The following is a 57,671-nucleotide window of genomic DNA, read 5'->3' as shown; positions in this document are numbered from 1 at the left end:
CGAAGGCGACGTAGGCCAGGCCGACGACGAGCAGTGCGGAGAAGACCAGGACCACGGCCCAGACCTGGATCCAGCTGCCCGACGGCGGGGCGAGTTCGGCGCGGGGCCAGGCGATGTTGACCGCCTCGAACAGCAGCCACACCACGGCCAGGACGTTGATCACCAGACCGGCCCGGCCCAGGCGGAACTCGCCCGACGCCGGATTCCAGCGGCCGCGGAGGCGTGCGTAGAGCGCGACGAGGGCGACCGTCAGGAAGATGAAGTAGAAGCCGCCGGACCCGAAGGAGATCAGTGTGGCCGCCGCGTTGCCGTTGAGCCCGAGCAGCAGACCGAGGCCCGCGAGGACGGCTGTGGCGGTGAGCGAGACCCAGGGGATCTGGCGCTCTCCGACCTTGGCGAGCTGGGCGGAGCAGGGCAGCTGCCGGTCCCGCGCGAAGGCGTAGACGGCCCGCCCGATGTAGGTCTGGATCGAGATGGCGCAGGCGAAGAACGCGACCAGGACGACGACGATGAACGGCTTCTCGCTCCAGCCGCCCAGGCTCTGCGTCACGGCGTCGAAGACGGGGTCCGCGGTCTTCCCGGAGACGGCGTCCTCGGGGCGGCGCAGCGAGAACGTCACCGCGATCGAGGTCAGCAGCACCGTGAACGCCACGAACACGTAGGAGCGCAGCAGCGCCCGGGGCACGCTGCGCCGCGGCTGCTCGGTCTCCTCGGCGACCTGCGTGGTCGCGTCGAATCCCAGGAAGGCCCAGCCGGCCACGGCCAGACAGGTCACGAACCCGGCCACGACGGACCCGCCCGAGGCGGACTCCGCGCCCAGGGTGTCGAACAGGATGCTGAAGCCGTTGTGGCGTGCGAAGAGCAGCAGGAACACGCTGATGGCGATGGAAGCGACGCCCTCGGCGACGATGCCCGCGTTGAGGAAGTGCTTGACCGGGTTGACGCCGAGCAGATTGATGCCCAGGGCCACGGCGATGAAGACCACCCCGAGCAGCACATGGGTCGCCGGTGACAGCGCCGAGTCGCTGAACAGCATGTGCAGCCAGCTGGAACCGAGGTAGGCCACGGTGGTCAGGGAGGCGATGGCCGAGGCGAGATAGATCCAGCCCACCAGCCAGCCCAGCCGCGGCCCGCCCAGTCGGCGGACCCACTGGTAGACACCGCCGGTGATCGGGAACTGCGAGGAGAGCTCGGCGTAGACCGTGGCGACCAGCAACTGCCCCAGGAAGGCGACGACGACGGCCCAGATCCATGTGGGTCCGGCGAAGACGAACCCGAGCTGGACGACGGCGTAGATGCCGACGACCGGGGAGATCGTCGCGAATCCGAGAGCGAACACGGCCCACGGGGAGAGGGCGCGCTTGAGTTCCTGTTCGTAGCCGTATTCAGCCAGGTCACCGGCATCGGCGCGGCTCTGGTCCACGTTCTTCTCCTGGCATTGCTAGGGCGCGCGTCCGGCGGCGCCCAGAGGGTGGGGGTCGGCCGTCGGCCTGCCGTTCCTACCAGCTACGAGGCTGGTGCCACGGCAGCCGTTCGGGCGGCGACCATGTATTGGCTGTAGAGCCAATTGTCATTTGGCTGCACAGCCAATAGCATCATCGTCATGACGTCAAGGGGTGCTGGGAGGCAAGTGCGCAAATCGGCGGCCGAGCGCCGTCGCGAGATCGTGGCGACGGCCGCGCGGGTCGGGCTTGAAGAGGGCCTGGAGTGCGTCACCCGGCAGCGGATCGCCGACGGTCTCGGAGTCCAGTCCGGACTCATCCACCACTACTTTCCAGTGGTCGAGGAACTGGTGGCCGAGGCGTTCGCCAGGGCCACCACGGCGGAGCTGGACGGCCTGCTGCCCGAGGCGGCGGCCGAGCCCGAGGGCGGCGGGCCCCTGGGCGCCCTCCAGCGCTTCTTCACCCTGATCTCGGGCGCCGAGTTCGACAACATCAGCAAGCTCTGGCTCAACGCGCGGCACCTGTCCCGCTACCGCCCCGCGCTCCACGGCCAGGTCGTCAGCCAGGAGCTGCGCTGGTGCCACCGCATCGAGCAGATCATCACGCGAGGCGTGAAGGAGCAGGCGTTTTGCTGCGAGGATCCGTGGGCGGCCGCCGTGCGCATCCTCGCTGTTGTCGACGGGGTCAGTGCGTACATCAACACCAGCGCGGACCAGCGCACGGCGCCCCTCGCCGACCTCGCCCGCACGCTCGCGGAGGCGGAGCTGGGCCTGCCGGCCGGCGGTCTGCGGCTGCCCTGACGCGTCTGCTGTGTCACTGCCGCGCTCCCGTCGAGGAGTGGCCCCCGAGGCCTTCGCGCGTCCGCCGTCGGCTGTGGCAACGCCGTGACTCCTGCCACGGAAGTTATGGAGAGGATACAAACTCCTGCTGGCGAATCGGTTGGCTGTGCTCCTGATTTCCCTTCCAGGCACTGGGATGATCCTCGTGGAGTGAGTCGGGTGTTGTGTAGCACCTGCACAATTCGAGGAGGCTCGTGTGACCCGTGAAGGTCGTGCGCTGGTGACCGGCGTCGGTGCGATGACACCGCTGGGGGACGACGCGCCGTCGTTGTGGGCGGGGCTGCTGGACGGCACGTCGGGGGTGCGACGTCTGACGGAGGAATGGGCCACGGATCTGCCCGTGCACGTCGCGGCCGGACTCACGGTGGATCCCGCCTCGCTGCTTCCGAGGACCGAGGCCAGGAAGCTGGACCGCGGTGAGCAGATCGCCCTGCTCACCGCGCGGGAGGCCTGGCGGGATGCCGGGGCTCCGCAGGTCGAGCCGGAGCGGCTCGCCGTCGTCGTCGGTACGGGGACCGGTGGCGTCCTCACCACGCTGGGGCAGGACGACGTCTTCGAGCGCGCCGGGGCCCGTCGGCTGTCGCCTTTCGCGGTGCCCATGCTGATGCCCAACGGGCCTGCCGCCTGGGTGAGCATGGACCTGGGGGCGAAGGGCGGCGCCCGGACGGTGGTGAGCGCCTGTGCCTCCGGGGCGGAGGCCCTTGCCCTCGGGCAGGACCTGATCCGGAGCGGGCGGGCGGACGTGGTCGTCGCGGGCGGCGTGGAGGCGTGCCTGCACCCGTTCACCATCGCGGCGTTCGCCCAGATGAAGGCCCTGTCGACGCGGTCCGCGGACCCGGAGGCGGTGTCCCGTCCGTTCGACGTCGGGCGGTCCGGGTTCGTCATGGGCGAGGGCGTCGGGATGATGGTGCTGGAGCGGGCCGAGTTCGCCCGGGCTCGTGGCGCACGCGGTTACGGGGCGCTGGCCGGCAGTGCCGTGAGTTCGAGCGCGGACCACATCACGGCCTCCGACACGGACGGCCAGGTCCTCGCCATGGAGCTGGCACTGCGCGACGCCGGTCTGGCCCCGGCGGACATCGGCATCGTCCACGCCCACGCCACCTCGACGGAGTCCGGCGATCTTGCGGAGGCCGAGGCGATCGCCCGGGTGATCGGCGGCCACGCCGCGGTGACGGCGACGAAGTCGATGACCGGTCACATGATGGGCGCGTCCGGAACGATCGGCGCCATGGCCGCGCTGCTCGCGCTCAGGGACGGTACGGTGCCGGCCACGCTCAACCTCGACGAACCCGACCCGCGCGTGGAGCTGGACCTGGTGCGCGGCGAGCCGCGCACCGGCCGGTGGTCCGCCGCGCTGGCCAACTCGTTCGGCTTCGGCGGACACAACGTCAGTCTCGTCCTCACCGCATGACGGCCCCGGCCCACGGGTCGGCGCCCCCGGGGTGCGCGGACGCCCGTCGCCGCGACAAACCCTGCTGTCGGAAGGCGAGTTGGCCAACTGCTCAGCCGAAGAGCTCCGCTACCGGCTGCTGCGCGCAGCAGCCCGCATCACCCGTGGAGGGCGCCGCCTCCGTCTGCGGATCTCCGCCGCCCGGGCCGAGCCGACCCGGGCCTCGGTGATGTCGCGCGACCGCAACGACCTCGTACCAGGAGCGGGTGGTCCGGGCGTGACGTCGGCAACACCGGCCCTATATCGAGCGCGGATACTTCGGCGTGCTGCGCATCCATCACGAATCCTCTGTGATCACCAGGCATACCAGGTGCCGTTGTACCACTGTTCGTTTGCGCTGTCGTTGTGATGATCCATGTTGAAGTCTTCGGGATAGTTCTTGACGTGATTGTTCGGGTAGGTCCACACGCCGGCGGACTCGTCACAGACGTAGTCCCAGTGGCAGATCGACTTGACCGGCACGTTGCCGAAGAACCTGTCGGCGCCGGCGAGCGGAGGCCCGACGATGCCGCCGAACGGCACTGCTCCGCCGTTGGCACCGGGAGGGCCCTGGCGCTTGGGGTCCGCGATGAGAATGGCGTTGACGTTGTCGAAGGTCTGCCAGTTCTCGGTGACCCAGATGTGTACCACCGCGGCCCCCAAGGAGTAGCCGCCCATCTTGACGTGCTGGCCCGGGCACGCGGCACGTTGGTTGCGGACCAGCCGGTTCAGCTCGTTGACACCCGCCCGGGCGCTCGCACCGTTGGGAATCTGGGTGGGGTACCCAACGTGCTGTTGGATGTTGCCGTAGAAGCCGTCCTTGTCCCACGAACTGCCCGTGCCACCGACAACGATCGTGTAGGTGCCCTCGCACGAAGCTGCTGCTTGTGCTGAGGACTCCTGCGCCACCGAGAGCCCGACTGTCAGCAGAAGCCCGGCCAACCCAGCCGCAGTCTTCCTTGCTCGCATTCAATCCTCCTGTGTAGTGGGCCTACGTGCCCGTAACTCCGTTGGGGTACGCGGTCGGCCGCGGGCAGCCGACGACGGTTGCGGCGGTCGATGACATCCCGATGAAGCCCACAGGGCTCGACCGACAGGGCGACTGCGCCGTCGGCCTGGTCGACGCTCCAGGTCATCGTGTCGCTCACGGCCAGGAGCTCGACCGGGTAGGGCTCGTCGTTGACATGACGCGCCGTGACAACAGCCTCGTGGGAACCGTAGAAGGTCGCTCGGCGTGGCATCCGGAACCTCCGCAAGCCGCCGCGTTCACCGAGTCGAGCCGGAACGACTGCGCGCGGGCATCCGCCGCGGATGCCATCGAGCCTCTATTCGAACCGGAGCGGTCCAGGTCGCCTTTCTGTCGGGCTGTGTCCCGGCGGCGGGTCAGGTGACCCACTGGTGACGGGAAGTGTCTCATGGCTGTTTCGCCGTGGACAGTGGGCGGATCAAGCCACACTCCCGCGCAGGCCGACCCCTCCATGACCCTTCACTGACACGCGGAAGGCGCCCTCCAACCCCGCAGGACCGAACTCGCGATCGGAAACCATGCAAACAGCCGAACGGCGTGGTGACCGAGGGAAGCGCGGTGAAGAACGGGGCGGTCCGTGGGCTCGCCAACAGGAAGCCAGCGCCCGGCAAGAAGGTGCCTTTCGGCTTCGGGTCTGTGTGGACGAAGATCCTGAACGGACATCAGGTCCCCACGGAACAAGGGTGGAGGAATCATGAAGAACAGGAAGCGGGTTGCCACGCTGCTCGCGATCACTGCCCTGCTCACCTGTACGACGGTCGCGACGTCCACCGCGGCTCCTCAACCGTCCGAGCCGACCACCACACGGGCGGCCGACCTGCAACAGCAGGTCGACACCGTCCTCGCCGAGCACCCCCGGGGCCGGCAGCTCTCGGCCGACCGGATCGAATATGACGGCCTTACCGTCACCCGCGTACCCCAGTCGGCACGGGGTGCCGGCAAGAGCGCCAAGCTCGCCCTGGACTGTGCCTACGGGCACCTGTGCATGCTCGTCCGCGGCACGAAGTTCGACTTCTACAAATGCCAGACCTGGACCGTGAACAACTGGACCGGCGACGGCCCATTCGTGAACAACCAGACTCCCGGGACGGTCGCGAAGTTCTTCAACCAGGACGGCAGCGTCCGATGGACCTCCAAGGCCTACCAGGCGGGGACCGCGACGTGGGATCCCATCTATTCGCTCCGCCCGTGCTGAACTGACGCACTGCAAACGAGCCGCCCCGGTCACGGGGCGGCTTCGTGCGTGCCGTTTCGGGAAGCGCACAGCAACCTCTTCAAGGTCATTCGGCGCGGCAGGTGGCCGGTTCGGGCGAAAGGAGCCCCGGGGACGCCAGATGCTTGTTGTAAGAGCGTTGCCAGGCACCGCTGCTGACGTAGCGTTGTATCGACGTGCACACGGCACGCCGGAGCGCGTCCTCGCCACGGCGCATCGCGACCCCGTATTCCTCGGGCGCGCCGAGAGGGGCGTTGATCATGCGCAGTTCTGCCCGGTGCTGCTTGGCGAACCCGGCGAGGAGGAAGTCGGACGAGGCCACCGCGTCCACGTTGCCGTCGAGCAGATCGCGCACACATTGCCTGTTGCTTTCGCGCATCACGATGTCGATGTTCGGGAACCGTTCGTGCAACTTCTGCTGGACGGTGGAACGCTCCACCACGCAGGTGCGCCGGCCGTAGAAATCCTCCGGACCGGTGGCTTTGCTGTCGCGGCGCAGCAGGAAACTCTGTCCGCTTATGTAGTACGGACCGGCGATGTCCACCTCGGTCTTCCGCCTGGAAGTAATGGCGTAGCCGGAAAGGACGAGGTCCACTTCGCCACGTTGCAGGGAGATTACCCGGGTGGACGGGGACAAGGGGACGAATCTGACCCTCTTGGCGTCGAAGCCGAGGTCCGTCGCGATGAATCGGGCAAGATCCACCTCGAATCCCTGGAGGCCTACGGCGGACTTCTCTTTGGCGGAGACAAGCTCGCTCACCCCTGGCTGGTCTCCGCTGACCCCGATGGCCAGGGTTCTGCGATGCTCCGCCGCGATCTGGGTTCTTTTCTGCTCCGCCGCCTCGTTGCGCACAGAGGTGTCACGGTTTCGGAGGTCGTGCACGACCCAGGTGACTCCGGTCAGCAGTAGCAGGAAGCACATGGCGGCCGCGGGAAGTCCCAGTTGCCTTCGCCGCCGACGGACGACTTGGGCGCTGGCGTCCAAGAATTCACGTTGCAGAGGGGTGGGACGGGTGTGCCGGGCGGGGTCGGTCGCCCATTCGCGGGCCAGACTGAGGCGGGACCCGCGATACAACTGGGCGGGATTCCTGCCTTTCCGGTCCCAGGTGTCGGTGTCCTCAGCGAGCTGTTGGTGGATGTTCAGCCCGGCCCGGTCGTCATCGATCCACTTGCGTAATCGCGGCCAGGCATGGAGCAATGCCTCGTGGGCGATCTCGACGGTCTCTGTTTCGACAGCGACCAGCCGGGCGCGTACCAGGGCTTCCAGGACTGTGGCCGCGATGTCCGGATGGGGCAGGTCGTGCAGCAGACGGGTACGACCGGCCCGGCGGCGGGTGTCCTGGGTGCCTTCTCCGACGTGGACCAGGCGCAGCATCAGCGACTGGACTGTCCGCTGTTCGGTGGGGTCGAACTCGTTGTAGACCGTCTCGGCGGTGATATCGATCGCGTTCCGGACACCACCTGCGGCCACGTATCCGGCCACGGTCAGCGTGCGGTCCTCGCGGCGTTGCCAGGTGGCGCGCAGGGCGTGGGAGAGCAGTGGCAGCGCCTCCGGGTCGTGGCCCTGTGCTGTGCGGTCAGCGCCGAGATCGCGTAGCAGGACCTCGACCAGCCCCGGTTGCAGGGTCAGTCCGGTGAGCTGGGCGGGCTGTGCGATGGCCTCATGGAGTTCGGGGGCGGTCATCGGCCCGATGAAGACAGGGGTGTTGTGCAAAGCGGGCCGCAGCTCGGGGAAGGCGGCGCAGTGGTCACGGAAGTCCGAGCGCAGGCTCAGGATCACCAGCGCGGGCGGTTCACCGTCGCCGCTGGCGGCGGCACACAGGGCGCGGATGAACGCACGGCGCTCATGCTCGTCGGCGCACTGGGTGAAGGTCTCTTCGAACTGGTCGACCACCAGCACCAGCCGCGATCCGGTGATCGCTGTTCGGCCCGCCCGAGCCCGCAGCATCTCACGGACGGCGGCGGCGAGTCGGCGCGGATCACCCTCCAGTTCCTCGCGCAAAGACCTCCACGGCCCGCCGGTCAGCCGTGCCAGACGGGTGGCCAGTTCGGTCAACGGGTGCTCGGTCGGGGTGAGCAGCAGGTGCGGCCATGTCCTGGACCCGGGCATCGGCAACGCGCCCCTGCCCAGAGCAGAGAGCAGGCCCGCGCCCAGCAAGGAGGATTTACCGGACCCGGAGGGGCCCACCAGAACCAACGGATCGGTAGCGTCCATGCGCCCGGCCAACTTCTCGGCCAGCTCGACGATCAATCGCTCCCGGCCGAAGAACCACTGCACCTGGCCGGGGCCGAACGCGGCCAGACCCGGGTAGGGACAGGTATGCGGTACCCCGTCATCCGGGGCCGGTGCCGGCACGGGCAGTTCGGGCGACAAGGGAGGCGGCCGGTAGGCCGGGTTCGGGCACAGCACAAGGTCGTCGATCCACTCGCTGGCGCGGTGGCGGGGACGGGGGAACCCCCGTGCGGGCAACGTCCGGTCCAGGTAGCGATACGCCTGACGTAACGTCAACTGCTGGGGGCCTTCCGGATCGCCCTCGGTGAGCAGACGGATCAGTTCACCGGTGAAGGCGGTATGAGGGGCGCCGGGCGTGGCCAACGCCAGCTCGTCCCGTGCTGCCGCGGCCAGGACGTAGCCGCCGTGAACGCGGGCAAGGTCTACCTCCTGCTCCTCGGCGCTGCCCAGGACACCCACCGCCCGCCCGGAGAAGCAGCAGTCGAGCACGACAACGATCGAGCGAGCCGCAGTCTGCAACAGGGAGCCGCGGACCGCTGTGTAGGCCAGCGCGGTGTAGGCCACCCAGCCCGGGCGCGAGTCGGTGGCAACCGTGGCCAGATAGAGCTCACCAGCGGGGTTGACCAGGCCGTGCCCCACGTAATAGACCCACAGCACATCCTCGGCGCGCTCGGCCTCCTGCGCGATCGCGATCCCCAGCTCGGTCGGGTTCGCCGGGTCGCGTATCACGCGCAGGTTCTCCTCAGCCAGCCCACACCGCTCGACCAGCACCTGCCCCAGGTCGGCCAGAGTCCCCATCACCGCCGGAACCGGCGGCAGACCGGAGGCCGCGCCGTGGGTGCCGGTGCCGATCAGCAGAACCCGAGTCCCGGATGCACCCAACCTGGTCATCCGCATTACTGCCCGGACGATACAGCCGGGCCGGCCGAGCCGTCCTCGACGGTTCCGGAGCCGTCGTTCAACATCTGGGTCAGCTCGGCGACCAACTCCCGCACCTCTGCCACGTCCGAACCGCGTACCCGCTGAGCCGAGACCTCCACGCTCGTCCCGTCCGGCCTGGTCAGCTTGCACACCACCTCACCTGTGCGGTGTCGCATCCAAGCGATGGCAGCGCTGGCCAGCACCGCCGACACTCCACCCGGAGCCAACGCGACCGTCAGCATTTCCGGGACCGAGCCGAGAGCACCGGGTGGTGGCGGCGACTGCACCAGCCGCACCCGGCCCCGTAACTCCTCCTCAGTAAACAGCCACTCATACAGGGAACGCAGCTCATCTGCCGTTCCTGCCCCCGCCAACGCAACTGTCACACTCATCCGCGCTCCCCTACAGTCAAGACGCATGCCGAACCATTTCAGCCCACGGTCGAAACCCTGGCCTTCCGCTGCCTCGTAGAAGCGCTTCCGACAGTAGTGGAAAACCCTTGCTGGCCAAGCGCTGTCCGGCGGATCACGGCCGCAGCCATAAGCGTCCTGCCTGCAGGAGGCGAAATCGGACACCTGTCTGTGGTGGTCGTCAGACGGTGGTCAAGGGGTGCTTTGTCACGGTGGCTGCGGCCCGTGCGTAGTTCCGTGTGCGAGCCGGACGACGGCTGACCCGGCCCTCGGGCCGGAGAATGCCGAGGACACCGTGCCCGCCGACCACACCCCCGAGCCCCCGCCGCCGACCGCCTGCCCGCCGGCGACGTTCCGGGTCAGCGGCGGCGCGGAGGTCGGGGACGTGGTGATCACCGTGCCTGCCTGCTTCGGGCTCGCGGAGCGGGATGCCACGCGCAAGGCCGGGGAGATCGCCGGCCTCGCGCGTGCTGGACGTCGTCGCCGAGCCCGTCGCCGCCGCGCTCGGCCACGGGGCGCTGGACGCCGCTGCGGGGGGCGACCGGACCGTGCTCGTCCGAGACCTGGGCGGCGGCACCTTCGACACCACCGTGACCCTGCGCGGCATGGACTTGAAGGTTCTGTGCACCGACGGCACCAAGGAGCTCGGCGGGTCCGACTTCGACGACCGCATCGTGATGCACCTGGTGGAAGCCTTCCGCGCCCAGTTCCCCGATGCCGACGATCCGTTGACGGACCAACACTCGGAGACCCGGCTGCGCCGGACGCCGAGGAGGCGAAGAAGGCACTCTCCTTCCGCGAGCACTACACCGTCCGCGTCATGCACCAGGGACTGGTCACCGAGGTCGAGCTGACCGGCCGGCTGCTGGAGGGACTGACCTCCGGCCTGCTCGACCAGACCATCGAGATCACCTGGCGCACCGTCGCCGTCGCCCGCGAGCGCGGGGTCGCGCACTTCGACGAAGCAACGAAGCCACAGGAGGACCCCCGGACCTCGGCAGGTTCCAGCGGTACCGGCCGCTCACAGGTCCTACCAGGCCGCGTCCGAGGCCTCCGGCTGATCAGTGCCGGGGCAGGAGGATCGACTGTGCGTGGTGGAAATGGTTCTTCGGGTCCCAGTACTTCTTGACCTTCTGGAGGCGCTCGTAGTTCTGACCGTAGTAGAGGCGGGTGTAGGCGGGCGCGGCCTTGTGGTCGGCCGTGCCGAGGTCGGTGTCGGGATAGTTGACGTACGCCCCGTCGGTCGTTGTGTCGTTGAGTCGGTCGTCTGCCCTGCCTGAACGGGAGTTGATCTCCGGGACACCGCCGGTTGCCGCGTAGACGTCGGTGTACAGCTCGCGCAAGTAGGTGAGGTGGTGCTGGTCATTGGCTTCGTCTGTCCAGTAGGTCTGGTACTGGAGCTTCATGATCGAGTCGCGTTGCGGGACGGCCGTCTCTTCAGGCTTGCGCGTGTTGATCTTGCCACCGTACGAGTCGATCTGCACCAGGGTCTGGGTAAGGTCGAGGCTCTTGCCGTGCGCGCCTTGCACGTCCTGCTTCAGCCATTTCCAGAGGGCGCTGATCTGATCGGTGGTGAAAGGCTTGCGGTGGTAGGCGGACTTGTACTTCCCTCGCTGGTTCGGCCCGGAGCTGTTGAGCGCCATGGTGGCTTGGAACCACGGCATCTTCCGGTGCTTTTCCGGATAGGGCAGGTGATGGTCGGCGGCCGTGTAGAGCTGGTGGGTCGACGGGGTACCCATGCCATCCTCGATTTTTTCGATGAAATCGAGAAGGGGCCTGTTGTCGTCCTGGCCCCACTGGCTCACCAGGGTGATGTTCCCATTCGAATGATGGGTGAGGTGAAGGAGTGAGAACAGGTCCCAGTATTTCTCCTTGGTGCCCTCGGTGGCAAAGAATTGGCCGAAATTCTCCAGCAGCTTCTTGAAATCTTTTTCAGGAAGGTCCTTCCATGGCCAGGCGATGCTGCTGAGCCAGACGTTCTGCGGCGGCTCAGGGAGTTGTGCGAAGTGGTAACGCAGGACGATCCCGAAGTTCCCGCCGCCGCCCCCGGTGTGGGCCCAGAAGAGGTCCTGCTTGTGCGGATCCTTGTCGTTCTTGTGGGCTTTCGTCACTTCGGCTTCCGCGCCGTTGCGTACGGTTACGACGTCGACCTGAACGAGGTGGTCGACCGTCAGGCCGTGCTTCCTGGACAGTAGCCCGTATCCGCCACCGCAGATGTGGCCGCCCGCGCCGACGGAGTAGCACGAGCCCCCCGGCACGACGCGTCCGTACTTGCGGAACAGGGTGGTGTAGATGTCCCAGTTGGTCGCGCCGCCCTCGACGACGTACGTCGGCTTGCCGAACACGTCCGCGCCTTTGTACACCCCGCTCATCGTGCTGAGGTCGAGGATGACGCCTCCGGAGTTGTCGACGAAACCCTCGTAGCAGTGCCCGCCGCTCCGGACGGTCGGCCGCCGGCCATCCGCGAGCAGGCGGTTCAGCTGAGCCGTGGCGTCGTTCTCGTTCTCGATCAGCTGGATGTACTTCGGATTGCTGCTGAAGCGCTGGTTGAACCCCTGACGGAGCGTGTCGTACCGCGCATCGCCCTGGACGATGCTTCCGTCGGGTAAGTCCGCCTCGGCTGGACCGGTGGATGTTCTGGTGGTCTCTGCGGCGCTGTCCGGATATCCGGGACCGGCCCGTTTTTCCCCCATGCCAACTGCCCGCTTTCTCGATTCTGACAACCTGACGAGTCGTACGCTAGCAGGAGACGGGATAAGTGGACTCCTTTATGGATTGACACATCAAGGAATTCCAAATCCTGTCCGGATCTAGCCGCCCACGGGTTGGAGCCCTGTGGAACGTAGATCAGCGGCCGATTTTCGATGCCTGGCCTGCCGACCTCTTTCATCGGCGGTCGTCGGAGGTATTTGTGCTCTGGTTCTCGTTGCTTAAGCTAACAGCGCGAGCACGGCGGCGGCACGTATTCGGCCAGGCCCGCCCGACAAGGAACGGACAAGTCACCCCACCAGCGCTCCTGCCGCACCCACCGCGATCGCGAAGTCCACCGGCGGGCCCTCGCCCGCGAAGAAGCCGAACGGCGCGCGATCCGCGAGAACCTGAGCTGGCGCTCCTGCTGCTCGACGTGCTTCCTTGGCACCCGCGGCCGGGCGTTCCTCGTCTCGTGCAGCCACCGGGTAGCGGACTCGGTCCCGCGCCGTCAGTACGCCCTCTCCGGGCGATGAAGCGTAGCCGGACTGGGCCTCCCGTTATGCGGTGCACCATCCACAGCGGCGGGGTGGGGCGATCGGGGTGAGCCTGCCCTGGTGAGGTCGGTCTCCGACCTCGGCCCGGTGCTCCCGGGCGCGGACGCCGATCCGGTCGGCACGGTGCTGCGCGAGGCCTTCGGAGCGCCGGGCGCACGGGTGGTGGACGGGGCGGTGCTGGTGGTCCTCGCGGGGCGGCGGTCTCTTCCTCTCGTTCGCCCGTCCGTGCCTGCGCGGGGACGCTCCGCCCGACGACACCGTGTGACCCGCCGAGGGGCCGGCCTCCGTTTGACAGGGCTCACGGCAACGGATTACCTACTTTGAGTATCTAATACGTCACTGTTTGTAATCGATGGTGATCGTGTCATTCCCCTACGAATTCGCCGTCGCCCTCCACCCCACGCGAGGAGCCCCACCGTGACCACGACCCCCATCCGTCCCACGGCCGTCCCGTCCATCGAGCAGCTGCCCCAGCCGGAGCTGCGCGGGTCCACCGACATCCAGGGCAACATCCTGGCCGCGTTCAACAAGGACTTCATGGACTTCCGCTACCTGCACTTCCCGGACGCCGCCAAGGGCCGCGGCTGGCTTTCCGCGATCCTCAACACCGTCGCGACGACCACCGAGACGGAGGACTTCAACGAGCAGTTCTCGCTGGCCCGCCGGGCCTTCGGCCGCGACCCGTCGATCACCACCGTCCGCTGCGGGGTCTCCCTCACCTTCGAGGGCCTCGTGACGATCGCCAACAAGCCCGATCAGATCAAGAAGGACCTCAGCACCTTCACGTCGTTCTGCGCGGGCGCGGCCGCACGGGCCGAGGCTCTCGGGGACACCGGCGAGAGCGACCCCAGGACCTGGTTGTTCGGGGCCGGGACCGGCGACAAGGCTGTGCACGCGGTCCTCATCGTCGCCGCGGACACCGAGGCGCTGCTGAAGGAGAAACTGAAGAACCTCGACACGGTCGAGCAGACCCACCAGATCACGCGCGTCCATGTGGACGAGGGCCGCACCCTGACGGGCGAGCTGAAGGGTCACGAGCACTTCGGCTACAAGGACGGCATCTCCCAGCCCGGCGTCAAGGACTTCCACCGCGAGGACGCCGACCGCAAGGGCTTCCGCGACAACCACGCCGGGACCGAGCTGATCGAACCCGGCGAGTTCGTCTTCGGCCACAAGAGCGAAAAGGGCGACCGGAAGGCGCCGGCGTGGATGAAGAACGGCTCCCTCCAGGTGGTGCGCCGCCTGCGCCAGGATGTCGCCGGCTGGAACAAGGCCATGGCGGACGGCGTCAAGAACTTCACCGGGAACATGGACGCCGACCGGCTCGGTGCCTGTCTGGTCGGCCGGGCCAAGGACGGCACACCGCTCGCCCCGCCGTGCGGCGCCGTGACCGGCCTCGGCCCGGACCGGAACGGCTTCGACTACACGAACGACCCCATCGGCCAGCACACCCCCTGGGCCGCGCACATCCGCCGCACCCATCCGCGCGCCTTCGCCGGAATCGTCGACAAGAAGCCGAAGAGCCACCGCCTGATGCGCCGCGGCATTCCGTACGGCCCCGGGTTCAAAGGCGGCGCCGACGACGGCAAGGACCGCGGGCTGATGTTCGTCTGCTACGGCACCTCGCTGGAAGAACAGTTCGAACTGGTCCAGCGGCACTGGTCCAACGACGACACGTTCACCCCCGGGAAGAGCCAATCCGACGAGGCGGCCGCCAACGGCTTCGACAAGGTCACCGGCCTCGCCGGCAAGGCCTCGATCAAACTCGTGGACGGCACCTCCGGCACGGTCGACATGAAGCGCTTCGTCCGCACCACGGGCGCGCTCTACGCCTTCACCCCCTCGATCAGCACGCTGCGGCTGCTCGCCGAGGGCGAGGACCTCCCCAACAAGCCGGTCGGCTCCTGAGCGGCGAGGAGAAGCCATGAACGAGAACCCCACCGTCGAGGGCACGGCCGGCGACCGCGCCCGCCGACAGACCTGCCGGCAGCTGGCCCGCGAGCTGCTGCTGGTCGGTCCGGACGACAAGGACCTGAAGCTGCGCTACCTCGACGTCCTGATCAAGGAGGGCATCCCGGAGACCGACGAGCCCAAGAACGTGCTGATCGTCGGCGCCGGGATCGCCGGTCTGGTCGCCGGGAAGCTGCTCAAGGAGGCCGGGCACAACGTCACCATCCTGGAGGCCAACGCCAATCGGGTCGGCGGGCGGATCAAGACCTTCCGCACCGCCGTCGGCGAGCAGGACAGCCCGTTCTGCGACCCGGAGCAGTACGGGGAGGCCGGGGCGATGCGACTGCCCAGCTTCCACCCGCTCACCCTGGCCCTGGTCGACAGCCTCGGCCTGAAACGGCAGCTGTTCTACAACGTCGACGTCGATCCGGACACCGGCAACCAGGACACGCCCGTCCCGCCGGTGGTCTACGAGTCCTTCGAGGACGGCAAAGTCTGGAAGTACGGCGAGGACAGCCCGGACTTCCTCGAACCGGCCAAGCGCTCCAACAGCTGGATCCGCACCAACCGGATCCAGGCCCGCCGCAGCGAGTACGCCGCAGACCCGAGCGGCGTCAACGAGGGCTTCCACCTCACCGGCGACGAGGCGCGGATCACCGCAGCCGAGATGGTCAACCAGGCGTTGGAGCCGGTCCGCGACTACTACTCGTACATCGAGGACGGAAAGCGGGTGCGCAAGCCGTTCGCCGAGTGGCTGGACGGATGGGCCCGGCTGATCCGTGACTTCGACGGCTACTCGATGGGCCGTTTCCTGCGCGAGTACGCGGGCTTCAGCGACGAGGCCATCGAGGCGGTCGGCACGATCGAGAACATGACCTCGCGGTTGCACCTGTCCTTCTTCCACACCTTCCTGGGCCGCAGCGACATCAACCCGGACGCCACCTACTGGGAGATCGACGGCGGCAGCTGGCAGCTGCCCCACGCCCTCGCCATGGAGCTTCAGGACGAGCTCGAAATGGGCGAGCGCATGATCCGGATGGAGTACTGGGACCCGCGCCGCGACGGCATGGCCGGCCAGGACGTCGGACCGAACGGGCCGCGGGTCGCCGTCCACACCGTGCCCGAGAGCGAACCAGCGGCCGAACCCACGGTCTGGAAGGGAGACTTCGCGATCGTCACCGTCCCGTTCTCCGCGCTGCGGTTCGTCCAGGTCACGCCCCCGTACTCGTACAAGAAGCGCCGGGCGATCATCGAGACGCACTACGACCAGGCCACCAAGGTGCTGCTGGAGTTCTCCCGCCGGTGGTGGGAGTTCACCGAGGCGGACTGGAAGGACGAGCTCGACTCCATCGAACCCGGCCTGTACGAGTACTACCAACGGGCCGGTGAGGAGGACGCCGAGGCGGCTGCGCCGGCCGCGTCGGCCGCGCACAACGGGCACCGGCCGCCGCCCAATCTGCCTAGGGTGCTGCTCGGCGCCCACCGGAGCGTGGACTCCAGCCGGATCAGCCAGGAGCAGTTGGAGGTCTTCCAGCACACCCCGCTGCGCCAGGCGAGCGTGCGCCCCGCCACCAACTGCTTCGGCGGTGGTTCGACCACCGACAACCCGAACCGCTTCATGTACTACCCCTCGCACCCGGTGCCCGACAGCGGCGGCGGAGTGGTGCTGGCCAGCTACAGCTGGTCGGACGACGCGGCGCGCTGGGACTCGATGGCCGACGCCGAGCGGTACGTGTACGCGCTGCGCAACCTCCAGTCGGTGCACGGCCGGCGGATCGAAGTGTTCTACACCGGCTACGGCCAGACCCAGAGCTGGCTGCGCGACCCGTACGCCTTCGGCGAGGCGGCGGTGTACACCCCGCACCAGATGACCAGCTTTCACCTCGACGTGGTCAAGCCGGAGGGCCCGGTGCACTTCGCCGGCGAGCACGTCTCGCTCAAGCACGCCTGGATCGAGGGCGCGGTGGAGACCGCCGTCCGCGCGGCGATCGCCGTGCACGAGGCGCCCGCGCCACCGCCCCGCGCCAAACCTGAGATCCGGCCCGAAGCGCGGACAGGTCGCGCACGCAGAGCGGAGGTGCTGAGCAGATGAGCGACAACAGCGAATGGACGGTGGGTCGTTACCTGGCCACCAGACTGGAGCAGTTGGGCATCCGGTACCTGTTCGGGGTGCCGGGCGACCACCTCGGCCCGTTCCTGACGATCATGCACGCCACCACCGGGGTGCGCTGGGTCGGCACCCCGACCGAGATCGGTGGCGGCTACGCCGCCGACGCCTACGCCCGGGTGCGGGCCGCCGACGCCGACCTCGCCAAGGGCGAGCAGGGCGTCGCCGCCGTCGCGGTCACCTATGGTGTGGGCGCGTTCAGCCTGCTCAACCCGATCGGCGGCGCGTACGTCGAGTACGTGCCGGTGATCGCGATCAACGGGGCGCCGTCGTACGAGCAGTGGCTCAATTACCAGGCGGTCGGTCTGCTCACCTCGCACATGAGTCAGCGCCGGGAGAGCAATCTGGAGGTCTACCGGCAGGTCACGGTGGACGCGCAGGTGATCTCCAACCCCGGGCTCGCGCCCTCGCAGATCGACAGCGCGATCACCGCCGGTCTGACCGAGCGCAGGCCGGTCTACCTGGAGGTGATGGACGACCTCTGGGATGCCCCGTGCGCCGCGCCGCAGGGCGAACTCCGACGCCAGGAACGACCGTTCACCAAGAAGAACGAGGAAATGCTCGCCAAGGCGGTGGAGGCCTCGGTGAAGCTGGTCGAACGGCTCGGCACGCCGGTGCTGTGGGCGGGCGAGGAGATCGAACGCAACCGGCTGGAGCGGGAATTGGTCTCGCTGGTGCAGCTGACCGGCATCCCGTTCTGCACCACCGTCGGCGCGAAGTCCGTGGTCTCCGAGAACACCCCGGGCTTCATGGGCGTCTACAACGGCAAGGCGAGCCTGCCGGAGGTGTGCAAGGCATTCAAGGCCGCCGGGTGCCGGATCGGCCTGGGCACCTGGTCGACGTCGAAGAACCTCGGTGGCGAGAAGTCGATCGGCGACGACTGGATCGTGGCCGCCCGCGAGGGCGTCAGTGTCGGCGCGCAGTACTTCCCGGACGTCCAGCTGGCGCGGTTCGTCCCCGCGCTGCGGGACGCGCTGGGTGCCGCCTTCGGCAAGCGGGCGTTCGAGACCGACCTCTTCGCCCTGGCACACGCCAAGGACCGGCAGGTCCCGGCGAGCACGATCGCCTTCCTGACCGGCCTGAGCAGCACGGAGTACCCCGAGGAGCTCACGTACGACGGGTTCTTCCAACACATGAACGCCTTCCTGCTGAGCCAGGCGCAGGGCGACGGCCCGGAGGCCACCTCGCCGTTCACGGTGGTCTCGGACGCGGCGTTCGCACTGCTGGGCTCGATGAATCTACGGATGGCGGAGCGGGCGAGCTTCGTGGCACAGAACAGCTGGCTGTCCATCGGCTACTCGGTCGGCGCGGCCACCGGGGTGGCGCTGGCCCGCCAGCAGCCGCTCAAGCGGCCGCTGGTGTTCGTCGGGGACGGCTCGTTCCAGGAGATCTGCCAGGAGCTGTCCACGCACGTGCGCCACCACCTGCGGCCGGTGGTCTTCGTCCTGGACAACGAGGGCTTCTACGGCATCGAGCAGATGCTGGTCAACCCCTGCTACTACAAGCAGAAGCCGTCCGACGGGGCCGACTTCTACAACGTGCTGCACCCGTGGCAGTACGAGAGGCTGGCGGAGGTCTTCGGCTCGGAGAAGGACCGGATGCACGGGCGGGAGCTCACCACCCACACCGAGCTCGAGTCACTGCTGCTCGACATCGCCGATCCGGGCCATGACATCAACCGCGCCCCGATCCTGGCCCGGGTCCGGCTCAGCCGGCACGACTACCCGCGGGCACTCCAGTACAAGATCGACGAGAAGTGCCAATAGCCGCCGTACGGCGCACCGGCCCCGGTCCTCGGACCGGGGCCGGTGCGCGCTGTGCCCGCGATCGTCTGGCGACTGCTGACCGGCGGGTTGGGGTGGAGTCCGCAGCGGCCGGAGCGTCGGGCGGTGGAGCGGGACGAATCCGAGATCGCCCGCTTCGCCGCTCTCAGGCACCGCAGTGGCAGGGGCAGTGATCGCCGGTGTCCCGGGCGGGACACCGCTCGGTGCGCGGATCGGTCATTCGGCCGCGTCGCGCGCCTCCTGCACGACCCGCAGCATGTCGCTGACGGAGGTCAGCTTGATGCGCGGTCGCTGGTGCTCCTTGGCGGTGGCTCGCTCGTGGCGGTCGATCGCCTGCCAGGCCGCGTAGTCGAGGGCGTCCGGCTGACGCTCGGCGATCAGTGCACGCAGGGCGTCGCGGCCCTGCGCGGGTGCGGCCAGGCGGCCTGCGGAGTAGTCGTCGAACAGCGCCTGGACCGTGTCCTCGGCACACTTCTTGTTGGTGCCGATGACGCCCGACGGGCCGCGCTTGATCCAACCTGCGGTGTAGACCCCGGTGATCGGTGTGCGGGCGACGGGATCCACGACGCGGCCGTGGTCGTTGGGCAGGGTGCCGCGGGAGTCGTCGAACGGCAGCCCGGGCACGGGGTTGCCCTTGTATCCGATGGACCGCAGTACCAGGCCGCACGCGAGGTCCTCGGTCTCGCCGGTCGCGCGGGCCTCCAGCCGTCCGCCGGAGTCGACGAGCTCGTTGATCCCCACGCGCACCCCGCGGACACGGTCCTCCCCGAGGATCTCGACCGGGGAGGTGAGGAAGCGCAGGACGATGCGCTTGCCCGCCGAGGTGCGTTGCCGCCCGGCCAACTCGCCGAGGATTTCGGTCTTCCGGCCCGCCATGGTGTGCGGGGTGGCCTCCAGGGCCGCCGCGGTCAGCGGGTCGATCTTGGCGTCGTTCGGGTCGACGCAGACCTTGAAACCCTGTGCCTCGGCCAGGCCCAGCAATTCGGGAGTGGTGAAGGCGGCCTGCGCGGGACCGCGTCTGCCGAGTACGACCACCTCGGTGATCTTGCTGGTGGCGAGGGCCTCCAGGGCCCGGTCACTGATGTCGGTGCGCGCCAGGCGTTCGACGTCGCCGGCGAGGACCCGGGCCACGTCGAGGGCCACGTTGCCGTTGCCGACGATCACGGCGCGTTCACCGGAGAGGTCGAACGTGCGGTCGGCGAAGTCCGGGTGTCCGTTGTACCAGGCGACGAAATCGGTGGCCGAGTGCGAGCCGGGCAGGTCCTCGCCGGGTACGCCGAGCTTGCGGTCGCCGGTCGCACCGACGGCGTAGATCACCGCGTGGTGGTGAGCCAGCAGTTCCTCATGGGTGAGGTGTGTGCCGACCTCGACGTTGAGGTGGAAATCCAGGCCCTTGCGTCCCGCCGTGCGGGCGAAGAGCTTGGCCACCGACTTGGTGGCCTGGTGGTCGGGTGCGACGCCGAACCGTACGAGCCCCCACGGGGTGGGCAGGCGCTCGAACATGTGCACCTCGACCTCGACGCCCTTGCGAGTGAGCAACTGCTCGGCGGCGTAGCCGGCCGCCGGCCCGGATCCGACGATCGCCACGCGCAGCGGCCCCGGCTCCGACACCTCGACCTTCGGCTTTCGCTCCTCGTACGGTGTCGCGGAGTAGTCCTTGTGCGCCGGGTCCGCGAAGTAGCGGGCGTTGATCTCCAGATAGGGCTCGGTGGCGGCGGTGAGGTCGAATTCCGTGACGATCGCGTCCACGGGGCACGCGTCGGCGCACGCCCCGCAGTCGATGCAACTGTCCGGGTCGATGTAGAGCATCTCGGCTGTGCCGTAGCCCGGTTCGTCAGGCGTGGGGTGAATGCAGTTGACCGGGCACACCGACACGCACGTGGCGTCGTTGCAGCAGTTCTGGGTGACCACGTAGGTCATGCGGTACCTCCACTCGCGCCGACCGCACCCGCGGTGATCGCGTCATCCGACCCGGCGGTGTGCTCGAAACCCGCCGGAATTCCGTCCGGAACACCTGGCCGCAGGTCTTTCCCCCGTAAAGGCGGGGAAGCGCGCTCGCCCCGCCCCGTGCGGCCGGTGTGAGCCGCCGGGGGCGGGCAGCCGGCTGCCCGCCCCCGGCGGCTCATGGTGTTCACATCGCACATGTATCGTCCCGCGAGGTGGTGGGGCGAGCGCGCTCCGACGGCGGAGTGCACGGGTCCTCACCACCTCAACAGTGGTCCCATGCTCGGGTGTTGGGGTCAACGGGGCAACGTGCGAGGCGCCCTCCCGGCCGGGGAAGTATGTGCGTTCTGCACACAGACGCATTGATCCCCCCTGCCTAAAGTCATCGCACCGAAGTTGCCCAACCTTGGGCCCGGAATACGGCCCATTCGGATTGGAGTGAGGGACCATGGCAGCAATTGATGAATCCGCTGACCAGGAGTTGATAAGCGACTTCATCAAGAAGAACGGGATTCATACGTTCAAGATCGGAGCCGTGGATCTGGACGGACTCTGGCGTGGCAAGAGGATCTCCAGCGAGTACTTTCTCAACGGTGTATGGCGTGACGGGACTTTCCTGTGCAACATCCTGTTCGGCTGGGACCTCCAGGATGAGCCGATTTCGGAGCTCGCCTACACCGGGGCCCATACGGGTTACCCGGACATCAACATGCGGCCCGATCTGTCCACGCTCGCCGTGGTCCCCTGGGAACCGGGCACGGCATCCGTCATCTGCGATGTCTTCGAGCGCGACGGCCAATCGCTCGACCTGTCCCCGCGGAACATCCTGAAGTCGGCCGCCGAGCGTGCGAAAGCACTGGGATACCAGCCGCTCGCCGCTTATGAATTCGAGTTCTACCTGTTCCAGGGAACGGCGCGCGATCTGGCGCGTCGCGGCTGGCGCGACCTGGAGACGCTGTCCGAGGGGAACCACACGTACAGCGTGTACCGGGACACCGGTCACGAGTTCATCATCGGAGAGGTGCGCCGTCGGCTGGCCGAGTACGGCATCAGCATCGAGGCCAGCAACAGTGAGCACGGTCCGGGGCAGTTCGAGGTGAACCTGCACTACTCGGACGCCGTGAAGGCCGCCGACAACGCGATGCTGTTCAAGCACACGGTGAAGGAACTCGCGGCCCGGCACGGACTCACGGCGTCATTCATGGCGAAGGTGAATCCCGGCTGGGCGGGATCCTCCGGCCACATGCACCAGAGCCTCCTGCGCGCCGATGGGACCCCGGCCTTCGCGAACCCGTCCGACCCGGGCCGGCTGAGCGAGGTGGGCAACAGCTACCTCGCGGGCCTCGTCGAGAACGCGGCGGACCTGACGGCGCTCTTCCTGCCCAACATCAACTCCTACAAGCGCACCTTCGCCGGCGACTGGGCCCCCACGGGCGTCACCTGGGGCATCGACAACCGCACGGTCGCCATCCGGTCCATCCCCGGCGGCGGGTCGTCGGCCCGGATCGAGAACCGGATCGCCGGCGCCGACGCGAACCCGTACCTGGTGATCGCGGCCAGCCTGGAGGCGGGGCTCGACGGGATCGAGCAGGGCATGGAGCTGCCCCCGGCCGTCGAGGGCGACAGCTACGCGCTGCCCGCCGCCCGGAGCAACCTCCTTCCGACGACGCTGTCCGGCGCGATCGACCTGTTCGAGGCGAGCATCTTCGCCCGCAAGGCCCTCGGGGACCGTTTCGTGGACCACTACGCGGACATGCGCCGGTGGGAGGTCAAGAAGTTCGCCTCGGCGGTCACCGAGTGGGAGATGGCCCGGTACATGGAGCACATCTGATCCACCCGGCCGGAGCGGGCCGGCTTCCCACAGGTCCGGGACGGACGCCTCGAAGCCGCCACCGCCGCCCCTCCCGTTTCCCCGGAACACGGCTTCACGGACGAGAACCGGATTCGTGAGCCGGGGCGGGGCGGCCCGCGCTCTCCCCTCGTCCGCGGGACAAGCCGCGCATCTTCGCAAGCACCATCAAAGGAGAACGATCCATGTCCGACGCCTCGACAGCGGCTCAGAACTTCACCTATCACGGAGCCGCGCTCGACGACATCTTCGATACCTACCAGGAGCTGCGGGAGCAGTGCCCGGTGGGACGGAGCGAGCAGTTGGGTGGCTTCTGGTTCCTCACCAAGAGCGATGACATCCTGGCCGCCGAGCAGGATCCCGAGACCTTCTCGGTCACCCCGAGCATGCTCCTGCCCGACTTCGGCAACGACCTGCCGATGATCCCGATCGACGTCGATCCGCCGGAGCACACCGACTACCGCCGGCTTCTCCTTCCGCTGTTCACCCCGAAGGCCATCGCCAAGCTGAGCGAGGGCATGCATCGCACCGCGCGCGAGCTTGCCACCGAGGCCGCCTCGAAGGAGGTCGTCGATGTCTCGGCCACCTTCGCCCGGCCGATGCCGACCATCGTGTTCAGCCGGCTGGCCGGTTTCCCGGAGGAGGACTGGCCGAAGTTCGACCGCTGGATCGACGAGGTCATCTACGAGCGGGTGAACGACCACGCGCGGGCCCAGCGGGCCAGCCAGGAGGTGATGGACTACTTCGACGCGCTGCTGAAGTCACGCGCCGGGGACACGGGGTCCGACGACCTCATGAGCCACCTTCTCAACGTGGAGATGAAGGGGCGCAAGCTCACCCAGGAGGAGCTGAGGTCCTTCTTCTACCTGCTGTTCCTCGCCGGGCTCGACACGACGGCGTGGGCGATCCGCTGCAGCCTGTGGTACCTGGCCCAGAACCCGAAGGCCCAGGCCCGGCTGCGCGAGAATCCCGATCTGATCCCGACGGCGGCCGAGGAGTTCCTGCGGACCATGTCGCCGGTCCAGGCCATGGCCCGTACCTGCATGCGGGACACCGAGGTCGGCGGACAGCAGATCAAGGCCGGTGAGCGGGTGGTACTCGTCTTCGGGGCGGGAAACCGGGATCCGGAGGTCTTCGACCGTCCCGAGGAGATCGACCTGGAGCGCGAGGACAACCGCCACCTCTCGTTCGGCGGCGGCATCCACCGCTGCCTCGGCTCCAACCTGGGGCGGCTCGAACTGGTCGTCGCGCTGGAGGAGTTCCTGAACACGGTCGGTGAGTTCTCGCTGGCCGACCCGAATGAGCCGTGGCACGGTGTCGGGCCGCTGACGCTTCGGATCGGACGGTGAGCACCATGCAGAACGTTTCTGTCGACTCGACCCGCTGCCAGGGCCACGCACGCTGCTTCGCCTTCGCCCCGGACATCTTCGACATCGACGACGAGGGGTACGCCTTCGTCCCGGAGGAGAACCGGATCGTCGAAGTGACCGAGGACCTTCGGCACGCGGTGGTCAACTGCCCGGAGCGGGCGATCCAGCTCACGGCGGACCCGCGGACGGAGGACCACCAGGCATGAACGCCGCCGCCAACCTCCTCGTGGTCGGGGCGTCAGTGGCCACGGGCGCCCTGGTCGCACAGTTGCGCGCGGACGGCTTCACCGGCCGGATCGCCGTCGTCGACGAGGACCCGGACGCGCCGTACGACCGGCCGCCCCTGTCCAAGGAGTTCCTCACCGGGAGCGGATCCCGACCGCGGGCACCGTGGTGGGACGAACGCTGCGAGCTGGTCCGGGGGCGGGCCCGCGCACTGGACATCGCGTCCTCCACGGTCGAGGTCGCCCCGGCCGGGGAGGGCGGCCGCGTCACCCTCGGTGCCGACCACATCGTGGTCGCCACCGGATCGGCTCCCGTCCGGCTGCCGGGTCAGCCGGACGGCGTCGCCGAGCTGCGCACGGCCGCGGACGCGCGCCGGATCAGGGAGTTCGCCGAGCCCGGTCGGTACGTGATCGTCCTGGGCGCCGGCACCATCGGGACGGAACTGGCCTCCAGCCTCAACGACACCGGCTGCGCGGTCACCGTCGTCGACCAGGCCGACCGGCCGCTGGACCGGTTCCTGGGCGGCCACCTGGGAGCCGAGGCGGCTCAGTGGATCCGGGACTCCGGTGTGGGGCTGCTCCTGGGCACGCGGGTGGAGTACATCACCAGGGAGGGCGAGGGCTGGCGGGTGTCGACCGACTCCGGCCCGCTCACGGGTGACCTGGTCGTCAGCGCGGTGGGCACCCGTCCCGCGGTCCACTGGCTCGCGGGATCCGGTCTCGACCTCGCCGACGGCATCCGGTGCGACGGCGACGGAACGGCCCTGGACACCTCGTCCGGGCCAGTCCCGAACGTGCATGCCATCGGCGACGTGTCCGCGTGGGACGCGGACGGGACCGGGCCGCGGCGCCAGGAGGACTGGACCACCGCCCAACGCCAGGGACGCCATCTGGCGCGCCGCCTGCTCGGCCTGGAGCCGACAGAACCCGTGGGCGGGACCCCGCGCTATTTCTGGAGCCACCAGTTCGGCAGGAGGATCCAGGTCCTCGGTACGCCGGAGCGCGAGGCGACCCTCGTCCAGCAGATGGACGCACCCGCGCGGAAGGCGGCGTTCTATACCCTGGAGCGGGACGGCGGGGTCGTGGCCCGGATCGCCGTCAACGCTCCCAAGGAGTTCGCCCTGGCCATGAGGAAGACGGTAAAGGCCACAGGCTGAGAGGGTCCCTCCATGAACAACCCTTCCGCGGACCCGAAAGCCTTCAAGGCGCATCTCGACCAGATGACCGAGCAACTGGTCGCGGTCGAGCGCCGTGCCAAGATGCTGGCCGAGCTCAACCGGCTGCTGAGCCAGGGCAGGGATCCCCTCGCCCTGGCCCAGCGGGCCGTGGACCTCGTCATGCGGGCGACCGAGGCCTACGGAACATACGTGTACCTGTGGGATCCCGAGAGCCAACGCCTGGTGATGCGGGTCGCGACGACGGGGCGGGTGGCCGCCCACGTCGACCGGATCCAACTCCGCCTGGGGGAGGGCATCACCGGGTGGTCCGCGCTGATGCGGCAGACGGTGGTCCTCCACGACGACATCCAGCTCGACCCGAGGTTCGTCGGATTCCCGGGCCTTGAGGCGGAGGACGCGTTCCGTTCGATGGTCGCGGTTCCCATCGCCGTACCGGGCGGGGATCTCCTGGGGGTGTTCACCCTCTACTCCGAACGGCCCGGCGCGTTCGACACACACCACGTGGACCTCGCGACCGAGGTGGGCAGCTTGCTGGCCAGCGGCCTGGTCCACGCCGAGACGATGAGGGATCTCCGCCGCCAGTCCGCCGCGGCCCGCTTCCTGATGACCGTGCCGGCCGATGCCACCAGTTCCCGGCAGCGGTGCGCCGATGTGCTCGCCGAGTCGGTCCGCGACCAGGTGGACGCGGTGCTGTGCATCATCGAGATCGCCGACCGCAACACGATGGGAGGGCACGACAGGCCCGGTATCGCCTTTGCCGACCATGTGGAGAAGTCGATCGCCGTGGCCTCGCGGTCCGTGCAGTCCCGGGCGGACCTCCCCCCGCTGGTGGACAGGCTCGGGGTGAAGCTGCACAAGTTCACGACCTCGTTCGGGGCGCACTTCCCGCTCGGTACGATCACCTGCTACCGGGGGCGCCCGTTCACCGAGGCCGACTCCAGCATCCTGGAGGCCCTGGGGGCCCAGGCCGCGGCACTGGTCGCCTCGCTGAGCAATCCGGCGATGACCACACCTCTGGCAGGGCGACTGGCGGCGGCCCCCGCGCCCGAGAGCGCCGAACGGATCCTGCGCGACCTCGGCTGGCATCCCGGTCCGACCTATCCGGTGCTCGTCAGGATCCGCTCCGTTACGTACGGCACCCCCGCGGCGTTCGACCGGCTGCTGGACGCCCTGCGGGAGATGTGTGCCGGTGTGGACGGTGTCGCGCTGCTCCCCTCGGCCCCCATGGTCTCCCTGCTGATCCGCTCCCGGCCGGAGCAGTGGAAGACCTTCGAGCAGGCGCTCCGCAACACGGTCAAGCGCCTGCGGTCCGAGGTCGGCGGCGGAGTGGCCGTGGGGATAGGACCGCTGGCGAGCGACGCCCGTGACCTGGCGGTGGCCCTGGACAAGGCGGAGTGGGGCCTGGGGTGGGCCGAACTGCTCGGCGAGAGCACGCCGGTGGTCCACTACCAGGACGTGGCCCACCTTCAGCTCCTGCCCAAGGTCGCCATGGACATCAGCGAGGGGCTGCGGGAAGCCCTGGCCCGTATTTCCGAGGTCATCCGCTACGACCTTCGGCACGGCACCGCCCTGTCGGCGACGTTGGAGACCTATCTCGCCAGTCACTGCTCGGCGACCGATACGGCGAACGCGCTGTTCATCCACCGCAACACCCTGAGGCAACGGCTCGGGCGCATCGAAGAGCTGATCGGGCGGCCGGTGGACCAGTTGGGCAACTGGAGGGAGGTCGCGCTCGCCGCGCGGCTCGCCCTGGCCGCCGAATCCCAACTGGCCGACGGGGCGATCCCCGCCGCGGTTGCGGGCGCAAAAGGCAAATAATGACCCGAGTCGCGGTCGCTCCGAATCCACGCCCGTGCGCCGGGCGCCCCGCCGGGGAGTGCGGGACGGCGCTCAGGTGCAAAGTGCCCGCTTGATCCGTGAGGCATGTGCGGAATGAACACAGACGCGCCGGAGACCGCCGCCTAGCATCTCGAAAAACATCTGGGGCGTCGAAAGACCTCCAGGCCGACGGCATACCTGAGCAATATCACCATTCTTGCTTCCGTTCAGCCGCGGTTGAAAGCGGAATGGGCCCCTGGGCGACACACCTGCGAAATCCGTTTCTGTCTTCGTCCACGCCTTTCCGTTGTCTTTCCTTTCCTGTTTCGAAGTGGTATTCGAGGAGGTCCGCCGGTGGCCGGTCATCAGTCCGAGAGCGTCAGAAATCAGGCATGTCTGCAAGACCGGCCCGCACCCGGCGGTCCAGCCGTCCCGGAGACGGACGGATCTCCCGGCGAGGGCAGGGCGCACACCCTGCGCGGCCATCTCGGTGTGTGGTCGATCGTGTTCATGGTGGTCGCGGCCGCGGCCCCGCTCACCGTGGTCGCCGGAGTGGTGCCCCTGGGCATAGGCATCGGCAACGGTGCCGCGTTTCCGCTCACGTTCGTGATCTGCTGTGCGACTCTGCTGCTGTTCGCGGTGGGGTTCACGAGAATGACGCCCCACGTGCCCAAGGCCGGGGCCTTCTACACCTACGTCCGCTCCAGCCTCGGCCGGCCCATGGGCCTCGGATCGGCCTACCTCGCCCTCGCCACCTACAGCGCGGTGATGCTCGGCGTGTACGGCTACATCGGTGCGGCGACACAGGAGTTGGTGTTCCAGTACGTCGGGGTGACGCTGCCCTGGTGGCTGTACTCGGCGGCCGTGCTGCTGATCGTCGCGCTGCTCGGGTACCGGCACGTCGAACTGTCGGGCAAGGTGCTCGGGGTGCTGCTGATCTGCGAGGTCGGCATCGTGGTGGTGTTCGACCTCGTGGTGACCGTCCGGGGCGGCGGTGACTCGGGCCTGTCGACCGCGCTCCTGCAACCGTCCCAGATCACATCCGGCTCGCCGGGCATCGCGCTCATGTTCGCGATCGCCAGTTTCCTCGGCTTCGAGGCGACCGCCGTGTACCGGGACGAGGCACGTGACCCGGACCGTACGGTGCCTCGCGCGACCTACCTGGCGCTGCTGCTGGTCGGAAGCTTCTACGCGTTGTCGTCATGGGCGCTGGTGTCGGCCTGGGGCGACCAGGCGGCGGTGAAGGAGGCGAACGCCGACCCGGGCAACATGCTGATCACGGCAGTGGAGCGGTACCTCGGGTCCGCCGGCTCGCATATCGTTCTGTTCCTGCTGGTCAGCAGCATCTTCGCGGCCATCCTGTCCTTCCACAACGTGGCTGCCCGATATGTGTTCTCCCTGGCCAACACCGGCGCGCTTCCGATCGGCGGGGGCAGCAGCCACCCCCGTCACGGATCGCCGCACACCGCCTCGCTGGTGCAGAGCGGTCTGTCGCTGGTGATGCTGGTGATCTTCGTGGTGGTCGGCATGGACCCGGTGACCCAGATATTCTCGTGGCTCGTCGGGACCGCCACGCTCGGCGTACTGGTACTGATGTGCCTGACCTGCCTGGCCGTGGTCGTCTTCTTCCGCCGCACACGGGTCGAGCGAAACGTCTGGGCCACTGTGGTCGCCCCCGTGCTGGGGCTCGCGGGGCTGCTCACCTGCCTGATCCTCACCCTCACGAACTTCCCGCTGCTGATCGGGGGTTCCCGGGGGCTGGCCATCGGAATCGAGGCACTGCTCGCGACGTTCTTCGTCGGGGGATTCGTGGTGGCGGTGGTACGGCGCCGGCACTTGACCGACTGACGTCCCGGGCCAACGCCCCGCCGCGTCTGCGGACGCATGCCCACGATCGGTTCACGATCGTCATCGGGCCCCGGCCGCACATCACCGCCGTGGCCGCCACCGGCACCGATGGTGGCCCGACGAGAGCGGTGCGCCCCGCCGCACCGGCCGGACACGGCCGGTGCGGCGGTCGTCCCTCAAGGGCTGTCCCGCAATCCCTGGCGGGCGCGCGGCGTCGGATGCGGCACCTCGCCGCGTTGTCGGAACGTCTGCACACCTCCCGTATGCAGACGCCCCTCCGCCTTGCGATGTACCACATCCGACGCCGCGCACTGGTCCACCACGGATCACGGGACAGCCCTTACCGGTTTCACCCTTCCCACCTCCGAAAGCAGGGAGATTCTGCCCGTGGAAGCGACTGCCACCGCCTCCGAGACCGTTCTGCGGTTCGACGCCGTCCACCTGTGGCGCCACACCCCGCACGGCCGCCATGTCCTGCTGTCCGGTATCGACTGGGAGGTGCGGAGCGGCGAGCGATGGGCGTTGCTGGGGCACAACGGAGCGGGCAAGAGCACCGTTCTGTCGCTGGCCGGCGCGGTGCAGCACCCCAGCAGCGGCACCGTGGAGGTCCTCGGCCGCCGCCTGGGCCGTACCGATCTGCGGGGACTGCGCGCCGAGGTGGGACACGTGTCGGCGGCCACCCCCATCCCTGCTCGGCTGACGGTCCGCGAATATGTGCTCACCGGGATCACCGGCACGGTACAGCCGCTGCCCGGCCGCTACGGTTCGGCCGAACGCAAGCGGGCGCTGGAGGCACTGGAGTTGATGGGCCTGGGACCGCTGGCCGAGCAAGAGGTGCGGCTCTGCTCGCAGGGCGAGCGGAGCCGGGCCCGGATCGCGCGGGCCCTGATCCCTCAGCCCCGGCTGTTGCTGCTGGACGAGCCCAGTGCGGCACTGGACCTGCCCTCCCGCGAGCGGCTCATCGACGCTCTGGACACCCTGGCCCTGGAGTACCCGGAGCTGGCCACGGTGCTGGTCACCCATCATCTGGAGGAGCTGCCGGTCTCCTTCGGTCATGCCCTGCTGATACGCAAGGGCGGCAGCGTCGCCTGCGGCCCGGTGTCGCGCACGCTGACCTCGGCCCATCTGGGCACCTGCTTCGGGCTGCCGCTCACCGTCTCCCGGGACGGCGGCCGCTGGCGCGCCCGGCTGACCGCTCGGCATCGCCCCGACCCCTCCTGGAACGCGTGACGCCGCGCCCCGCGGCCGGCGCGGCGACCGGTCCGGGGCCGGGCCGGAGAGCCGTGATCCCGGATCGCGGCGTCATCCACGGCGTCGCCCTGTGCATTTCCGCAACTGCCCGCCGGGGCGTGGGGTTTCAGCTGAGGAAGCTTCGGACGAGCTCGGCGGTCGCACCGACGTGGTCGCGCATGACGTGCTGGGCCCGCTCCGCGTCTCCGGTCAGGATGGCGTCGACGATCTCGGCGTGCTGCTCATGGGAGTGATCGAGCGCCGGCCCCATCACGGGGACGACCTGCAGAAGCGTCTCGTTGAGGATGAGCTGGACGTTGGCGATCGAGTCGATGAGGGCGTGGCAGCCCGACAACTGGGCGATGCAGCCGTGGAGTTCGGCGTCGGCGAGCCGGAACGCCGGGCCCGCCGACGAGGCGGCTGCCAGGCGTTCCCGCAGCTCGTCGCACTGCTCCTCGCTCAGCTCGGCCTCGGCCGCGAGGGCTGCCGCACCCGGTTCCAGGACCGAGCGATAGGTGAGCATGTCCCTCAGCCGGTCCTTCATCTGCTTGCTCAGCCGGTCGTGCCGGTCGGTGTCGGTGGTGGGTTCCCAGATGACGAAACTGCCTCCCGCACGCCCGCGTTGGGTGCGCACGTAGCCGACCTGTTGCAGCGCTCTGATGACGGCCCGCATGGTGGTCCGGCTGATGCCGAGCTGCTCGCTCAGATCGCGCTCGGGAGGCAGGCGTGTGCCGTGGGGCAGGGCCCCGGTGCGGATCTGGGCGACGAGGCCGGCCAGGGCCTCCTCGAAGGGGTTCTTGTCGGGGAGGGCGGAGGGTGCGGAAGTCGGCGCGCGCCCCGTCTCGTCGTCCCTCGTCCGTGACACGTACGTCCTCCCTCGGCTGCCTTCTGCCAGTGTAGGGGCTCGAAATTATTTGTTCACACCATTGCGGTCGAGTTGGCCCTTGTTTTAGCTTACGGTATGACCAAATCTCTGATGGCCGATCTCTCGGCAGCCCCTGCGCATCCGCCGGCGAACGGCCGGATTCCGCAGCCGCTGATCGGTATCCCGGTTCCCGTGGAGGACGCCCGCTGGCGCGTGTGGTCAGGCAAAGCCCACCTGCTCGGGACCGCCTATGCCGACCGGGTGCGGCAGGCCGGAGCGGTGCCGGTCCTGCTTCCCGTCGGCGGGTCGGACGAGGAGGCCGGGCAACTCGCAACTTCGTTGCACGGACTCCTGATCGCGGGGGGCGTCGACGTCCACCCCGACCACTACGGCCAGCCCCCGCACGCGGAGGCCGGACCGTTCGACCCGGAACGGGACGCCTGGGAGACCGCTCTGCTGCGCGCCGTGCTCGACGCGGGTCTTCCCGTGCTCGGCATCTGCCGCGGCATGCAACTGATGAACGCCGTCCTCGGCGGCACCCTGATCCAGCACCTGCCCGACAAGGTCGGAAGCGACATACACAACCCGACGGTGAGCGAGTTCGCGCTGCACCGCGTGCGGACGGCGCCGGACAGCCTGCTGCACCAAGTCGTCGGCGCCGGGGGCGACGTACCGACCTACCACCATCAGGCCGTCGACGTCCTCGCACCGGACCTGAGCGCCACGGCGTGGGCCGAGGACGGCACGGTCGAGGCCTTCGAGGACTCCTCCGGCCGCATCCTGGGCGTCCAGTGGCACCCGGAGGTCGGTGACTCGGACGAGATCTTCAGCTACTTCGTCGGCCGTTGTGCCGCCGCGGCGGCGGCCGGCGAGCGGAGCGAGGCCGGCACAACCTCGCACCAGGCCAATTCGGAAAGGATATAAACGATGGGTTTCGACGTCATCAACCCGGCGACCGAGAGCGTGATCGCCACCGTTGATTCGCTGGACGAGCAGCGCACCGACGAGGCCGTCCGGCGGTCGGCGCGAGCGTTCGAGACGTGGCGCAAGGTGTCCGCCTCCGACCGGGCCCGGCTGCTGCGCCGGTTCGCCACCGTCGTGGAGGCGGACCTGGAGAACCTGGCGAGGCTCGAGACGGAGAACTGCGGGCACCCCATCGCCGACTCCCGGGGCACGGTGGCCCGCGTCCGCGATGTGTTCGACTACTACGCGGCGGCACCCGAGCGCCTCATCGGCCAGCAGATCCCGGTCGACGGCGGTGTGGACATCACCTTCCACGAGCCCGTGGGCGTCGTCGCCGTGATCGCCCCGTGGAACTTCCCGCTCATGATCGCGGTCTGGGGTCTGGCACCCGCCCTCGCCGCAGGCAACACGGTCGTCATCAAGCCCTCCGAACTGACCCCCCTGACCACGCTGCGACTTGGCGAGCTGGCGATCGAGGCGGGCCTGCCGGAGGACGTGGTCCAGGTGGTCACCGGTTCGGGCAGCGTGGTCGGGCAGGCCCTGCTGGACCACCCGCAGGTGGCGAAGGTCGTCTTCACCGGATCGACCGACATCGGCCGGAAGGTCATGGCGAGCGCCGCGCCCCATCTCAAGCGGGTGACTCTGGAACTCGGTGGCAAGAGCGCGAACATCGTCTACGCGGACGCCGACCTGAAGGCCGCCGCCGAGGCCGCTCCCATGGGCGTCTTCAACAATGCCGGCCAGGACTGCTGCGCCCGCTCGCGGCTGCTCGTCCAGCGCGCGGTCTTCGACGAGTTCGCGGAACTCCTGAAGCCGGCCGTCCACGCGGTCGCCGTGGGCGACCCGATGGACGAGTCGACCCAGGTCGGCCCACTCATCAGCGCCGGTCACCGCGACCGCGTGGCCGCGTTCGTCACCGAGGAGGAGGAGATCCTCGTGCGCGGCGCGGCGCCGCAGGGCCCCGGCTTCTTCTTCGCCCCGACGGTACTCACGTCACGCGACGGGAAGGCCCCGAGCGCCACCCGGGAGATCTTCGGACCGGTGGTGACGATGATCCCCTTCGACGACGAGGCGGACGCGATCCGGATCGCCAACGCCACCGACTACGGGCTCGCGGGCTCGATCTGGACCCGGGACATCGGGCGCGCGCTGCGGACGGCCCGCGGCGTGGAGGCGGGCAACATCTCGGTGAACAACAACAGCGCGGTCCGCTTGCAGACCCCGTTCGGCGGGTTCAAGCAGTCAGGCATCGGCCGCGAACTCGGTCCGGACGCGGCCCTTGAGTTCACCGAGAAGAAGAACGTTTTCATCTCGACGAGCTGAGAGCTGTCCCGGTCCGGCCCAACCCGACCTTCGACCCCCGTCCGTCGAACGGGACGGCACGCGCGTGCGGCCCGTTCGACGGACGCCATCCACAGTTTGGAGAGCAACGATGAAAGCCGCGGTTCTGCGGGACGGCCAGGAAAAGCTCCGCGTCGAAGAGGTCGCGGTCGGCAGGGTGGGGGCGCACGAGCTCCTGATCCGGACCGCGGCCGCCGGCCTGTGCCACAGCGACCTCTACCACCTGCGCGGCGTGTTCGACATTCCGCGCCCGACGATCCTCGGCCACGAGTCGGCCGGAGTCGTGCTCGAGGTCGGCAGCGAGGTCGAGGGCTTCGCCGTGGGGGATCACGTCATCACCTGCCTGACGACCTTCTGCGGTCGCTGCGAACGGTGTCTGAGTGGTCGCTCCTACCTGTGTGCCGGCGCGCACAGCCAACGGGCCCCGGGCGCGGCGCCGCGCTTGCACCAGGACGGTGCCGAGGTCCACCAGTTCCTCAACGTGTCCAGCTTCGCCGAGCAGTTGCTCGTCCACGAATCCGCCGCGGTGCGGATCACCAAGGACATGCCCCTGGACCTGGCCGCGCTCATCGGCTGCGGGGTCACCACCGGGCTCGGCGCCGTCTTCAACAAGGCGCGGGTGCGCCCCGGCGAGACGGTGGCCGTGATCGGCTGCGGCGGCATCGGCCTCAGCGCCGTCCAGGCGGCGCGGATCTCCGGCGCCGCACGGATCATCGCCGTCGACCGGCAGCCGGAGAAGTTCGACGTCGCGACCAAGCTGGGCGCCACCGACGTCGTGGACGCCTCCCGGTGCGACGCCGCCGAAGCCATCCGGGAACTCACCGGGGGCGGTGTCGACCACTGCATCGAGGCGGTGGGCGCACCCGCCACCGCGGCGGCCGCCCTGGAGGCGCTGGCCGTGGGCGGCACCGCGACCATTGTTGGCCTGATGCCCGCGGGCAAGACCTTCCCCGTGCAGGGCAGGCTCCTTCTCGACGACCGGCGTCTCCAGGGCGCGTACATGGGAGCGCAGAACTTCCGCCTGGCCATGCCCCAGCACGTGGAGTTGTTCCTCTCCGGGCGTCTGCTGCTGGAGGAGATGGTGAGTTCGCGCGTCGGCCTCGACGGAATCGACGACGCGTTCGACGCCATGGAGGCCGGTCACGCGGTGCGCGACCTCGTCGTCTTCTGAACCACCCTGGCATCTTCCGACCGCTGCCGACGACGCTCCTCGCCCCTTCGAGTGCGCCCCCGCGGCGCACTCGAAGCGGCACACCGGGACGTACGGGCCGGCACGGTCCTTCGGCCCTCACCGTGGAGGCAACGTGCTCCCTACTGTGCGTCAGATACTGGCGATGCCCGTTCTCGCCACGGCGGACCCCGAGGTACTCGCGGGCGAGGACCAGCTCGACCGTCCCGTCCGATGGCTGCACCCGGCCGAGGTGGCCGACATCGCGCATCTGCTGCGCGGCGACGAGATCGTACTGATGACCGGCGTCATCCTCGGCGACGACGCCGAGAGCATCCGGGACTACGTCCGTTCGCTCGCGGGCGCGGGCGCGGCCGGTCTCGTCGTGGAACTGGGACGGAAATGGGCCTCGCTGCCCGAGGTACTGGTCTCGGCCTGCCGGCGCGAGGACCTGGTGCTCATCGCGCTGCACCGCGAGGTCCGCTTCGCCGCGATCGTCGAAGAGGTCGGAGCGCGGATCCTCGACGCCGAGGTCGAGGACCTCCGCGCGAGCGAGTACATCCATGAGACGTTCACGCAGCTGGACGTCGAGGGCGCGCGACCGGAGGAGATCCTCGCCGCCGTGGTGCGCATCGCCTCCGTCCCCGTGGTCCTGGAGTCGTCGCGGTGCCAGGTGATCGGCTACGACACGGCGGGCCGGTCCACCGCCGCCGTGCTCGGGGACTGGGGACGGCGTTCGCGCGGGATCGTGCTGTCCGGCCGGACGGGTTACGACCGCCGCACCGGGTGGCTGATGACGGTGGTCGGGTCGCGCGGCGACGACTGGGGCCGGCTCGTCCTGCTCACCGACACCCTGCCCAACCGCCGCGACTACGTCCTGATCGAGCGTGCGGCGGCGGCTCTGGCGCTGCACCAGATGCGTGCCCGGGCCCGCGACAGCGCCGAACGCAACACGCACACCGCGCTGCTCGCCGAACTCCGGGCCGGCCGGATCTCGGACGAACTGGTCGTCCGGTGCGAGGCGGCCCACCTTCCCGTGCGGTCGAGAAGGTTCGTCGCCATCGCCCTGCGCCGCCGGCTGACCGCGCAGGACGAGAGGCAGTGGTCGTTGACCGACCTCGCCGCCGCCGTGGTGAAGGCGTCCCGGAGCCTGCGGATACCCATGCTCGTCGGCCTGGACACCGACCATGTCATCGCCCTGACGAGCATGCCCGGGAACCTGTCACCGGACGCGATGACGGCCTCCCTCGCGCAGGAGGTGCGGAAGGCCGCGCACGTGATGATCGCCCGCGGAGAGGTCGTCGACCGACTGGAGGAGACGTTCCGGACGCTGATCGACGCCCGGCACATCCTCGACGCGGCCGAGGCCGACGACCCTCGTCCCTGGATCACCCTCGCGGACGTGCATCTGCGCGGCCTGGTCCATCTGCTCCGCGACGACGAACGGCTCGGTCTGTACGTCCGCCGCGAGCTCGGACCGCTCCAGGCGTACGACGCGGAACGCGGAACGTCCCTGACGACGCTCCTCAAGGTCTTCCTGGAGGAACCGGGCGGCAAGGCGGCCGCGGCCAAGCGCCTGCTGCTCTCGCGGCCGGTGCTCTACGAGCGACTGGCCAAGATCGAGTCGATTCTCGGAGTCGACCTCGAAGACCCGCACATCCGCGCCTCCCTGCACGTCGCCGTGCTGGCCCGGTCGCTCGCCGACGACGAGGCGCACCGCTCGCACGGCGAGTGAACCCGCACCGGATCGCCCGGCCGCTCCACCGGCCCGACGCCGTGTTGGGGCCGGCGCCAGGAACGGACACTGTGTCGGTCCTGCGGCGGTGGCCGAAGCGGCAGAGTCGTTCGCACGGAGGGGTCGAGCAGTCCCGTTCCCCCAACTCACTGGTGAGGACGTCCCATGAGCAATGCAGATGCCCAGCAGGTCGCGACGGAATCCGAGGCGCAGCGGGCCTACCGCCTCGACCGTGAACACGTGTTCCACTCCTGGTCGGCGCAGGACACCCTGGACCCCATGGTGATCACCAAGTCCGAGGGCTCCTACGTCTGGGACGGTGAAGGCAAGAAGTACCTGGACTTCTCCAGCCAGTTGGTCAACACCAACATCGGCCACCAGCACCCGCGGGTGATCGCCGCGATCCAGGAGCAGGCCGCGCGCCTGTGCACCATCGCGCCCCAGTACGCCAACGACGCGCGCAGCGAGGCGGCGCGGCTCATCGCCGAGCGCACCCCCGGCGACCTCAACCGGGTCTTCTTCACCAACGGCGGCGCGGACGCCAACGAACACGCCGTGCGCATGGCCCGCCTGGTCACCGGGCGGCACAAGGTGCTGACGACGTACCGCTCCTACCACGGCGGCACCACGACCGCGGTGAACATGACCGGCGACCCCCGGCGATGGGCCAGTGACTACGGCACCACCGGAACGCTGCACTTCTGGGGGCCGTTCCTCTACCGCTCGGCCTTCCACTCCCGGACCCAGGAGGAGGAGTGCGCCCGCGCCCTGGAGCACCTGGAACAGGTCATCACCTTCGAGGGGCCGGACACCGTCGCGGCGGTGGTCCTCGAATCCATCCCGGGGACCGCCGGCGTCATGGTGCCGCCGCCCGGCTACATGCAGGGCGTGCGTGAGCTGTGCGACCGGTTCGGCGTCATGATGATCGCCGACGAGGTGATGACCGGCTTCGGACGCACCGGGTCGTGGTTCGCCATCGGCGAGACGGGGGTGGTGCCCGATCTGCTGACCTTCGCCAAGGGCGTGAACTCCGGATACGTACCGCTCGGGGGAGTGGCGATCAGCCGCGAGATCGCCGCCTACTTCGGCAAGCGCTCCTACCCCGGCGGACTCACCTACTCGGGCCACCCCCTCGCCACCGCGGCCGCGGTCGCGACCATCAACACGATGGAGGACGAGGGCATCGTGGCGAACGCGGCGCGCCTGGGCGAGGAGGTCTTCGGACCCGGACTGCGCGTCATCGCCGACCGCCACCCCAGCGTCGGCGAGGTGCGCGGAACGGGAGCCATGTGGGCCCTGGAGCTGGTCAGCGACCCCGCCACCCGCGAACCCCTCGCGCCCTACGGCGGCACCAGCCCCGCGATGGCCGAGCTGACGGCCTTCCTCAAGGGCGAGGGGATGCTGCCGTTCACCAACTTCAACCGCATCCACGTCGTCCCTCCGCTCAACATCCAGGACGCCGACGCGGCCGAGGGACTGCGCATGATCGACGCCGCGCTGGACATCGCCGACCGTTACGTCACGGCCTGAGCGAGGGACATCATGACCACGACGGCTCAGCCCATCACCGCCGTGCCGGCCAACCCCCTCGCCGACGCGCATGCCCAACTCGCTTCCGCCATCGAGCTTCTCGGCTACGACGACGGTATGTTCAGCCTCCTCGCCCAGCCGCGCCGGGAAGTGACCGTCGCCGTGCCCCTGCGCCGCGACGACGGCCGGATCGAAGTACTGGTCGGCCACCGGGTGCAGCACAACCTCTCCCGGGGCCCGGCCAAGGGCGGTTTGCGCTTCAGCCCGGACGTGTCGCTCGACGAGGTCCGCGCGCTGGCGATGTGGATGACCTGGAAGTGCGCGCTTCTCGACGTGCCGTACGGCGGTGCCAAGGGCGGTGTGCGCATCGACCCCGCGCTCTACTCCGAGTCCGAACTGGAGCGGGTGACCCGCCGCTACACCAGCGAGATCAGCCCGCTCATCGGACCCGAGCGGGACATTCCGGCCCCGGACGTCGGCACGGACGAGCGCACCATGGCCTGGCTGATGGACACCTACTCCCTCCAGCACGGCCACACGGTGCTCGGTGTGACCACCGGCAAGCCGCTCAGCCTCGGCGGTTCGCGCGGCCGGGCGACCGCCACGTCACGGGGTGTCGTCCACGTGGCGCTGGCGGCACTGCGCGAGTGCGGCATCGACCCGGCCGGGGCGACCGCCGTCGTGCAGGGCTTCGGGAAGGTCGGCCGCCATGCCGCCCGCTTCCTCGCCGAGGCCGGTCTGCGCGTGCTCGCGGTCAGCGACCAGTACGGTGCGGTCGGCGCCGAGCCGGGGCTCGACGTCGCCGCCCTGGAGGCGCACGTCGACGCGCACGGCACGGTCGTCGGCTTCCCCGGCGGCGAGGAACTCGACCGAGACGCCGTCCTCGAACGGTCCGCGGACCTGCTGGTGCCCGCGGCCGTCGAAGGAACGATCCACGCCGGCAACGCCGATCGCGTGCGGGCACGGGTCGTCGTGGAGGGCGCCAACGGCCCGACCACACGCGAAGCCGACGGGATCCTCGAAGCACGGGGAGTCCTCGTCGTGCCGGACATCCTCGCCAACGCGGGCGGGGTGATCGTGTCCTACTTCGAGTGGGTGCAGGCCAACCAGGCGTACTGGTGGAGCACCGAGGACGTGGAGGCGCGCCTTGAGGAGCGGATGCTCCAGGCCTGGCACCACGTGCGCGACCACTCCCGCCGGCTCGGCGTACCGCTGCGGACCGCGGCGACCGCTCTGGCCGTCGAGCGGGTGGCCCAGGCCCATCAACAGCGCGGACTGTACCCGTGATCGTCCGCCCCACGGGCTGTCCCGTACCCCGACCCGCGGTCACCACGACCACCACGACCACCCTCACCCCCCGGATTGGACTGCAGCCGTGACCGTTCAGCAGCAGAGCACGACAGAAGCCGAGTACTTCGTGGGCGACGAGCAGATGCTGATCGCCGGTGAGTGGACCGCCGCAGCCGACGGCCGGTGGATCGACGTCGAGAGCCCCCGCGACATGTCGGTCATCGGCCGTGTCCCGCGCGGCGGGGCCGAGGACGTCGACCGGGCGGTGGCGGCGGCCCGGCGCGCCCAGCCGGCCTGGCGGGACCTGCGGCCCCGGGACCGCGGTGATCTCTTCCGGAGGATCGCCGACGCCCTGGAACCCGAGCAGGAGCGCATCGCGCGGCTGCTGTCGCTGGAGAACGGCAACGCCCTGCGGACCCAGTCCCGCGGCGAGACGCAGTTCCTCGTCGACTGCTTCCGCTACTTCAGCGGCCTGGCGGGCGAGGCCAAGGGCGAGAGCATCCCGCTCAACGCCGAGGTGCTCGACTACTCGCGGCGCGAACCCCTCGGTGTCGTGGGCGCCATTGTGCCCTGGAACGCGCCGCTGATGCTCTCGGCGCTGAAGATCGCCCCCGCACTGGTCACCGGCAACACGCTCGTGCTGAAGGTGGCCGAGGACGCCCCGTTCGCCGTTCTCGCCGTCGCCCGGATCTGCCAGCGGTTCCTGCCGGAGGGCGTCCTCAACGTCGTCACCGGGTACGGGACCGAGGTCGGCGAGGCGCTGACCTCGCACCCCGGCGTCGCCAAGCTCTCCTTCACCGGCTCGACGGCGGTGGGCCGCAGGGTGATGGAGAAGGGTGCCGAGCGCGTCGTGCCGGTTTCCCTCGAACTCGGTGGCAAGAGCCCGCAGATCGTCTTCCCCGACGCCGACGAGGACTGGGTCGTCGACGGCACCATCGCGGGGATGCGGTTCTTCCGGCAGGGCCAGTCGTGCACCGCCGGATCGCGACTGTTCGTGCACGAGTCGATCTTCGATTCCTTCGTCGGCAAGCTGGTCGGCAAGCTCTCGGCGCTGAAGGTCGGCGACCCCCTCGACGAGGCCAGCGACATGGGCACCCTGGTCAACCGGAAGCAGTTCGACCGGGTCTGCGACTACGTCTCCGACGGCATCGGACAGCCGGGTGTGGAGGTCGCCCTGGGCGGTCTGCCGCCCACCGAGGGCCCGCTCTCGCGCGGCTACTACGTGGAGCCCACCGTGTTCGCGGGCGTGTCCAACGACTGGCGGATCGCCGCCGAGGAGATATTCGGCCCGGTCGTGTGCGTGATCCCGTGGAAGGACGAACAGGAAGTCGTCCGCATGGCCAACGACAGCGCCTACGGCCTCGCCGGATTCGTGTGGACCCGGGAGCTCGGGGCGGCGCTGCGCACGGCGCACGCCCTGGAGGCGGGCTGGGTGCAGGTCAACCAGGGCGGCGGGCAGGTGCTCGGCCAGTCCTACGGCGGCTTCAAGCAGAGCGGCATCGGCAGGGAGTTCTCCCTCGAAGGCATGCTGGACAGCTACACGCAGCGCAAGCACGTCTCCGTCCACCTGGGGCGCTGACCCATGACGAAGAGCACCGCACCCCAGGAAACGGACACGCGGGGACCGCTCCAGGACCTCGTCGTCGTCGACCTCAGCCGCGCCCTGGCCGGGCCGCACGCCACGATGATGCTGGGCGACATGGGCGCACGGGTCATCAAGGTCGAGGCGCCCGGCAGGGGCGACGAATCCCGCGGCTGGGGACCGCCGTTCGTCGGCCCGGAGGACGCCCGGGAGTCGACGTACTTCCTGTCCTGCAACCGCAACAAGGAGTCCGTCACCGCGGACCTGAAGTCCCCCGAGGGCGTCGACCTGCTGACCCGGCTGGTGCGCCACGGCGACGTCCTCGTCGAGAACTTCCGGCCCGGTGTCATGGACCGGCTCGGTTTCTCCGACGAACGGCTCCACGAGATCAACCCCCGCCTGGTGATCCTCTCGATCAGCGGGTTCGGCCACGACGGCCCCCAGGGCGGGCGGCCCGGGTACGACCAGATCGCCCAGGGCGAGGCCGGCCTGATGAGCCTGACCGGACCGGACCCGGACACCCCCACGAAGGTCGGTGTGCCGATCGGGGACCTGCTGGCCGGGATGTGGGGCGCCTACGGTGTGCTGTCCGCGCTGTACGAGCGGGAGCGGACCGGGCGCGGCAAGGTCGTGCGCACCTCGCTGCTCGCCTCGATCGTGGGGGTGCACGCCTTCCAGGGCACTCGCTACACCGTGGCCGGCGAGGTGAGCCGGGCGACCGGCAACCACCACGCGGCCATCGCGCCGTACGGGCTGTTCCGCTGTGAGGGCGGCGCGATCCAGGCGGCGGTCGCGAACGACACCCTGTGGGCGAAGTTCGCCGGGATCGTCGGGCTGGACGCCACCGATCCGCGGTTCGAGAACAACACCCGGCGCACAGCCCACCGCGACGAACTCGTCGAGGAGATCGAGAAGGAGCTCCTGCAACGACCGGCCGCGCACTGGCTGGCACTCCTGCACACCGCGGGGATCCCGGCCGGCGAGGTGCGCACCCTGGACCAGGTCTACAACTGCCCACAGACCCGTTCCCAGGGCCTGGTGATCGAGGTCGACCACTCCTCGCTCGGCCCGATCGAACTCCCCGGCCCCGCCGTCCGTTTCGACGACGGGGGTCGCCTCCGGCACCTCGCACCACCCCGGCTGGGTGAACACGACGACAGCGTCCGAGCCTGGCTGGACGGGCACGATGCCTGGCTGGACGGGCACGATGTCTGACCGGGGGACCGAGGCGCTGGCGGGCGGCGCCCTGCTGCGCCGGCGCGCGGACGGAGTGGTCGGGCTCGTGCTCAACCGGCCCGAGCGGCACAACGCCCTCACCGTCCCGATGTACCAGGCACTCCTGGAGACCTGCGCCGAACTGCGGGACGACACCGCCGTTCGTGCCGTGGTGATCCGGGGGGCGGGTGGCCGGGCCTTCACCGCGGGCAACGACATCGCACATTTCACCGGCCTGCGGGACGGCGCGGCCGGCGCCGCCCACGAGGCCGACGTCCGCCGGGTCCTGCGCGCCGTCGCCGAACTGCCGCAGGTCACCATCGCCGTGGTCGACGGCGTCTGCGCCGGTGCGGGGCTCGCCCTCGCGACCTACTGCGACCTGCGGATCGCCACCCCCGACTCCCGCTTCGGATACCCCATCGCCCGAACCCTGGGCAACGTGCTCGCGGCTTCCATGCTCCACCGCTGCGTCGCCGTCTTCGGCGAATCGCTCACGCGCGAGATGGTGCTGACGTCGAGGCTGGTGGACGCCGCACGCGCGCACGCCGTGGGCGCCGTGATGTCCGTGGTGCCCGAGGACCGGTTGGACCGGGAGGTGGAGGACGTGGTGGCCGGTCTGCGCCTGGCCGCTCAGCTGACCCTCCGGACCACCAAACGGCAGCTCCTGCACCGGGCGGACACGCTCGATGCGGTGCCCGAGGACGACGACTCCCTGATCGAGCAGGCGTACGGCAGTGCGGACTTCCGGGAGGGAGTACGGGCCTTCCTCGCCAGGCGGGAACCGAACTTCGGCCGGCGGACCGCGTGCGACCACGCGGCGACGGAGGACCCGGGCACGACGACAGCCCCCCACGCGAACCGGGAATCCCCGCCGGTTCGGGCAGAGCCGCTGCCCCAGGCAGCGGGCGGAACGAAAGACACCTGACATGACACGATCCCCACGCTCGGGAGAAACCGGGCTGCCCACCGACGATCCGGGCCACGGCCCCGACGGGCCCACCGGACGGGACACGACCGTACGATCCGGCGAGTTCCCCCGCGCGACCCACGAGCAGTGGCAGCGCCTGGTGGAAGGAGTGCTGCGCAAGGCGGGCCGGGACGTCACGGGTGCGCGGGCCGAGGAAGCGCTGTCCACCACGATCGAGGAGGGGCTCACCACCGGCCCCCTGTACACCGCGCGGGACATCGCGCCCGACCCCGGCTACCCGGGCTTCGCGCCGTACGTGCGCGGCGGCCGTCCCGAGGGCAGCGCGGTGGACGGCTGGGACGTACGCCAGCGCCACGCCGTACGCGATCCGGCCGAGACCCGCCAGGCCGTCCTCACGGATCTGGAGAACGGCGTCACGTCGCTGTGGCTGGCCGTCGGCGGCACGGCCGGCGTGCCGGTCGCGGCGCTGGGCGAAGCCCTGGACGGGGTCTACCTCGATCTGGCGCCGATCGTTCTCGATGCGGGCGGGGAGGTCGAACAGGCGGCACGCGCCCTGCTGGGACTGTACGAGGAGCGCGGGGTTTCCCGAACGGCGGCGCGCGGCAACCTCGGCGCGGACCCGCTGGGCCTGTCGGCCCGCACCGGTGACGAGGTGTCCGGCATGGGTGGGGCCGCCGACCTGGCCCGACTGTGCCACGAGCACTACCCGAACGTGCGGTCCCTCACCGTGGACGCGCTCCCGTACCACGAGGCCGGGGCCTCGGCCGCCCAGGAACTTGGCTGCTCGCTGGCCACCGGGGTCGCGTACCTGCGCTGCCTGACGGAGGCCGGGCTGCCGGCCGAGGCGGCCTGCGGGCAACTGGAGTTCCGGTACGCGGCGACGGCCGACCAGTTCCTGACGATCGCCAAGCTCCGGGCCGCGCGCCGCCTGTGGGCCCGGGTGGCCGAGGTGTGCGGCACCCCGGGCGCGGGGGCGCAGCGCCAGCACGCGGTGACCTCACCGGTGATGATGACCCGGCGTGACCCGTGGGTGAACATGCTGCGCACGACGGTCGCCACGCTCGCGGCCGGCGTCGGTGGCGCCGACGCCGTGACGGTGCTGCCCTTCGACCACCGGCTGGGCCTGCCGGATGCCTTCGCACGCCGTATCGCCCGCAACACCTCGGTGATCCTGCTGGAGGAGAGCCACCTGGGCAGGGTCATCGACCCGGCCGGCGGCTCCTGGTACGTGGAGCGGCTGACCGACGACCTGGCCCGCGCGGCCTGGGCGTTCTTCCAGGAACTGGAGCGGGCGGGCGGCCAGCGGGCCGCCCTGCGCTCCGGTCTGGTCCACGACCGGCTCGCGTTCACCTGGGAGGCCCGCAGCGGCGACCTCGCCCGGCGGAGCGAACCCGTCACGGGGGTCAGCGAGTTCCCGAACCTGGCGGAGAAGCCGGTGGACCGCCGACCGGCCCCCGAGGAGAAGAGCGGGGGCCTGCCCCGGGTCCATCGCGACGAGGCGTACGAGGCGTTGCGCGCGCGATCGGACGCGCACCTGGCCGCGACCGGGACCAGGCCCCGGGTCTTCCTCGCCGCGCTGGGCCCGGCCGCCGCGCACACCGCACGCTCCACCTTCGCCGCCCATCTCTTCCAGGCGGGCGGGGTCGAACCCGTCCAGGACCCGACGTCGGTGGACGCGTCCACAGCCGCCGAGGCCTTCGTGCGAAGCGGTGCGGCCGTCGCATGTCTCTGTTCCAGCGACGCCCTGTACGAGGAGCAGGCCGAGGCGGTCGCCCGGGCCCTCGCCTCGGCAGGAGCGCAGCGGGTGTTCCTGGCCGGGCGGCCCGGCACCTACGCCGGAGTGGACGCGTACGTCTCCGCCGGCTGCGACGTCGTCGCCGTCCTCTCCTCCGTACTCGACCACATGGGAGTGGCGTGATGCGTACCTCTGACACCCCTGCCGTCCCCGATTTCTCGCAGGTCGAACTGGGCTCCGGCGCCCCCGCCCGGGAGGTCACGGAAGACCGGTGGCGCACGGCCGTCGAGGAGTCCTCGGGTGCCGGCGAAGCCGACCTGCTCTGGGACACCCCCGAAGGCATCGCCGTCAAGCCGCTCTACACCCCTCGGGACCTGGAGGAGCTGGACTCCCCCGCCACGTACCCGGGCATCGCCCCGTATCTGCGCGGCCCTTATCCGACGATGTACGTCAACCAGCCGTGGACGATCCGCCAATATGCCGGCTTCTCCACCGCCGAGGAGTCCAACGCCTTCTACCGGCGCAACCTCGCCGCCGGGCAGAAGGGCCTGTCCGTCGCCTTCGACCTGTCCACCCATCGCGGTTACGACAGCGACCACCCACGGGTGACGGGCGACGTCGGCATGGCCGGGGTCGCCATCGACTCGATCTACGACATGCGGCAGCTCTTCGACGGCATCCCCCTGGACCGGATGTCGGTGTCGATGACGATGAACGGTGCCGTGCTGCCCGTACTGGCGCTGTACATCGTGGCGGCCGAGGAACAGGGCGTACCGCCCTCCCAACTGGCCGGGACCATTCAGAACGACATCCTCAAGGAGTTCATGGTCCGGAACACCTACATCTATCCGCCGAAACCCTCGATGCGGATCGTCTCCGACATCTTCGCCTACACCGCGCAGAAGATGCCGCGCTACAACTCCATCTCCATCTCCGGCTACCACATCCAGGAGGCGGGTGCGACCGCCGACCTGGAACTGGCGTACACCCTGGCCGACGGCGTCGAGTACGTACGGGCCGGACGCGATGTGGGCCTGGACGTCGACGCGTTCGCACCCCGGCTCTCCTTCTTCTGGGCGATCGGCATGAACTTCTTCATGGAGGTCGCCAAACTGCGGGCCGCCCGGCTGCTCTGGGCCGAACTCCTCGGGCAGTTCGATCCGAAGAACCCCAAGTCGCTGTCGCTGCGCACCCATTCGCAGACCTCGGGCTGGTCCTTGACCGCGCAGGACGTGTTCAACAACGTCACCCGCACCTGCGTGGAGGCGATGGCCGCGACACAGGGGCACACCCAGTCGCTGCACACCAACGCACTCGACGAAGCCCTGGCCCTTCCCACCGACTTCTCGGCGCGCATCGCCCGCAACACCCAGTTGCTGCTCCAGCAGGAGTCCGGGACCACCCGGGTGATCGACCCGTGGGGCGGCAGCGCGTACGTGGAGCGGCTGACGCACGACCTGGCGCGCCGGGCCCGGCAGCACATCCAGGAGATCGAGGCGGCCGGCGGCATGGCCCAGGCCATCGACGCGGGCATCCCGAAGCTGCGCGTGGAGGAGGCGGCGGCCCGCACCCAGGCACGGATCGACTCCGGGCGCCAGCCGGTGATCGGCGTCAACAAGTACCGGGCGGCCTCCGACGAGCCCATCGAGGTCCTGAAGGTGGACAACTCCTCCGTGCGCGCCCAGCAGCTCGCCAAGCTGCGGCGGCTGCGCGCCGAACGCGACGAGGCGGCCTGCCAGGATGCGCTGCGGGCGCTGACGGTGGCCGCGGAGCGTGGCTCCGGCCCCGGACTGGAGGGAAACCTGCTGGCCCTCGCTGTCGACGCGGCCCGCGCCAAGGCCACGGTCGGAGAGATCTCCGACGCCCTGGAGAAGGTGTACGGGCGGCACGCGGGACAGATCCGCACGATATCCGGGGTGTACCGCAGCGAGGCCAGTACGTCCCCCTCCGTGGAGCGCACCCGCACCCTGGTGGACGCGTTCGCCGAGGCGGAGGGCCGCCGCCCGCGCATCCTGGTCGCCAAGATGGGCCAGGACGGTCATGACCGCGGCCAGAAGGTGATCGCCACCGCCTTCGCCGACCTGGGCTTCGACGTCGATGTCGGCCCGCTGTTCCAGACCCCCGCGGAGGTGGCGCGGCAGGCCGTCGAGGCCGATGTGCACATCGTCGGGGTCTCGTCCTTGGCGGCCGGCCACCTCACCCTCGTCCCGGCGCTGCGCGAGGAACTCGCCGCCGAGGGCCGCGACGACATCATGATCGTCGTGGGCGGGGTGATCCCGCCGCAGGACATCCCGGAGCTGCACACCGCGGGCGCGACCGCGGTCTTCCCGCCCGGCACGGTGATCCCGGACGCGGCCCACGACCTCGTGACGAAGCTCGCCGACCGCCTCGGCCATGAGCTGTGAGCCGGGGCCGGCCATGCGGATCGATCTCGACAGCTGTGTGAAGGGCGTTCTCGACGGGAAACGGGCGCACATCGCGCGCGCCATCACCCTCGTCGAATCAACGCGCGCCGATCACCGGGCTCTGGCCCAGAGACTGCTCGCCGCGTTGCTGCCGCACGCGGGCACGGCGCGCCGCATCGGAGTCAGCGGTGTGCCCGGCGTCGGCAAGTCCACCTTCATCGACGCCTTCGGCACCCTCCTGACCGGCCTCGGGCACCGAGTGGCGGTGCTCGCGGTCGACCCCTCGTCCACGCGCACCGGCGGGTCCATCCTGGGCGACAAGACGCGCATGGAGCGGCTGTCCGCCGATCCGGCGGCCTACATACGACCGTCGCCCAGCGCGGGCACACTGGGCGGGGTGGCCAAGGCGACCCGCGAGTCCATGGCCGTGATCGAGGCGGCAGGTTACGACGTGGTGCTGGTCGAGACGGTCGGCGTCGGCCAGTCCGAGACGGCGGTCGCGGGCATGGTCGACTCCTTCCTGCTGCTCACCCTGGCCCGTACCGGCGACCAGTTGCAGGGGATCAAGAAGGGCGTCCTGGAACTGGCGGATGTCATCGCCGTCAACAAGGCCGACGGCCCGCACCGGAACGACGCCCGGGCGGCGGCACGGGAGCTGGCCGGCGCGCTGCGGCTGATGCACCCGGCGGACGCCGCCTGGACCCCACCGGTGCTGACCTGCACCGCCCGCGAGTCCACCGGCCTTCAGGAGGTATGGGGAGAACTGGAGCGACACCGGAACCTGCTCGAAGCCACCGGGCGACTCGACGCCAAGCGCCGTGCCCAGCAGGTCGACTGGACCTGGACCATGGTCCACGACGAACTGCTTGAGCGACTGCGGTCCCACCCCCAGGTACGGGCCCTCGTTCCCGACCTCGAACGACAGGTGCGGGAAGGGGAAGTGACACCCCCTCTGGCCGCCGAACGCATCCTCAAGACCTTCGGGCGCCCTCGCGACCTGTGACATCGCGCGAGTGCGGCGCAATGGGGTGCCCGGGGCAGCGGCCAGGTCGGTGGTATCGGCCTCGGAATCGGCCTCCAGGCCGTCGATCCGCCGGGTACCTTGTCCCCTCCTTGCTCCTGGACACAGTGCCGCTTTGCCGGGGGCAAGGGCCATCCTCGATTCGACACGGTTCGTCCAAGGGCGTCCGATGGAGGGAGCCTGGCTACAGGCAGCAGTCGGTGAGCCGAGTCGGAACTGAAACCGATGACGGGGAGACTGCTCCAGCCAGGACATTCCTGGGGCGGGGGTCATCGGCAAGTCGCGAGAACGCCCGATGGGGGAGAAGAGGAGGATGAGCGCAGCCAACGGTACTCCAGCCGTCGTGATCCACATGGCTGTGCGGAGAGCGAAGACAGTTCCCAGCCATCCGCCGAGCAGAGCGCCCAGTGGGATCGTTCCGTAGTTGAGGAAAGCCGTGCTCACCGTGAGACGCCCGAGAAGCTCTGGCGGGCAGTAACGTTGCTGGAAGCTCGCCTTGATGACGTTGACGGCCACTCCGCCTGCTGACACGCAGAATCCGCCCGCGGCGAAGAGAAGGAGCCCGGCTCCGGCAGAGGCGGCTGGGATGAGCAGCGTGAAGATCGCGACCGCGCAGTTCGCTCCCCACTACAACGAAACCATGCGCCGGCTGGCACGGCTGCGCATCACGTACACCACGGCGGCGACGTCGACGGTGGCCAAGGCGACGTCGACCACCGGCCATACCCGCGCCCACACCGCCGCGGCTGCCGCCCGCACCCGCTCCGCCGGCCAGTGGACAGTGCAGGCGCCGAACGCCCGGACTGCTGACCGCCTCCAGCGGTGTGCTGGTCGAATGTGACACGGTGGTGGTATGAACCCGCCGCCCCTCTCCCGGACGTCCCCTGACCGCGGTCAGTTGATCGTCCTGACCGGGCCGCCCGGAGCCGGCAAGAGCACCGTGGCGCAACTGCTGGCCGATCGCCTGACTCCCAGCGTCCACCTGCACAGCGACGACTTCTGGCGCTACATCAAACAGGGCTGGGTCGCGCCTTACCTGCCCGAAGCACATAAGCAGAACCAGGTGGTTCTGCAGGTGCTGGTCTCGGCAGCATTCGGCTACGCCGAGGGCGGCTACCAGGTGATTTGCGACGGCATCGTCGGCCCGTGGTTCATCGACCCCTTCCGCACAACGGCCCAGGAGCGGGCTCTGCCGCTGAGCTACATCATCCTCCGGCCGAACCAACACACCACGCTGGAAAGGACAACGAGCCGGGCCGACGACGCCTTGACCGATCCCGAGCCGATCTGCTCACTGCACGGCCAGTTCAGCAACCTGGGCGTTTATGAGGAGCACGTCCTGGATTCCACCAACCTGACTGCTGAGGCCACCGCCGACAGCATCCTGCAAGACGTCGCGAGGGGCGCCTACCTCCTCAACCCGAGCGACAGCATCACCGACGCGAACGACCCGATCCACAACTCTTGACCATGGCTCGCTGGATGGGCAACAGGTCGATCCGCGTAGTCGCCATCGCGGTGAGCAGTTCCGCGTTGGACATCCGGATGTGCTCAACCGTGGGCTCTTCGAACTCGGCCCCAGCACCCGGTGCAGGAAGCCGATAGAGCGCCGGCGGGTGGCGCCGACCTGCCGTGTCCGCGCGCCGGCGTCCAGCCGAGCAGCGCGGTACCCAGGCAACTGGTCATTTGTGAGAAACAAGAAACCCGCCTGGTCCGCTCACACATCGCGGTGGTGCACGACGGCCACGGCGACGGCCGCCGCGACGAGCGACCATGCCCCGAACACGATCCACCCCTCGGTGACCGATACCGGGTACTTGTCCACGCTGTAGTCCCGTCCAGGGTTCTGGACCAGAGCTCGCCATGCGGTGAGCGGCATCGCGTTGCCAATCTCCTTGACCCATCGATAGGTCTCGCCCATGAACAGCGCGGGCAGCAGCAGGAGCACGCCGACGACGGCGACGACAGTGCCCGCGGAGTGGCGGATGAGTGCCCCAAGGGCCATGCCTACGAGGGCGCACAGTGGCGCGAGCAGCGCCGATGCGGCAACGGCCCGTAGTGCGCCGGGGTCGCCGATGGACATGCCGTGGTGATCCTGCAGGATCGCCTGGGTGACGCCGAACGAGGCGCCGGCGGTGACCGTGCCGAGGACGAGCATGACAGCCGCCATGACGGTCACCTTGGCTGTCACCACCGCACGGCGTGCGGGAACGGCCGCGAAGGTGGTGCGGATCAGTCCGCTGGTGTACTCGCCGAAGACAGCGATGGCGCCGACACTGCCGGCGATGACCATGAGGAGCTGCCACGCTGGGTCGACGAAGGCGCACGTCAGGGGATCGAACAGCATCTGTGGCAGCTCGGGAAACCCTGGCGGTGGGGCAGGAGGCAGTTCGGGCTGATGCGCCAGCCGGTCGGCATTCGACAGAGCGGAGTTCACGTTGATCCCGATGACGGCCAGAGGGCCGCCGCCGAGGACCCAGTAGGTGGAACGCAGCGACCACAGTTTGATCCACTCGGCGATGAGGAGGTGGTGGAATCGGGTGGGTGAGTCGAGGGCGGTCGCGTGTGCATTGGGCTCGGCGACTGTCTGTGCGGTCATCGTGCATCTCCTGCGCTGTATTCGACGCTGTCGGCGGTGAGTCCCATGAACGCCTCTTCCAAGGAGGCGGAGCGGGGGGCGAGTTCGTGCAGCAGGACGCGGCTGTGGAAGGCGAGCTCGCCGATGCGAACCGCGCTCATTCCGGTCACCGTGCACGAGCCGTCGGCCTCACCGCGGACGGCAGCTCCCTCCTTGGTGAGGACGGACGCCAGCCGGGCGACCTCGGGCGTTCGGACCGTCACGGTCAGCCGGGTGCCGCGGGCTGCGAACTCCGCCAGGCTCTCCGCGGCGATCAGCTCGCCCCGGCCGATGACGATCAGTTGCTGGGCGGTGTGCTCCATCTCGCGCATCAGATGGCTGGAGACCAGCACCGTACGGCCCTCGGCGGCCAGCCGGTGGAACAGGTCGCGCACCCACAGCACGCCCTCCGGGTCCAGCCCATTGAGCGGCTCATCGAACAGCAGGACGGGCGGGTCACCGAGCAACGCGGCGGCGATGCCGAGCCGTTGCTTCATCCCCAGCGAGAACCCTCCGATTCGGCGCCGGGCAGCGGCGGTCAGTCCTACCTCCTTCAGAACTTCGTCCGCTCGGCGCCGCGGCAGCCCGTTGCTGTGCGCCAGCGCCGACAGATGCGACCATGCGCTGCGTCCGCCGTGCACGTCGTGGGCGTCAAGCAGGGCCCCGACGTGCCGCAGCCCTCGTGGGCGTCCCCGGAACGGCTGCCCGTCGACGGTGACGGTGCCGCTGCTGGGGTCGTTCAGGCCGAGGATCATCCGCAGCGTGGTGGACTTGCCGGCACCGTTGGGGCCGAGGAACCCGGTGACATGGCCCGGGCGGACGGTGAAGGTCAGACGGTCGACCGCAGTGGTGGCGCCGTATCGCTTCGTCAGTTCGTTGGCTTCGATCACGCGGCCCACGGTGCCGTGGGCCGCGCCCGCACGGCATCGGCCCGCGGGCCACACTCTCAGGATCCGCTTGTAGCCTCGGGGCGTACGCCCCCAGGCCGATGCCCCGGAACCGGCCCCTGCCTATGATCGCGGCATGAGCGTCTCACCCCGCGCCGCCCTCTCCTGGCGCTTGCGGCCAGCCGCGGCGCAGGCCCTGGCCTGGTGCGGGGCCCTGGGCTACTCGATCCTGTTGTACGTCGCGGTGCTCAACGAACGCGAACCCACCGGTATGCGGCTTCTCCTGCCGACCGTACTCTCAGTTCTGACCATTCCCCTGCTGCGGCGTCGACCGTTGCCGGCCCTGATGCTGATGCTCGCCGGTTCGTTCGCCGCGACTTTGACAGCTGCGTCGAAATTCTCGGCGTTCCCCTTCATGGCGCCAGGACAGGCATGGCAGATCGGCTGTCTGCAGGCTCTGCTGACCGATCTCGCCGTCGCCTGGATCGCTGCCACCCGGACGCGCCGGACCGCGCTCGCCGCTGCAGCGCTGACGCTTGCCGAGCAGATCGCCGCTTCCGGCTACTACCGCACCGGGTGGGACGACTTCGTCTCAACCATCGTGTTCCTCGTTCTGATGCTCGCCCTTGCCTGGTTGACCGGCTATCTCGTTCAAGAGCGCCGCGAGCACGCCGAAACGGTGCGGGTCCAGGCCGCGGAGCAAGCAGTCACCGCCGAGCGGCTGCGGATCGCCCGCGAGTTGCACGACATGATCGCGCACAGCATCGGCATCATCGCCATCCAGGCCGGCACGGGCCGCCGGGTCATCGAAACCCAGCCGACCGAGGCCCGCAACGCGCTGGCCACCATCGAGACCACCAGCAGGGACACCCTGGCCGGGCTGCGGCGCATGCTGGGATCCCTCCGCGAGGCCGAGCCAGAAGTGGCGCCGTTGGCCCCCGCGCCGGGCATGACGGACGTAGACCGGCTGGTCGCGACCACACGGAATGGCGGCGTGCGGGTCGACGTGGAGTGGCGAGGAGAGCGGCGCCCGCTCCCCATGGACATCGAACTATCCGCCTTCCGCATCATCCAGGAGGGCCTGACCAACGTGGTTCGCCACGCGGACACGCACGAGTGCCGGGTGGTCATCGACTATCAGGAGGACGAACTGTCCATCGAGATCACCGACGACGGTCAGGGGCCCACACCTGCAGGCATCGGCTACGGCGTCACCGGCATGCGCGAGCGGGCCTTCCTCCTGCATGGCCAGTTCACCGCCGGACCCCGTCCCGAAGGCGGCTTCCGGGTGGCGGCGCGGCTGCCGGTGCCGGCGGGGATGCGATGACTCCTGACCGCGTCCGTGTCGTGCTCGTCGATGACCAGCCGCTGGTGCGCGCCGGGCTGCGCGTGCTCATCGCGGACAGGCCGGATCTTGAGGTCCTGGGAGAAGCCGGCTCGGGCGCCGAAGCGGTCCGGCTGGTCCAGGACGTCCGGCCCGATGTGGTCGTGATGGACATCCGCATGCCCGGCATGGACGGCATAGAGGCGACCCGGCTGATCACCGCCGACCCGAACACGGCACGGGTTCTCATCCTCACCACCTTCGACGACGACGAGTACGTCTACGGCGCGCTGCGCGCGGGCGCGAGCGGATTCCTCGTCAAGGACATGGACTTGGACGACATCCTCACCGCGATCCGTGTGGTCGCCGTCGGCGAAGCCCTGATCGCGCCGCGCGTGACCCGCCGCCTCATCGAGGAGTTCGCCGCACGCCCGGAACCCACGGCCGCGCCCCGGCACGCGGCGATCGAAGGCATCACCGACCGGGAACGCGAGGTACTCACCCTCATTGGACGCGGCCTGTCCAACGACGAGATCGCCGGCCGGCTCTTCATCAGCCCGTCCACGGCCAAGGCCCACGTGGGGCGGCTGTTCTCCAAGCTGGCGGCCCGTGACCGGGTCCAGTTGGTCATCATCGCCTATGAACTGGGCTTGGTATCGCCATCGCGCTGAGCGAGTGCACGTGCTGTTGGCTTCGTTCACTTCAAGCGGGATCTGTGCCACCGCGCCCAGCGACTCCCGAAGGCATCGATAAGCAGACCACCATGTGAGTTTGCGTGCATGGCGACGAGGGCGGCAGTGATCCGAGGGTCAGGCATGGGATCTACGGTGAGGGAAGCACGAAAGCAGGCACTGTACGCAACACTGACCCACACCCACCGCATCGTCCGGACCACACTGCTCGCCTCCCCGTTCCAGGTCGAGGAGAAGAAGGCGCACTACCTGCTGGTGGTCGTGACTGGCACCCGTTTGCAGCAGTGCGTCCGCGGTGCCAGCATGGGCAAGGGGAGTGCTTCTTCAGCCAGTACCCGTATGGTCTCCCGTTCGGGCAGTTTCGCCGAATCGATCTCGGATGCAGGACGCTCACATGGCTTGGAATCCCGACTTCCTCCCGTGGCCAGGTGGCGCGGTCTTCGACCACGAGAAGCAGAAGCTCGCCGTGGTGTCCCGGTTTACGGGGCAGCTGGATGTCTTCATCGTGGGGTTCGACAACCGCGTCTGGTCGACGTTCTGGAATGCGAGCTTCGAACCGAAGCCGCAGCTGTCGATCCAACTGCGCGCCATCCAGGTGTCCGGCGAAGGCCGGTTCGTTGAGGTCACCGGCCAGGGATTTACCCCCGGAAAGGCCGTGAAGCTCAACTATGACATCTTCAGCGGTGGTGGGCCCACCACTCACGAGTTCGGAGAGGAATTGCTCACCAGCGAGGTGATGGCACCTTCGTCCACCGCATCGCGATCAATCTCACCGACGTGAGTGGCGCCAGTGTGAGGGCTACGGATGAAGCATCCGGTACCGCTTCATCGGCGTCCCTCTGACTGCTGGTGCCAGACGGCGCCGCCGACCCTATGGGCCGGCGGCGCCGTCTGGATGGGCGGAGCAGGGTATAGGGCTTGATGGCGACGGTCCCCGCGGCCGCGAGGTAGCACTGATCAGAATCAGAAACCCATGGCGTTCTCGTCGAGGACGTAACGGACGTGCGGGCCACCGAAGTAGCCACGAACGACGTGTGGCTGACGCTGGCGCCTGCGGAAGAAGCGGCGGGTCTTCGGCGGCGAGTTCGGACTCGTTCCGGGCTCGGTGCTGCCTGGGCAGGCTGTGCTTGAGGTCGGCGTTGAGCAGCTCGTCGGGTACGGTCTCGGACTTCGCTGCGCAGTCTCACGCTCCGCTTCATACTGGCTGCACTTATCACCCAGACCGTGGTCATCGTCCAGAAACTCCGGGGCAAACGCCCCGAGACCCAGATCCGCGTATGCACCCGCGAGTTCCCCCCACTGCCACTCCTGACGACCAGCACCCCGTGCTGTCCTGTCCCGGATAACTGTGGGCAGGGCGACGTTCTGACCTGCGGTGCCTACGGTTGAGTGGGACAGGTTGGCGGTCGGTGTCCCGCTCAACCGTAGACAGTGTGATGGTTCATCCGCGGCGCCAAGCCGGCAGGCGTCGTGGAGTCGGTCGCAATGTGCTGGCCAGCATGCGTCGGGGGACCGGTTTGGCTCTCCTGAGTTGTTGGGCGAGTCGGTATTCGTCCGCCTCGCGGATGAGTTCATGAGAGCGGATCTGGTGCAACTCGAAGTGCATGCCGCTCGCTCCTACTGCTGAAGCTCTACGACGTCGGCGACCACACAGCTGACGTTGTCGGGGCCGCCGGAGCCGTTGGCGAGGGCGATGAGTGCGCGGACCGCCTGCGCGGGCTCACTGATCTCAGAGAGCACCCGGCGGATCTCTCCGCTCGGCACGACGGTCGACAGGCCGTCGGAGCAGAGCAGGTAACGGTCTCCCCGCTGGGCGTCGTGCAGGCGTATGTCCGTGGTGGCATCGGCTCCTTGGCCCAAGGCGCGTATCAGCAGTGACCGCTGGGGGTGGGAGGCGGCTTCTTCCGGGCTGAGGCGTCCTTCGTCGACCATCAACTGCACCATGGTGTGATCGTGGGTGATCTGGAACAGCTCCTGGTCGCGCAGGAGGTAGACGCGGGAGTCGCCGATGTGGACGAGGGCGAGTTGCGAGCCGGTCCAGAGCATCGCGGTGAGTGTGGTTCCGGCCTCTTCGGGAGAAGAGCCGTTCGTGGCGACGCCGTGCACGGCCTGTTTGGCCTGTTCGATCGCGTCTTCCAGGACGTTGAGGAGATTGCCCGCAGGGATGCCGTCGGTCTCCAGGTGCTTGAGCGCGTCGACGGCGGCCGTGCTCGCGCCGGCTCCTCGGCTGCCGTAGCCGTCGGCGACGGCGAGCAGGCGGGAGCCGGCGTAGGCGGTGTCCTGGTTGCTCTCGCGGACAAGGCCGGTGTCGGACAGAGCGGCGTAACGGATTCCCAGGGGCTTGGCGGTCGGGGCCATGGCAGGGTCCTTCCAGGACAGGTGGTCGATGAGGAAGGTGGCCAGGTCCCGCCGTGCGTTGATGTCGGCTTCGACCTGGGCCCAGAACGCGCGGATTTCCTGCGCTGCCGAACCCGCCTCCAGCGTGCAGACGTGCTGGATGCGGGCCAGGGGCATCCCCAGGCGCCGGAGCCAGGCGACCAGTCGGGCTTGGTCCAGTTGTTCCGGTGCGTAGAGCCGGTAGCCGGTCACTGGGTCGACGCGAGCGGGGGTCAGCAGGCCGAGCTCGTCGTAAAGACGCAGCGCTTTCGGTGACAGCCGGGACGCCTTCGCGAACGCCCCGATGGTCAGCAAGTCCATGCTCGTTCCTCCTCATGCCGAGCGATCGCCCGGCCCAACCGATGCTGTGGCCTCCCCCAAGGTGAAGGTCAACCAAGCGTTCTGCTCGGCTGCGTCCGATGGGCTCGACCGGCGCCGAGCTATCCCGTCTCAGATAGGTCTCGGCTCGGTGGAAGAGCCGGTTGTGGCGGTGGGCGAGGCCGGCCGCCGGATCGAACGGCCTGGCCATCGGCCTCGGAGCCCCGACGCACGTCACGAACCCGGTGTCCGACCCGAAGCTGCCCGGTCGCTGGCTGGTGGACCTCTCCCACGTCGACCTGTCGAAGGGGAAGGTCGGCAAGGAGTGGGTGGAGCTGGACAGCAGCCTGCTGCCCTCCCCGTTCGCGCCGAAGGGCGACCGTCCCAAGGGGCCGGCCTGGGACGCGACGCCGACCGTCGCATACGCGGCGGGCGGGCCCTCGCCGCTGGACTTCCTGCCCTACCGCCAGGGCAAGCCGCTGCCAGGCGGTTTCAAGCTCGGCATCAACCCCGGCCTGGTCAAGCACGAGGGCACCCAGTCCGTTCTGTGGGGCGAAGGCGTACGGGAGCAGCACCAGACCCCCGAACTCAACCTCGCCCGGTACATCAAGGACACCACCGTCACCGACGCCGACAACGGCGAGTAGGGGAGCAGGCAGGCGATGAGCATGTTCGGGGACGGCCTCGCTGCGCATCCAGTTGGCCCGCGCCGCAGACTTCGCCGCCGCACTCCGCACCCTGCTTGATGCCGCACGCCCCAAGCAGGGTGCCTCGGCCTGATCTTCGGCCGTCGGCCGGCACAGCGCGCCGCACACCGGCTCCTGGCAGCCGCCTTCCGGGCGGCTTCACGAGGTGGCAGCCCGGATGCGGAACGTCAGTCCGTCCGGGCTGGTCAGACGCTGGTCGCCAGCGTGATCGGGCCCGTACGGCATCTCGTGTCCCAGACCGCGTGCGCGGGCGGCCATGGTGTCCGGGTCGTCGACGGCGACGACGAGCTCCCAGTGGGGTGCGCACTTCTCGGGGCCGTGCATCCGGACGAAGTCCGCGCAGCGGGGGACTGTGCCGAGCACGTCTCGGTAGAAGCGGCGGGCCTGCTCGGGGTGGGGGCAGGCCAGGATCATGCGCTGTGGTGCGCTCGCCGATGGGGACCATCGGTTGGCGGGGTCTGTCTGCCACAGGGAGAAGGCCGCGCCGACGGGATCGATCAGCGTGGCGATGCGGCCCTGGTCCCCGGCGTCGAAAGGCGCGAGCACGAGTTGGGCACCTGCTGTGGTGGCGGCTTCGGTGCGGGCCTCGATGTCATCGACGGCGAGGTAGTAGGCGATGTGCGCAGGGGTGCCGGGCGGGTAGAGCGGAGAGCTGAGGTCGCTCACGCCGCCGATCCGCTGACCGTCGGCGAAGATCTTCGTCGCGCGGCGCCAGTCGCTTCCGTCCACGGCGAACTGCCAGCCCAGCGCAGCGGAGAAAAAGGGCTCTCCTGCCGTATGTGTGGGCGCTCTGACCTGGCCGGATACGTGAAACACGCCGTTCCCTGCGAAGCTTGAGGTCTCTAGTCACA

42 protein-coding genes and 4 pseudogenes (1 of these 46 running past the window's edge) are annotated in these 57,671 nt (G+C 69.2%); 34 read left to right on the top strand and 12 right to left on the bottom strand.

The features are described 5' to 3' along the window. A protein-coding gene (locus ACIHCL_RS28075) for an APC family permease (RefSeq protein WP_399866069.1) crosses the window boundary here: on the bottom strand, positions 1 to 1,423 show its 5' portion. 59 nt of this gene lie to the left of the window's left edge; 1,423 of the gene's 1,482 nt are visible here — the first part of the coding sequence; its start codon is at positions 1,421 to 1,423; the stop codon falls past the left edge of the window. A gap of 180 nt (positions 1,424 to 1,603) precedes the next feature. On the opposite strand from ACIHCL_RS28075, the gene ACIHCL_RS28070 reads away from it, so the two are divergent. Both ACIHCL_RS28070 and ACIHCL_RS28065 read left to right on the top strand, forming a co-directional pair. Beyond that, entirely contained in the window at positions 1,604 to 2,242 is a 639-nt protein-coding gene (locus ACIHCL_RS28070; RefSeq protein ID WP_399866066.1) for a TetR/AcrR family transcriptional regulator, read from the top strand. A gap of 235 nt (positions 2,243 to 2,477) precedes the next feature. Then, entirely contained in the window at positions 2,478 to 3,692 is a 1,215-nt protein-coding gene (locus ACIHCL_RS28065) for a beta-ketoacyl-[acyl-carrier-protein] synthase family protein (protein WP_399866064.1), read from the top strand. Positions 3,693 to 4,025: 333 nt separating this feature from the next. On the opposite strand, the gene ACIHCL_RS28060 is transcribed toward ACIHCL_RS28065, so the two are convergent. Next, positions 4,026 to 4,679, bottom strand: coding sequence for a cutinase family protein (locus ACIHCL_RS28060; protein ID WP_399866061.1), 654 nt, complete (start codon positions 4,677 to 4,679; stop codon positions 4,026 to 4,028). A gap of 752 nt (positions 4,680 to 5,431) precedes the next feature. Here ACIHCL_RS28060 and ACIHCL_RS28055 point away from each other — a divergent pair. Further along, positions 5,432 to 5,932, top strand: a complete 501-nt coding sequence (locus ACIHCL_RS28055) for a hypothetical protein (protein ID WP_399866058.1) — start codon at positions 5,432 to 5,434, stop codon at positions 5,930 to 5,932. Positions 5,933 to 6,017: 85 nt separating this feature from the next. Here ACIHCL_RS28055 and ACIHCL_RS28050 read toward each other — a convergent pair whose 3' ends face one another. Together ACIHCL_RS28050 and ACIHCL_RS28045 are read right to left on the bottom strand one after the other, a co-directional pair. Further along, the gene (locus tag ACIHCL_RS28050) at positions 6,018 to 9,074 is read right to left on the bottom strand and encodes a transporter substrate-binding domain-containing protein (protein WP_399866056.1); all 3,057 of its coding nucleotides are present in this window, start codon (positions 9,072 to 9,074) and stop codon (positions 6,018 to 6,020) included. Positions 9,075 to 9,079: 5 nt separating this feature from the next. Next, entirely contained in the window at positions 9,080 to 9,496 is a 417-nt protein-coding gene (locus tag ACIHCL_RS28045; protein ID WP_399866055.1) for a hypothetical protein, read from the bottom strand. A gap of 217 nt (positions 9,497 to 9,713) precedes the next feature. Between ACIHCL_RS28045 and ACIHCL_RS28040 the strand changes: the two are divergent. Next, positions 9,714 to 9,935: pseudogene (locus tag ACIHCL_RS28040) on the top strand (hypothetical protein); the annotation flags it as partial. A 7-nt stretch (positions 9,936 to 9,942) separates the two neighbouring features. After that, the gene (locus ACIHCL_RS28035) at positions 9,943 to 10,368 is read left to right on the top strand and encodes an Hsp70 family protein (RefSeq protein ID WP_399866053.1); all 426 of its coding nucleotides are present in this window, start codon (positions 9,943 to 9,945) and stop codon (positions 10,366 to 10,368) included. A 207-nt stretch (positions 10,369 to 10,575) separates the two neighbouring features. On the opposite strand, the gene ACIHCL_RS28030 is transcribed toward ACIHCL_RS28035, so the two are convergent. Beyond that, positions 10,576 to 12,207: a BBE domain-containing protein gene (locus ACIHCL_RS28030; protein ID WP_399866051.1), complete on the bottom strand. Its 1,632-nt coding sequence runs from the start codon at positions 12,205 to 12,207 to the stop codon at positions 10,576 to 10,578. A gap of 969 nt (positions 12,208 to 13,176) precedes the next feature. Between ACIHCL_RS28030 and ACIHCL_RS28025 the strand changes: the two genes are divergently transcribed. The 4 genes and pseudogenes from ACIHCL_RS28025 to ACIHCL_RS28010 form a co-directional block, all read left to right on the top strand. Continuing rightward, the gene (locus ACIHCL_RS28025; protein ID WP_399866048.1) at positions 13,177 to 14,667 is read left to right on the top strand and encodes a Dyp-type peroxidase; all 1,491 of its coding nucleotides are present in this window, start codon (positions 13,177 to 13,179) and stop codon (positions 14,665 to 14,667) included. Positions 14,668 to 14,683: 16 nt separating this feature from the next. Continuing rightward, positions 14,684 to 16,801: a flavin monoamine oxidase family protein gene (locus tag ACIHCL_RS28020; protein ID WP_399866047.1), complete on the top strand. Its 2,118-nt coding sequence runs from the start codon at positions 14,684 to 14,686 to the stop codon at positions 16,799 to 16,801. Continuing rightward, positions 16,798 to 18,642, top strand: coding sequence for an alpha-keto acid decarboxylase family protein (locus ACIHCL_RS28015; protein WP_399866045.1), 1,845 nt, complete (start codon positions 16,798 to 16,800; stop codon positions 18,640 to 18,642). Before ACIHCL_RS28020 ends, ACIHCL_RS28015 begins: the two co-directional genes overlap by 4 nt. A 42-nt stretch (positions 18,643 to 18,684) precedes the next feature. After that, positions 18,685 to 18,789 (top strand): annotated as a pseudogene (locus tag ACIHCL_RS28010) (winged helix-turn-helix domain-containing protein); the annotation flags it as partial. Positions 18,790 to 18,876: 87 nt separating this feature from the next. Here ACIHCL_RS28010 and ACIHCL_RS28005 read toward each other — a convergent pair. After that, positions 18,877 to 20,580, bottom strand: coding sequence for an FAD-dependent oxidoreductase (locus ACIHCL_RS28005; protein WP_399866042.1), 1,704 nt, complete (start codon positions 20,578 to 20,580; stop codon positions 18,877 to 18,879). A gap of 472 nt (positions 20,581 to 21,052) precedes the next feature. Between ACIHCL_RS28005 and ACIHCL_RS28000 the strand changes: the two genes are divergently transcribed. The 7 genes from ACIHCL_RS28000 (at position 21,053) to ACIHCL_RS27970 (ending at position 30,121) form a co-directional block, all read left to right on the top strand. Then, a complete protein-coding gene (locus ACIHCL_RS28000; RefSeq protein ID WP_399866041.1) occupies positions 21,053 to 22,435 on the top strand; it encodes a glutamine synthetase family protein in 1,383 nt (460 codons plus the stop codon). Between the two features lie 203 nt (positions 22,436 to 22,638). Further along, entirely contained in the window at positions 22,639 to 23,802 is a 1,164-nt protein-coding gene (locus tag ACIHCL_RS27995; RefSeq protein WP_399866038.1) for a cytochrome P450, read from the top strand. A 5-nt stretch (positions 23,803 to 23,807) separates the two neighbouring features. Then, entirely contained in the window at positions 23,808 to 24,029 is a 222-nt protein-coding gene (locus tag ACIHCL_RS27990) for a ferredoxin (RefSeq protein WP_399866037.1), read from the top strand. Further along, positions 24,026 to 25,204 (top strand): NAD(P)/FAD-dependent oxidoreductase, encoded by a 1,179-nt coding sequence (locus ACIHCL_RS27985; RefSeq protein ID WP_399866036.1) that lies wholly within the window; start codon positions 24,026 to 24,028, stop codon positions 25,202 to 25,204. Before ACIHCL_RS27990 ends, ACIHCL_RS27985 begins: the two co-directional genes overlap by 4 nt. A 12-nt stretch (positions 25,205 to 25,216) precedes the next feature. Next, positions 25,217 to 27,043, top strand: a complete 1,827-nt coding sequence (locus ACIHCL_RS27980) for a helix-turn-helix domain-containing protein (protein ID WP_399866035.1) — start codon at positions 25,217 to 25,219, stop codon at positions 27,041 to 27,043. 354 nt (positions 27,044 to 27,397) lie between these two features. Then, a complete protein-coding gene (locus ACIHCL_RS27975; protein WP_399866033.1) occupies positions 27,398 to 28,891 on the top strand; it encodes an APC family permease in 1,494 nt (497 codons plus the stop codon). Between the two features lie 387 nt (positions 28,892 to 29,278). Then, positions 29,279 to 30,121, top strand: a complete 843-nt coding sequence (locus tag ACIHCL_RS27970) for an ABC transporter ATP-binding protein (RefSeq protein ID WP_399866032.1) — start codon at positions 29,279 to 29,281, stop codon at positions 30,119 to 30,121. A gap of 127 nt (positions 30,122 to 30,248) precedes the next feature. Here ACIHCL_RS27970 and ACIHCL_RS27965 read toward each other — a convergent pair whose 3' ends face one another. Further along, positions 30,249 to 30,986, bottom strand: a complete 738-nt coding sequence (locus ACIHCL_RS27965) for a FadR/GntR family transcriptional regulator (RefSeq protein ID WP_399866031.1) — start codon at positions 30,984 to 30,986, stop codon at positions 30,249 to 30,251. A 96-nt stretch (positions 30,987 to 31,082) separates the two neighbouring features. Here ACIHCL_RS27965 and ACIHCL_RS27960 point away from each other — a divergent pair, with 96 nt between their 5' ends. The 12 genes from ACIHCL_RS27960 to meaB all read left to right on the top strand — a co-directional run bounded on the left by ACIHCL_RS27960 (position 31,083) and on the right by meaB (position 47,881). Then, positions 31,083 to 31,910, top strand: coding sequence for a gamma-glutamyl-gamma-aminobutyrate hydrolase family protein (locus ACIHCL_RS27960; protein ID WP_399866030.1), 828 nt, complete (start codon positions 31,083 to 31,085; stop codon positions 31,908 to 31,910). A 3-nt stretch (positions 31,911 to 31,913) separates the two neighbouring features. Continuing rightward, complete coding sequence (locus tag ACIHCL_RS27955; RefSeq protein WP_399866028.1) at positions 31,914 to 33,272, top strand: aldehyde dehydrogenase family protein; 1,359 nt, start codon at positions 31,914 to 31,916, stop codon at positions 33,270 to 33,272. Positions 33,273 to 33,381: 109 nt separating this feature from the next. Continuing rightward, positions 33,382 to 34,461, top strand: a complete 1,080-nt coding sequence (locus tag ACIHCL_RS27950; RefSeq protein WP_399866027.1) for a Zn-dependent alcohol dehydrogenase — start codon at positions 33,382 to 33,384, stop codon at positions 34,459 to 34,461. A 163-nt stretch (positions 34,462 to 34,624) separates the two neighbouring features. After that, positions 34,625 to 36,193, top strand: coding sequence for a PucR family transcriptional regulator (locus tag ACIHCL_RS27945; protein ID WP_399866025.1), 1,569 nt, complete (start codon positions 34,625 to 34,627; stop codon positions 36,191 to 36,193). Between the two features lie 165 nt (positions 36,194 to 36,358). Beyond that, positions 36,359 to 37,723, top strand: a complete 1,365-nt coding sequence (locus ACIHCL_RS27940) for an aspartate aminotransferase family protein (protein ID WP_399866024.1) — start codon at positions 36,359 to 36,361, stop codon at positions 37,721 to 37,723. Positions 37,724 to 37,735: 12 nt separating this feature from the next. Next, complete coding sequence (locus tag ACIHCL_RS27935; protein ID WP_399866022.1) at positions 37,736 to 39,010, top strand: Glu/Leu/Phe/Val dehydrogenase; 1,275 nt, start codon at positions 37,736 to 37,738, stop codon at positions 39,008 to 39,010. 88 nt (positions 39,011 to 39,098) lie between these two features. Beyond that, positions 39,099 to 40,592 carry an aldehyde dehydrogenase family protein gene (locus tag ACIHCL_RS27930; protein WP_399866019.1) on the top strand — a complete coding sequence of 498 codons (1,494 nt, stop codon included), beginning with the start codon at positions 39,099 to 39,101 and terminating at the stop codon, positions 40,590 to 40,592. A gap of 3 nt (positions 40,593 to 40,595) precedes the next feature. Then, the gene (locus ACIHCL_RS27925; RefSeq protein ID WP_399866018.1) at positions 40,596 to 41,810 is read left to right on the top strand and encodes a CaiB/BaiF CoA transferase family protein; all 1,215 of its coding nucleotides are present in this window, start codon (positions 40,596 to 40,598) and stop codon (positions 41,808 to 41,810) included. After that, positions 41,803 to 42,735, top strand: coding sequence for an enoyl-CoA hydratase-related protein (locus ACIHCL_RS27920; protein WP_399866016.1), 933 nt, complete (start codon positions 41,803 to 41,805; stop codon positions 42,733 to 42,735). Before ACIHCL_RS27925 ends, ACIHCL_RS27920 begins: the two co-directional genes overlap by 8 nt. A gap of 1 nt (position 42,736) precedes the next feature. After that, entirely contained in the window at positions 42,737 to 44,656 is a 1,920-nt protein-coding gene (locus ACIHCL_RS27915) for a methylmalonyl-CoA mutase family protein (protein ID WP_399866015.1), read from the top strand. Then, positions 44,656 to 46,878 carry a methylmalonyl-CoA mutase gene (gene scpA, locus ACIHCL_RS27910; protein WP_399866013.1) on the top strand — a complete coding sequence of 741 codons (2,223 nt, stop codon included), beginning with the start codon at positions 44,656 to 44,658 and terminating at the stop codon, positions 46,876 to 46,878. The genes ACIHCL_RS27915 and scpA overlap by 1 nt, the downstream gene beginning before the upstream one ends. Next, positions 46,868 to 47,881 (top strand): methylmalonyl Co-A mutase-associated GTPase MeaB, encoded by a 1,014-nt coding sequence (meaB, locus tag ACIHCL_RS27905; protein ID WP_399866011.1) that lies wholly within the window; start codon positions 46,868 to 46,870, stop codon positions 47,879 to 47,881. Before scpA ends, meaB begins: the two co-directional genes overlap by 11 nt. A gap of 282 nt (positions 47,882 to 48,163) precedes the next feature. Here meaB and ACIHCL_RS27900 read toward each other — a convergent pair. Next, positions 48,164 to 48,493, bottom strand: a pseudogene (locus ACIHCL_RS27900) (MFS transporter); the annotation flags it as partial. Here ACIHCL_RS27900 and ACIHCL_RS27895 point away from each other — a divergent pair. Both ACIHCL_RS27895 and ACIHCL_RS27890 read left to right on the top strand, forming a co-directional pair. After that, entirely contained in the window at positions 48,486 to 48,740 is a 255-nt protein-coding gene (locus ACIHCL_RS27895; protein ID WP_399866009.1) for a hypothetical protein, read from the top strand. The pseudogene ACIHCL_RS27900 and the gene ACIHCL_RS27895 sit on opposite strands and share 8 nt — an antisense overlap. 12 nt (positions 48,741 to 48,752) lie before the next feature. Next, on the top strand, positions 48,753 to 49,367 hold the full coding sequence (locus tag ACIHCL_RS27890; protein ID WP_399866008.1) for an AAA family ATPase: 615 nt from the start codon (positions 48,753 to 48,755) through the stop codon (positions 49,365 to 49,367). Between the two features lie 249 nt (positions 49,368 to 49,616). Here ACIHCL_RS27890 and ACIHCL_RS27885 read toward each other — a convergent pair whose 3' ends face one another. Beyond that, the gene (locus tag ACIHCL_RS27885) at positions 49,617 to 50,498 is read right to left on the bottom strand and encodes an ABC transporter permease (RefSeq protein WP_399866007.1); all 882 of its coding nucleotides are present in this window, start codon (positions 50,496 to 50,498) and stop codon (positions 49,617 to 49,619) included. Next, on the bottom strand, positions 50,495 to 51,406 hold the full coding sequence (locus tag ACIHCL_RS27880; protein ID WP_399866005.1) for an ABC transporter ATP-binding protein: 912 nt from the start codon (positions 51,404 to 51,406) through the stop codon (positions 50,495 to 50,497). The genes ACIHCL_RS27885 and ACIHCL_RS27880 overlap by 4 nt, the downstream gene beginning before the upstream one ends. A 133-nt stretch (positions 51,407 to 51,539) precedes the next feature. Between ACIHCL_RS27880 and ACIHCL_RS27875 the strand changes: the two genes are divergently transcribed. From ACIHCL_RS27875 to ACIHCL_RS27865, 3 genes are all read left to right on the top strand, one after another. Then, positions 51,540 to 52,730, top strand: a complete 1,191-nt coding sequence (locus ACIHCL_RS27875) for a sensor histidine kinase (RefSeq protein WP_399866003.1) — start codon at positions 51,540 to 51,542, stop codon at positions 52,728 to 52,730. Then, positions 52,727 to 53,398, top strand: a complete 672-nt coding sequence (locus tag ACIHCL_RS27870; protein ID WP_399866001.1) for a response regulator — start codon at positions 52,727 to 52,729, stop codon at positions 53,396 to 53,398. Before ACIHCL_RS27875 ends, ACIHCL_RS27870 begins: the two co-directional genes overlap by 4 nt. Positions 53,399 to 53,813: 415 nt before the next feature. Further along, positions 53,814 to 54,200: a hypothetical protein gene (locus tag ACIHCL_RS27865; RefSeq protein ID WP_399865999.1), complete on the top strand. Its 387-nt coding sequence runs from the start codon at positions 53,814 to 53,816 to the stop codon at positions 54,198 to 54,200. A gap of 836 nt (positions 54,201 to 55,036) precedes the next feature. Here ACIHCL_RS27865 and ACIHCL_RS27860 read toward each other — a convergent pair. After that, entirely contained in the window at positions 55,037 to 56,116 is a 1,080-nt protein-coding gene (locus tag ACIHCL_RS27860; RefSeq protein ID WP_399865997.1) for a protein phosphatase 2C domain-containing protein, read from the bottom strand. Positions 56,117 to 56,298: 182 nt separating this feature from the next. Between ACIHCL_RS27860 and ACIHCL_RS27855 the strand changes: the two are divergent. Next, positions 56,299 to 56,760, top strand: a pseudogene (locus tag ACIHCL_RS27855) (transcriptional regulator); the annotation flags it as partial. A gap of 198 nt (positions 56,761 to 56,958) precedes the next feature. Here the strand turns inward: ACIHCL_RS27855 and ACIHCL_RS27850 are convergent. After that, complete coding sequence (locus ACIHCL_RS27850; protein WP_399865995.1) at positions 56,959 to 57,636, bottom strand: VOC family protein; 678 nt, start codon at positions 57,634 to 57,636, stop codon at positions 56,959 to 56,961. Between the last annotated feature and the right edge of the window lie 35 nt (positions 57,637 to 57,671).

The sequence above is a fragment of the Streptomyces sp. NPDC052042 genome (genome assembly GCF_044548345.1).
In the GTDB taxonomy this organism is placed as follows: Bacteria; Actinomycetota; Actinomycetes; order Streptomycetales; family Streptomycetaceae; genus Streptomyces.
The sequence above is the reverse complement of the archived record's forward strand: the minus strand, read 5'-3'. Positions and strand labels throughout refer to the sequence as shown.

Bases quoted from the DNA above. Each gene is read 5' to 3' on its own strand.
- ACIHCL_RS28045 (WP_399866055.1), bottom strand. From the start codon at position 9,496: ATGAGTGTGACAGTTGCGTTGGCGGGGGCAGGAACGGCAGATGAGCTG.
- ACIHCL_RS27945 (WP_399866025.1), top strand. From the start codon at position 34,625: ATGCCCGTTCTCGCCACGGCGGACCCCGAGGTACTCGCGGGCGAGGAC.
- ACIHCL_RS27985 (WP_399866036.1), top strand. From the start codon at position 24,026: ATGAACGCCGCCGCCAACCTCCTCGTGGTCGGGGCGTCAGTGGCCACG.
- ACIHCL_RS28030 (WP_399866051.1), bottom strand. From the start codon at position 12,207: ATGGGGGAAAAACGGGCCGGTCCCGGATATCCGGACAGCGCCGCAGAG.
- ACIHCL_RS27860 (WP_399865997.1), bottom strand. From the start codon at position 56,116: ATGGACTTGCTGACCATCGGGGCGTTCGCGAAGGCGTCCCGGCTGTCA.
- ACIHCL_RS27870 (WP_399866001.1), top strand. From the start codon at position 52,727: ATGACTCCTGACCGCGTCCGTGTCGTGCTCGTCGATGACCAGCCGCTG.
- ACIHCL_RS27950 (WP_399866027.1), top strand. From the start codon at position 33,382: ATGAAAGCCGCGGTTCTGCGGGACGGCCAGGAAAAGCTCCGCGTCGAA.
- ACIHCL_RS28050 (WP_399866056.1), bottom strand. From the start codon at position 9,074: ATGACCAGGTTGGGTGCATCCGGGACTCGGGTTCTGCTGATCGGCACC.
- ACIHCL_RS27920 (WP_399866016.1), top strand. From the start codon at position 41,803: ATGTCTGACCGGGGGACCGAGGCGCTGGCGGGCGGCGCCCTGCTGCGC.
- ACIHCL_RS27885 (WP_399866007.1), bottom strand. From the start codon at position 50,498: ATGACCGCACAGACAGTCGCCGAGCCCAATGCACACGCGACCGCCCTC.
- ACIHCL_RS28015 (WP_399866045.1), top strand. From the start codon at position 16,798: ATGAGCGACAACAGCGAATGGACGGTGGGTCGTTACCTGGCCACCAGA.
- meaB (WP_399866011.1), top strand. From the start codon at position 46,868: ATGAGCTGTGAGCCGGGGCCGGCCATGCGGATCGATCTCGACAGCTGT.
- ACIHCL_RS27915 (WP_399866015.1), top strand. From the start codon at position 42,737: ATGACACGATCCCCACGCTCGGGAGAAACCGGGCTGCCCACCGACGAT.
- ACIHCL_RS28020 (WP_399866047.1), top strand. From the start codon at position 14,684: ATGAACGAGAACCCCACCGTCGAGGGCACGGCCGGCGACCGCGCCCGC.
- ACIHCL_RS27955 (WP_399866028.1), top strand. From the start codon at position 31,914: ATGGGTTTCGACGTCATCAACCCGGCGACCGAGAGCGTGATCGCCACC.
- ACIHCL_RS28060 (WP_399866061.1), bottom strand. From the start codon at position 4,679: ATGCGAGCAAGGAAGACTGCGGCTGGGTTGGCCGGGCTTCTGCTGACA.
- ACIHCL_RS27865 (WP_399865999.1), top strand. From the start codon at position 53,814: ATGGCTTGGAATCCCGACTTCCTCCCGTGGCCAGGTGGCGCGGTCTTC.
- ACIHCL_RS27875 (WP_399866003.1), top strand. From the start codon at position 51,540: ATGAGCGTCTCACCCCGCGCCGCCCTCTCCTGGCGCTTGCGGCCAGCC.
- ACIHCL_RS27990 (WP_399866037.1), top strand. From the start codon at position 23,808: ATGCAGAACGTTTCTGTCGACTCGACCCGCTGCCAGGGCCACGCACGC.
- ACIHCL_RS28035 (WP_399866053.1), top strand. From the start codon at position 9,943: ATGCCACGCGCAAGGCCGGGGAGATCGCCGGCCTCGCGCGTGCTGGAC.
- ACIHCL_RS28055 (WP_399866058.1), top strand. From the start codon at position 5,432: ATGAAGAACAGGAAGCGGGTTGCCACGCTGCTCGCGATCACTGCCCTG.
- ACIHCL_RS27890 (WP_399866008.1), top strand. From the start codon at position 48,753: ATGAACCCGCCGCCCCTCTCCCGGACGTCCCCTGACCGCGGTCAGTTG.
- ACIHCL_RS27935 (WP_399866022.1), top strand. From the start codon at position 37,736: ATGACCACGACGGCTCAGCCCATCACCGCCGTGCCGGCCAACCCCCTC.
- ACIHCL_RS27925 (WP_399866018.1), top strand. From the start codon at position 40,596: ATGACGAAGAGCACCGCACCCCAGGAAACGGACACGCGGGGACCGCTC.
- scpA (WP_399866013.1), top strand. From the start codon at position 44,656: ATGCGTACCTCTGACACCCCTGCCGTCCCCGATTTCTCGCAGGTCGAA.
- ACIHCL_RS28000 (WP_399866041.1), top strand. From the start codon at position 21,053: ATGGCAGCAATTGATGAATCCGCTGACCAGGAGTTGATAAGCGACTTC.
- ACIHCL_RS27980 (WP_399866035.1), top strand. From the start codon at position 25,217: ATGAACAACCCTTCCGCGGACCCGAAAGCCTTCAAGGCGCATCTCGAC.
- ACIHCL_RS27995 (WP_399866038.1), top strand. From the start codon at position 22,639: ATGTCCGACGCCTCGACAGCGGCTCAGAACTTCACCTATCACGGAGCC.
- ACIHCL_RS27960 (WP_399866030.1), top strand. From the start codon at position 31,083: ATGACCAAATCTCTGATGGCCGATCTCTCGGCAGCCCCTGCGCATCCG.
- ACIHCL_RS28005 (WP_399866042.1), bottom strand. From the start codon at position 20,580: ATGACCTACGTGGTCACCCAGAACTGCTGCAACGACGCCACGTGCGTG.
- ACIHCL_RS27895 (WP_399866009.1), top strand. From the start codon at position 48,486: ATGAGCAGCGTGAAGATCGCGACCGCGCAGTTCGCTCCCCACTACAAC.
- ACIHCL_RS27940 (WP_399866024.1), top strand. From the start codon at position 36,359: ATGAGCAATGCAGATGCCCAGCAGGTCGCGACGGAATCCGAGGCGCAG.
- ACIHCL_RS28070 (WP_399866066.1), top strand. From the start codon at position 1,604: ATGACGTCAAGGGGTGCTGGGAGGCAAGTGCGCAAATCGGCGGCCGAG.